54 protein-coding genes (2 of these 54 cut by a window edge) are annotated in these 57,671 nt (G+C 34.8%); 35 read left to right on the top strand and 19 right to left on the bottom strand.

What is annotated here, in order from left to right; translation table 11 throughout:
- The 4 genes from amaP to H3U49_RS06600 form a co-directional block, all read right to left on the bottom strand.
- Window positions 1-269, bottom strand: the 5' end (the start) of a protein-coding gene (gene amaP / locus H3U49_RS06615) for an alkaline shock response membrane anchor protein AmaP (protein ID WP_198180671.1). Its footprint begins 286 nt before the window's first position; only the first 269 of its 555 coding nucleotides appear in the window; its start codon is at window positions 267-269; its stop codon lies off the left edge, out of view.
- Between the two features lie 156 nt (window positions 270-425).
- Window positions 426-1,151: a glucosamine-6-phosphate deaminase gene (locus H3U49_RS06610; RefSeq protein ID WP_198180670.1), complete on the bottom strand. Its 726-nt coding sequence runs from the start codon at window positions 1,149-1,151 to the stop codon at window positions 426-428.
- A 159-nt stretch (window positions 1,152-1,310) separates the two neighbouring features.
- On the bottom strand, window positions 1,311-3,656 hold the full coding sequence (locus H3U49_RS06605) for an ABC transporter ATP-binding protein/permease (RefSeq protein WP_198180669.1): 2,346 nt from the start codon (window positions 3,654-3,656) through the stop codon (window positions 1,311-1,313).
- Window positions 3,657-3,754: 98 nt separating this feature from the next.
- Window positions 3,755-4,846, bottom strand: a complete 1,092-nt coding sequence (locus H3U49_RS06600; protein ID WP_370466811.1) for a YdcF family protein — start codon at window positions 4,844-4,846, stop codon at window positions 3,755-3,757.
- Window positions 4,847-5,055: 209 nt separating this feature from the next.
- On the opposite strand from H3U49_RS06600, the gene H3U49_RS06595 reads away from it, so the two are divergent.
- Window positions 5,056-5,733, top strand: a complete 678-nt coding sequence (locus tag H3U49_RS06595) for a CPBP family intramembrane glutamic endopeptidase (RefSeq protein ID WP_198180667.1) — start codon at window positions 5,056-5,058, stop codon at window positions 5,731-5,733.
- Between the two features lie 70 nt (window positions 5,734-5,803).
- On the opposite strand, the gene H3U49_RS06590 is transcribed toward H3U49_RS06595, so the two are convergent.
- From H3U49_RS06590 to cbpB, 3 genes are all read right to left on the bottom strand, one after another.
- A complete protein-coding gene (locus tag H3U49_RS06590) occupies window positions 5,804-7,672 on the bottom strand; it encodes a heavy metal translocating P-type ATPase (RefSeq protein WP_198180666.1) in 1,869 nt (622 codons plus the stop codon).
- Between the two features lie 186 nt (window positions 7,673-7,858).
- A complete protein-coding gene (locus H3U49_RS06585) occupies window positions 7,859-8,431 on the bottom strand; it encodes a hypothetical protein (RefSeq protein ID WP_198180665.1) in 573 nt (190 codons plus the stop codon).
- 284 nt (window positions 8,432-8,715) lie between these two features.
- Window positions 8,716-9,201, bottom strand: coding sequence for a cyclic-di-AMP-binding protein CbpB (cbpB, locus tag H3U49_RS06580; RefSeq protein WP_198180664.1), 486 nt, complete (start codon window positions 9,199-9,201; stop codon window positions 8,716-8,718).
- A 559-nt stretch (window positions 9,202-9,760) separates the two neighbouring features.
- Here cbpB and H3U49_RS06575 point away from each other — a divergent pair.
- The 8 genes from H3U49_RS06575 (at window position 9,761) to H3U49_RS06540 (ending at window position 16,607) form a co-directional block, all read left to right on the top strand.
- On the top strand, window positions 9,761-10,078 hold the full coding sequence (locus H3U49_RS06575; RefSeq protein WP_198180663.1) for a hypothetical protein: 318 nt from the start codon (window positions 9,761-9,763) through the stop codon (window positions 10,076-10,078).
- A gap of 114 nt (window positions 10,079-10,192) precedes the next feature.
- The gene (locus H3U49_RS06570) at window positions 10,193-10,345 is read left to right on the top strand and encodes a teichoic acid D-Ala incorporation-associated protein DltX (RefSeq protein WP_198180662.1); all 153 of its coding nucleotides are present in this window, start codon (window positions 10,193-10,195) and stop codon (window positions 10,343-10,345) included.
- Window positions 10,346-10,360: 15 nt separating this feature from the next.
- A complete protein-coding gene (gene dltA, locus H3U49_RS06565) occupies window positions 10,361-11,875 on the top strand; it encodes a D-alanine--poly(phosphoribitol) ligase subunit DltA (RefSeq protein ID WP_198180661.1) in 1,515 nt (504 codons plus the stop codon).
- A complete protein-coding gene (dltB, locus tag H3U49_RS06560; protein WP_198180660.1) occupies window positions 11,875-13,119 on the top strand; it encodes a D-alanyl-lipoteichoic acid biosynthesis protein DltB in 1,245 nt (414 codons plus the stop codon). The genes dltA and dltB overlap by 1 nt, the downstream gene beginning before the upstream one ends.
- Window positions 13,120-13,147: 28 nt before the next feature.
- On the top strand, window positions 13,148-13,387 hold the full coding sequence (gene dltC / locus H3U49_RS06555; protein ID WP_198180659.1) for a D-alanine--poly(phosphoribitol) ligase subunit DltC: 240 nt from the start codon (window positions 13,148-13,150) through the stop codon (window positions 13,385-13,387).
- Window positions 13,380-14,687, top strand: a complete 1,308-nt coding sequence (gene dltD / locus H3U49_RS06550) for a D-alanyl-lipoteichoic acid biosynthesis protein DltD (protein WP_198180658.1) — start codon at window positions 13,380-13,382, stop codon at window positions 14,685-14,687. Before dltC ends, dltD begins: the two co-directional genes overlap by 8 nt.
- Window positions 14,687-15,661, top strand: coding sequence for a serine hydrolase domain-containing protein (locus tag H3U49_RS06545; RefSeq protein ID WP_198180657.1), 975 nt, complete (start codon window positions 14,687-14,689; stop codon window positions 15,659-15,661). Before dltD ends, H3U49_RS06545 begins: the two co-directional genes overlap by 1 nt.
- Window positions 15,662-15,899: 238 nt before the next feature.
- The gene (locus H3U49_RS06540; RefSeq protein WP_198180656.1) at window positions 15,900-16,607 is read left to right on the top strand and encodes a DUF975 family protein; all 708 of its coding nucleotides are present in this window, start codon (window positions 15,900-15,902) and stop codon (window positions 16,605-16,607) included.
- Between the two features lie 65 nt (window positions 16,608-16,672).
- On the opposite strand, the gene H3U49_RS06535 is transcribed toward H3U49_RS06540, so the two are convergent.
- Window positions 16,673-16,906 carry a hypothetical protein gene (locus tag H3U49_RS06535; RefSeq protein ID WP_046332832.1) on the bottom strand — a complete coding sequence of 78 codons (234 nt, stop codon included), beginning with the start codon at window positions 16,904-16,906 and terminating at the stop codon, window positions 16,673-16,675.
- Between the two features lie 149 nt (window positions 16,907-17,055).
- On the opposite strand from H3U49_RS06535, the gene H3U49_RS06530 reads away from it, so the two are divergent.
- The 5 genes from H3U49_RS06530 to H3U49_RS06510 all read left to right on the top strand — a co-directional run bounded on the left by H3U49_RS06530 (window position 17,056) and on the right by H3U49_RS06510 (window position 25,331).
- Window positions 17,056-18,351 carry a PTS sugar transporter subunit IIC gene (locus tag H3U49_RS06530; RefSeq protein ID WP_198180655.1) on the top strand — a complete coding sequence of 432 codons (1,296 nt, stop codon included), beginning with the start codon at window positions 17,056-17,058 and terminating at the stop codon, window positions 18,349-18,351.
- A gap of 4 nt (window positions 18,352-18,355) precedes the next feature.
- Window positions 18,356-19,222, top strand: a complete 867-nt coding sequence (locus H3U49_RS06525) for an alpha/beta hydrolase (protein ID WP_198180654.1) — start codon at window positions 18,356-18,358, stop codon at window positions 19,220-19,222.
- A complete protein-coding gene (locus H3U49_RS06520; RefSeq protein ID WP_198180653.1) occupies window positions 19,222-21,753 on the top strand; it encodes an excinuclease ABC subunit UvrA in 2,532 nt (843 codons plus the stop codon). The genes H3U49_RS06525 and H3U49_RS06520 overlap by 1 nt, the downstream gene beginning before the upstream one ends.
- Before the next feature lie 206 nt (window positions 21,754-21,959).
- Complete coding sequence (locus H3U49_RS06515) at window positions 21,960-24,056, top strand: ATP-dependent Clp protease ATP-binding subunit (protein WP_198180652.1); 2,097 nt, start codon at window positions 21,960-21,962, stop codon at window positions 24,054-24,056.
- A 252-nt stretch (window positions 24,057-24,308) separates the two neighbouring features.
- Window positions 24,309-25,331: a branched-chain amino acid aminotransferase gene (locus H3U49_RS06510; RefSeq protein ID WP_198180651.1), complete on the top strand. Its 1,023-nt coding sequence runs from the start codon at window positions 24,309-24,311 to the stop codon at window positions 25,329-25,331.
- 102 nt (window positions 25,332-25,433) lie between these two features.
- Here the strand turns inward: H3U49_RS06510 and H3U49_RS06505 are convergent, their stop codons facing one another.
- Window positions 25,434-25,991, bottom strand: a complete 558-nt coding sequence (locus H3U49_RS06505; RefSeq protein WP_198180650.1) for a TetR/AcrR family transcriptional regulator — start codon at window positions 25,989-25,991, stop codon at window positions 25,434-25,436.
- 100 nt (window positions 25,992-26,091) lie between these two features.
- Between H3U49_RS06505 and H3U49_RS06500 the strand changes: the two genes are divergently transcribed.
- The 8 genes from H3U49_RS06500 to H3U49_RS06465 all read left to right on the top strand — a co-directional run bounded on the left by H3U49_RS06500 (window position 26,092) and on the right by H3U49_RS06465 (window position 32,546).
- Complete coding sequence (locus H3U49_RS06500; protein WP_198180649.1) at window positions 26,092-26,841, top strand: sulfite exporter TauE/SafE family protein; 750 nt, start codon at window positions 26,092-26,094, stop codon at window positions 26,839-26,841.
- Window positions 26,842-26,998: 157 nt separating this feature from the next.
- The gene (locus tag H3U49_RS06495) at window positions 26,999-28,081 is read left to right on the top strand and encodes an alpha/beta hydrolase (protein ID WP_198180648.1); all 1,083 of its coding nucleotides are present in this window, start codon (window positions 26,999-27,001) and stop codon (window positions 28,079-28,081) included.
- A 145-nt stretch (window positions 28,082-28,226) separates the two neighbouring features.
- Window positions 28,227-28,721 carry a PTS sugar transporter subunit IIB gene (locus tag H3U49_RS06490; protein ID WP_198180647.1) on the top strand — a complete coding sequence of 165 codons (495 nt, stop codon included), beginning with the start codon at window positions 28,227-28,229 and terminating at the stop codon, window positions 28,719-28,721.
- A gap of 2 nt (window positions 28,722-28,723) precedes the next feature.
- Window positions 28,724-29,521 carry a PTS sugar transporter subunit IIC gene (locus H3U49_RS06485; protein WP_198180646.1) on the top strand — a complete coding sequence of 266 codons (798 nt, stop codon included), beginning with the start codon at window positions 28,724-28,726 and terminating at the stop codon, window positions 29,519-29,521.
- Window positions 29,514-30,335 carry a PTS system mannose/fructose/sorbose family transporter subunit IID gene (locus tag H3U49_RS06480; protein WP_198180645.1) on the top strand — a complete coding sequence of 274 codons (822 nt, stop codon included), beginning with the start codon at window positions 29,514-29,516 and terminating at the stop codon, window positions 30,333-30,335. The genes H3U49_RS06485 and H3U49_RS06480 overlap by 8 nt, the downstream gene beginning before the upstream one ends.
- 1 nt (window position 30,336) lies before the next feature.
- A complete protein-coding gene (locus tag H3U49_RS06475; protein WP_198180644.1) occupies window positions 30,337-30,753 on the top strand; it encodes a PTS sugar transporter subunit IIA in 417 nt (138 codons plus the stop codon).
- Window positions 30,754-30,764: 11 nt separating this feature from the next.
- Complete coding sequence (locus tag H3U49_RS06470) at window positions 30,765-31,622, top strand: PRD domain-containing protein (RefSeq protein ID WP_198180643.1); 858 nt, start codon at window positions 30,765-30,767, stop codon at window positions 31,620-31,622.
- An 18-nt stretch (window positions 31,623-31,640) separates the two neighbouring features.
- Entirely contained in the window at window positions 31,641-32,546 is a 906-nt protein-coding gene (locus H3U49_RS06465) for a Nif3-like dinuclear metal center hexameric protein (protein WP_198180642.1), read from the top strand.
- A gap of 93 nt (window positions 32,547-32,639) precedes the next feature.
- Here the strand turns inward: H3U49_RS06465 and H3U49_RS06460 are convergent, their stop codons facing one another.
- On the bottom strand, window positions 32,640-34,490 hold the full coding sequence (locus H3U49_RS06460; protein WP_198180641.1) for a glucose PTS transporter subunit IIA: 1,851 nt from the start codon (window positions 34,488-34,490) through the stop codon (window positions 32,640-32,642).
- A 30-nt stretch (window positions 34,491-34,520) separates the two neighbouring features.
- Window positions 34,521-35,984: a glycoside hydrolase family 1 protein gene (locus H3U49_RS06455; protein WP_198180640.1), complete on the bottom strand. Its 1,464-nt coding sequence runs from the start codon at window positions 35,982-35,984 to the stop codon at window positions 34,521-34,523.
- Window positions 35,985-36,282: 298 nt separating this feature from the next.
- On the opposite strand from H3U49_RS06455, the gene H3U49_RS06450 reads away from it, so the two are divergent.
- Complete coding sequence (locus tag H3U49_RS06450; RefSeq protein ID WP_198180639.1) at window positions 36,283-37,173, top strand: DUF3737 family protein; 891 nt, start codon at window positions 36,283-36,285, stop codon at window positions 37,171-37,173.
- Between the two features lie 5 nt (window positions 37,174-37,178).
- Entirely contained in the window at window positions 37,179-38,345 is a 1,167-nt protein-coding gene (locus H3U49_RS06445) for a MalY/PatB family protein (protein WP_198180638.1), read from the top strand.
- A gap of 405 nt (window positions 38,346-38,750) precedes the next feature.
- On the opposite strand, the gene H3U49_RS06440 is transcribed toward H3U49_RS06445, so the two are convergent.
- From H3U49_RS06440 to H3U49_RS06420, 5 genes are all read right to left on the bottom strand, one after another.
- Entirely contained in the window at window positions 38,751-39,236 is a 486-nt protein-coding gene (locus H3U49_RS06440) for a hypothetical protein (protein WP_045928807.1), read from the bottom strand.
- Window positions 39,229-40,047 (bottom strand): DUF3100 domain-containing protein, encoded by an 819-nt coding sequence (locus tag H3U49_RS06435; RefSeq protein ID WP_034978475.1) that lies wholly within the window; start codon window positions 40,045-40,047, stop codon window positions 39,229-39,231. The genes H3U49_RS06440 and H3U49_RS06435 overlap by 8 nt, the downstream gene beginning before the upstream one ends.
- 1 nt (window position 40,048) lies before the next feature.
- Window positions 40,049-41,314, bottom strand: coding sequence for a M20/M25/M40 family metallo-hydrolase (locus tag H3U49_RS06430; protein ID WP_198180637.1), 1,266 nt, complete (start codon window positions 41,312-41,314; stop codon window positions 40,049-40,051).
- A gap of 1,430 nt (window positions 41,315-42,744) precedes the next feature.
- Complete coding sequence (locus H3U49_RS06425) at window positions 42,745-43,032, bottom strand: hypothetical protein (protein WP_198180636.1); 288 nt, start codon at window positions 43,030-43,032, stop codon at window positions 42,745-42,747.
- A gap of 13 nt (window positions 43,033-43,045) precedes the next feature.
- Complete coding sequence (locus tag H3U49_RS06420; protein ID WP_198180635.1) at window positions 43,046-43,690, bottom strand: NAD(P)H-binding protein; 645 nt, start codon at window positions 43,688-43,690, stop codon at window positions 43,046-43,048.
- A 188-nt stretch (window positions 43,691-43,878) separates the two neighbouring features.
- On the opposite strand from H3U49_RS06420, the gene H3U49_RS06415 reads away from it, so the two are divergent.
- The gene (locus H3U49_RS06415) at window positions 43,879-44,211 is read left to right on the top strand and encodes a MerR family transcriptional regulator (protein WP_198180634.1); all 333 of its coding nucleotides are present in this window, start codon (window positions 43,879-43,881) and stop codon (window positions 44,209-44,211) included.
- A 167-nt stretch (window positions 44,212-44,378) separates the two neighbouring features.
- On the opposite strand, the gene H3U49_RS06410 is transcribed toward H3U49_RS06415, so the two are convergent.
- Window positions 44,379-44,744: a DUF805 domain-containing protein gene (locus H3U49_RS06410; RefSeq protein WP_198180633.1), complete on the bottom strand. Its 366-nt coding sequence runs from the start codon at window positions 44,742-44,744 to the stop codon at window positions 44,379-44,381.
- Window positions 44,745-44,905: 161 nt separating this feature from the next.
- On the opposite strand from H3U49_RS06410, the gene H3U49_RS06405 reads away from it, so the two are divergent.
- From H3U49_RS06405 to H3U49_RS06385, 5 genes are all read left to right on the top strand, one after another.
- Entirely contained in the window at window positions 44,906-45,793 is an 888-nt protein-coding gene (locus tag H3U49_RS06405) for an SDR family oxidoreductase (RefSeq protein WP_198180632.1), read from the top strand.
- A 145-nt stretch (window positions 45,794-45,938) separates the two neighbouring features.
- Window positions 45,939-46,424, top strand: a complete 486-nt coding sequence (locus H3U49_RS06400; protein ID WP_198180631.1) for a GNAT family N-acetyltransferase — start codon at window positions 45,939-45,941, stop codon at window positions 46,422-46,424.
- 45 nt (window positions 46,425-46,469) lie between these two features.
- On the top strand, window positions 46,470-46,862 hold the full coding sequence (locus H3U49_RS06395; protein ID WP_232347643.1) for a cytidine deaminase: 393 nt from the start codon (window positions 46,470-46,472) through the stop codon (window positions 46,860-46,862).
- Entirely contained in the window at window positions 46,862-47,305 is a 444-nt protein-coding gene (locus H3U49_RS06390; protein ID WP_198180629.1) for an ASCH domain-containing protein, read from the top strand. Before H3U49_RS06395 ends, H3U49_RS06390 begins: the two co-directional genes overlap by 1 nt.
- 271 nt (window positions 47,306-47,576) lie before the next feature.
- Window positions 47,577-49,127: an ATP-binding cassette domain-containing protein gene (locus tag H3U49_RS06385; protein WP_198180628.1), complete on the top strand. Its 1,551-nt coding sequence runs from the start codon at window positions 47,577-47,579 to the stop codon at window positions 49,125-49,127.
- 5 nt (window positions 49,128-49,132) lie between these two features.
- On the opposite strand, the gene H3U49_RS06380 is transcribed toward H3U49_RS06385, so the two are convergent.
- Complete coding sequence (locus H3U49_RS06380) at window positions 49,133-50,254, bottom strand: SLC13 family permease (RefSeq protein WP_198180627.1); 1,122 nt, start codon at window positions 50,252-50,254, stop codon at window positions 49,133-49,135.
- A gap of 201 nt (window positions 50,255-50,455) precedes the next feature.
- On the opposite strand from H3U49_RS06380, the gene H3U49_RS06375 reads away from it, so the two are divergent.
- On the top strand, window positions 50,456-51,184 hold the full coding sequence (locus H3U49_RS06375; protein ID WP_198180626.1) for a gamma-glutamyl-gamma-aminobutyrate hydrolase family protein: 729 nt from the start codon (window positions 50,456-50,458) through the stop codon (window positions 51,182-51,184).
- A 9-nt stretch (window positions 51,185-51,193) separates the two neighbouring features.
- Complete coding sequence (locus tag H3U49_RS06370) at window positions 51,194-52,597, top strand: APC family permease (RefSeq protein WP_198180625.1); 1,404 nt, start codon at window positions 51,194-51,196, stop codon at window positions 52,595-52,597.
- Window positions 52,598-52,657: 60 nt separating this feature from the next.
- On the opposite strand, the gene H3U49_RS06365 is transcribed toward H3U49_RS06370, so the two are convergent.
- Window positions 52,658-53,554, bottom strand: coding sequence for an alpha/beta hydrolase (locus H3U49_RS06365; RefSeq protein ID WP_198180624.1), 897 nt, complete (start codon window positions 53,552-53,554; stop codon window positions 52,658-52,660).
- A 219-nt stretch (window positions 53,555-53,773) separates the two neighbouring features.
- Here H3U49_RS06365 and H3U49_RS06360 point away from each other — a divergent pair, with 219 nt between their 5' ends.
- The 3 genes from H3U49_RS06360 to H3U49_RS06350 form a co-directional block, all read left to right on the top strand.
- The gene (locus H3U49_RS06360; RefSeq protein WP_198180623.1) at window positions 53,774-56,491 is read left to right on the top strand and encodes a sigma 54-interacting transcriptional regulator; all 2,718 of its coding nucleotides are present in this window, start codon (window positions 53,774-53,776) and stop codon (window positions 56,489-56,491) included.
- Window positions 56,492-56,730: 239 nt separating this feature from the next.
- Window positions 56,731-57,225, top strand: coding sequence for a PTS sugar transporter subunit IIB (locus H3U49_RS06355; RefSeq protein WP_198180622.1), 495 nt, complete (start codon window positions 56,731-56,733; stop codon window positions 57,223-57,225).
- A 1-nt stretch (window position 57,226) separates the two neighbouring features.
- Window positions 57,227-57,671 carry the 5' portion of a PTS sugar transporter subunit IIC gene (locus H3U49_RS06350; RefSeq protein WP_187154132.1) on the top strand. 341 nt of this gene lie beyond the right edge of the window, so the window shows 445 of its 786 coding nt (coding positions 1-445); the start codon lies at window positions 57,227-57,229; its stop codon lies off the right edge, out of view.

Below are 57,671 nucleotides of genomic sequence, written 5' to 3'. Positions count from 1 at the left end.
ACTTGACCATCACGTTTATGAATTAAATTAAAGTTTCTCTGGACTGGCCAGAATAGGATGACAATTAAACTAACAATTAGTATTATAAAAACAATTATACTGATACCAATTAAATACCAGGCAAATATAGGATTAAGAGAACCTAAATGCGGTAATTTAATCTTTAAATATTTTTGCCAGAAACTACTGGTTTCCCATATTAAGTAACAAGGCACAGGTAGTAGTAACGACATACATAATACCAATAGCCATTTTTTACTCCTTTTCAACTTATCACCATCCTCTCATGGTTCATCTTAATAATAATACTGATTATTTTAACAGACTAATAATATGCACCGTATGTATACAATAATAGTTTGTAAAATAGCACACAAAAAGGCGATGCATTTACGCATCGCCTTTTTGTATATCATTTAAATTAATTAGTTAGAATATTTTGCACTTAATTTATTTGCTGCAGCTTGATCAACAATCAAAGTTACATTTTCATGCTTTTGCAAAATTGAAGCTGGGACTTCCTCAGTTACTGGACCTTCAACCATCTTTTGAACAGCTTCAGCTTTATTATCACCAAAGGCCATAATCACAATTTCTTTAGCGGACATTATATTTGCAATTCCCATGCAAATTGCTGATTTAGGTACTTCGTCAATATTATTGAAGAAACGAGAATTGGCTTTGATAGTATTCTCTGTTAATTGCACTTCGTGTGTAACAGAATCAAATGATGTACCTGGTTCGTTAAAAGCGATGTGGCCATTTTGACCTAATCCTAGTAATTGAATGTCAATCGGATTTTCAGCGATAATTTTATTATAGCCAGCAGAAGTTCCTTCTGGATCTTTGATAGCTCTAATACCATCAGGAATATATGAATGCTTGAAAGGCTTTTTAGCAAACAGATTCTTTTGCATAAAATAGTGATAGCTTTGATCATTATCAGGAGTCAAACCTACATATTCATCAAGGTTAATACTAATTAAATTGCTGTTATCTAGATTACTCTCAGCCCACTCTTGATAAAGATTTACAGGAGTGGAACCAGTTGCTAAACCAATAACTTTACTGCCACTTTCAATACTGTTCTTAAATATTTCAAAACCTTTTTTACTGCCGTTAGTCTTGTCACTTGAGATAATAACTTTCATCTTATTTGCCCCTCCATAGTTGTTACCTCAATTATAAATTGGTATATGCCAATTTGTCAATAAACTTGGCAATAATAGCAGGCACTCTTTTTGGTAAATAAAAAAGTTCAACTAATGTTTGTTTCACATGTAACATTAATTGGACTTTTTAAATTTGTTTTATTCGCTTCTTAATGCTATTGCCGCATCTTTTTTAGCAGCCATACGTGCCGGCAGGTGTCCACCAACCATTGTCAAAACAGTTGAAATAATGACTAATATCAAAGCATGTACTGGATTAAGCTGGGCAACGTTAGCTAAATCTGTGATGGAGTATAAAAGACTGTTAATAGGGAAGACTAGCAGCCAGGCAACAACTACTCCCAAAATTCCAGAAAAGACGCCCAGAATGAATGTTTCAGCATCAAAAACCCGAGTAATATCTTTCTTACGAGCTCCCAAAGCCTTTAAAATACCAATTTCTTTCGTTCTTTCAAGAACAGAAGTATAAGTTAAAATGCCGATCATGATCATTGAAGTTACTAACGAAATAGCAGCAAATGCAACCAATACGGTGGTAATGCCGTTAAGTAAGCCACCAGTCATTGAAGTAACGGCACTCGACATATCAGTATAAATGATTTTATTCTTCCTTTTTTTACCACGATTCCATTTATCTAAATAATCAAGCACTTTATCTTTAGCATCAAAATCGTTGGGATAAATCATAATACTCGTTGGAATGGTTGAACCACCAATTGACTGCAGCATCTGTTTCTTTTCTCGGGCATTCATATCTTGTCCGGTCATTACATTTTGTTTTGCCTTCTTTTGGGCTAGTACTATTTCTGATTTTTTATTCTTCTTGATAATGTTTTGAGTTAGCTGATCGCTATAAGCAATTCCTGAAGACAGGAGTGCCATAGAATTCTCATCTTTTGGTCTAATGATACCTACAATTTGCATTTGGGTTTTGCTGTTGTCATACATAGAATTACTTATTTTTTGAGGAATAAACATCCCTGTTGGCAATTTTTGGTAATAGTCATCGTTGTCGACAACTTTAAATTTCTTCCCAACAAATTTTTGATAATTTAACTTCTCACCGGCCTTAGCCTTCAAACCTAAGTTTTTAATAATATTAATGTTTAATTTGTTTTCGTTATCTGTTACTAAAACCAAATCTGTAGCCTTATGCGGCCATGCACCAGACAAAAGTTGATAATTTTCTTTAAGAAAATTGCTTTTACTGGAATTAAGTGTAGTAGGAAACACTGATGAGCCTAAGCCAGTGGCACTAATTGCTTGCATTCGCATTTGTGCAGCTGCTTGAGAGCTATCTGAATTAGCTGAAATAGGAGAAAATTGGACACGTTTAATTTTATTTTTGCTGCGAGTGAGCAAATTCAGGTTAATTCCACGCTGATAGGAAATATTGTTAGCATAATTGGGATTTATTTTTTTGACATAATTAACATATTTTTGGTTAATCTTATTTTGATGAGTGGATTCCTGCATCTTATCTTTTTCAACGGTTAAATAACCCCGATTTTTAACATTCTTTTCAGATTCGTTCCGGTCTGCAACGCTGCTGGCATCAGTAGCAGTTTGATTGATGGTCACGGGATATTTAGCCAGTGCTTTACTCATAGTCGTATCAATTTGTTTTTGAAAGCCATTGGATAAAGCTAAAACGACGGCAATAGAAATAATACCGATACTTGAAGCAAAAGCAGTTAAAGTTGTTCTGCCCTTTTTAGTCATAATATTGGTAAAGCTTAATTTGATAGCATTCCAATATGACATTTTTGTGCGCTTTAATTTAAAAGTATCTTTTTCTTCTTCGGGAATAAAAGGGTTGGAATCATTTAAAATTTTTCCATCCTGAAAGTTAACTATTCTGGTCGCATATTCCTGAGCTAACTTGGGGTTGTGCGTAACCATAACTACCAAGCGGTCTTTTGACAGCTCTTTAATTAACTTCATAATCTGCTCAGAAGTTTCAGTATCAAGGGCGCCAGTGGGTTCGTCACAAAGCAAAATATCGGGGTCATTAGCTAAAGCGCGAGCAATAGCTACACGTTGCATTTGACCACCGGACAATTGGTTAGGATTTTTAGAAATATGTTCTTTCAAACCGACTTGAGTTAAAGCATCCATTGCTCTTTTGCGTCGTTCTGAGGCAGAAACTCCGGATAAATTCATTCCTAATTCAACATTGGCAATAATTGACAAGTGTGAGATTAAGTTATAATTTTGAAAAACAAAGCCGACAGAATTATTTCGATATGCATCCCAGTCAGTTTCCTTGAAATTCTTAGTAGATTTGCCATTAATAATGAGATCACCGCTATCATAGCGATCAAGTCCACCGACAACATTTAATAACGTAGTTTTACCGGAACCACTGGGGCCTAAAATTGCAACAAATTCTTGGTTACGAAATGATATAGAAACATCGTCAAGTGCATGAGTAACCGTATCACCGACATGGTATGATTTGCGTAAATCTTTTAATTGTAACATGTCTTTTTCTCTTTCTTTTAATAATTAATTAATAAGAGATAGTTTAACATTTATGAAAGAGTAACGCCAAAATATGATGGTTATTATCTTTGAATTATTTAGTGGATGATACCAGTAAAATCAAATAGAGCATAAATAACAAAGAAAAGAATGATTAAAAATATGGCGACTAGATGCCGTTTCTTTTTAAGTAGTAAAACTGCAGCAAATTCACGCACAATTGCATTAGGCAGAAAGTAAAGACGAGTATAGCATCCTACACCATTTGCATTTAGACCAGCTGCTTTTGCGTAAAGAGAAGCTCTAAAAATATGATAATTGTTACTAAAGAATTTTGCCTTGTAATTTTTACTGCCGAAATCTTTTGCAGCTACTTCGGCTGAAAATTTCATATTTTGGTATGTATTTTTGGAATTATCTTCTAATAAAATGTCTTTTGGTTCTATTCCACGGGCTATTGCATATTCAGTCATTGCTTGAGCCTCAGAAACTTTTTCATCCCCACCTTTACCGCCAGACATAATTAATTTGGGCATCTTCCGTCCCTTGGTAACTTGTTTTTGAGCATATTGGATAGCACGATTAATACGACTGGCTAATAATGGGGTGACTTGTTCACCGTGGGCCAATCCCGCTCCTAAAACAATTAAATAGTCCTGGTTATATTGTCTAGGAACAATTTGATAAAAGGTTAAGTTTACTAAAAAGTTATAGGCTACGAAGAGAAGGTAATCCAAAATAGCTGTTGGTGCATATAATAAAATTCTAACCCAAGAGGGTAAATTTCTAAAGGGTCCAACTAGAGCAACTAGCCAAACAACAATTATGCCAATACCAATAAATAGAGTTAATAAATTTGATAGTGTATGACTTTCACGTTTCCAGACGATGTAGGCATTCCATAGAAAAAATAGCCACGAAAAAGCTGCCAGCAAAGTAATTGTTGCAACGAATAGCACTATTAGAATTTCATATGTCAGTATGAGTGGTCTTAAACTGGTAGAAAGAATCATCACAGTCAGCCAAACACCAAATGCCAGCAAAAAAATGGTAAAAAGAATGCCGTTAAGCAATCTTCTGGGTTCTTTTAGCCAAGAAATTAAAAAAACTGCAAAGGTTGCAAGCATAATAAGTGAAAGAATTATAAACGAACGGTTTTGGTTTAATACTTCAAAAAATCTAATCATAATATCCTACCTTAAGTTCAAAGCTAAGTCTATTATAATAAAGATGAATAAAAAGTCATAGTAAATTAAAATATGATAGAATAATAAAGTTATTTCCCGGGAAATATTTGAGCTTTAATAGCGAAATCAGATCGGTTCAAGGTTAAGACAATATTTTGTGCAAAGGACTAATTAATGTTGCTTTCACTTATAGTTTGAAAAGGGTGGAATGAATGAAGAAATTTTTCTATTTTTTGGGGAATGTAATTACAATAGTAGTCTCTTTTATAATTTATAGCGTTGTGCAACAATTTTATTTTTATCCCCACAGGTTAAGTAAAGAACTACACTTAGGAAATGTTCCCTTTATAGTTCTAACTGCGATAATTACGCTAATAGCCTTATTAATAGTGCTTTATTTATATAATCTGCAGTTGCGCCATAATAACGAGCGCAATTATAATAGTAGACCACATTGGCAATTTAAGAAAATATTACTTTCCCTTTTAGGCGTAATAATGTTGATTATAGTCAGTGCAACCATACAATGGGCACTGGGCTTTAATTCGGAGCAAACTTCGACTAATCAGAATCTTTTAGATCAATTTTCTCACCAAGCAGGAAACTTTTTTCCAGTAATGGTGATATTTATAGGTCCAGTATTTGAAGAATTTATTTTTCGTGGCTATTTCTTTAACACTTTCTTTTATAAAAATAATAATTTAAATAAATGGTTAGGCATTCTTTTCAGTGGACTTATCTTCGGATATGTACATGATCCTGGATTTACGAAATATATACTGGTCTATTGGGCATTAGGTTGCGTATTAGCCTGGGTTTACACAACTACCAAGGACTTGCGTTATTCAATTATATCCCATATGCTTTTTAATGCATTAGGATTCGTATAAAAAGCCTGATAAACTACGTTGTTTAGTAAACGTTAATTTATCAGGCTTTTTCAGATTTTACTAATTTGGTTTATTTTGCAGGACTAATTCCTGTTTGCTCCGGATTTTTAGGAGTAGTTTTTGCTAAAAGAGCCAAGCTAATGGAAATCATATCAACCACTTCCTGCAAAATGGCACCCCAAAAAGCAGGGATAATGCCGGTAAATGCAATCAGTTCAATAATAACTACAATTGTAATAGCGGTTAGCACATCAATATTAGCAACTTTCATGGTATGTTTAGAAATTGCCACAGCATCATTAATTTTAGATAAATCATTTACCATGATAATTGCATCTGCACTTTCACTGGCAGCAGAAGCACCTTTGGCTCCCATAGCAATACCAACATCAGCAGCTGATAAACTAGGAGCGTCATTAATGCCGTCACCAGTCATGACTACGGGTCGCTTTTCTTGAGGTACATTTTTAATAGCGGCTATCTTCTCAGCAGGTAGCAAACCGTAGCGAATATCGTTGACACCGACAGATTGTCCAATTTTATCAGCTACATCTTTGTGGTCACCAGTTAACATCATAATGTGTGCGCCACTTTGACGTTTCAAACGTGCAATTGTCTCAGCACTTTCGGGACGAACTTGGTCTTTAAATGTAATATAACCGGCATACTTATCGTCAATTGAAATATAAACTGCTGTAGCATTAACTGTAGCAGCTTTTTCTTGGGGCTTAACATAATCTAACTTACCAACTTTAACTAGGTGTCCTTCAACAGTACCACTAATTCCTTGGCCAGTTGATTCTTTGATATTTGTTGCTGGTTTTAAAAGATTTTTATCAGCTACATTGACTAGTGAATTGGCAATAATATGGCTTGACTGTTGCTCAACGCTGGTAGCATAACTTTGCAGGATGGCTGGACTATAACTACTGTCTCTGGCAGGTACGATTTCATCAATTACCAGCTGATTTTCTGTTAAAGTACCAGTTTTATCAAAAGCAAAAGTTTTTGCAGTAGCCAGTTTTTCTAAAGTGGGACCAGACTTAACTATAATATGATGTTTAGACATGGAACTCATGCCGGATACCAGTGCAACAGGCGCTGCAATTAGCAATGGGCAAGGTGAAGCCACAACCATAACTTCTGCAAAGTTGACTGGGTTACCGGAATGAATCCAGGCAGCAATACCTATTACCAGGGAAATAATGGTAAAAGGTACAGCGTAACGGTCAGCCATTTTGACAAACTTAGCCGGTTTTGCTTGCGATGATTCAACTAGTGAAACAATTGTCTGGTATTCAGAGTCACTCGCTTTTTTAGTAACAGCCATTTCTACTGCTACGCTGCCATTAATTGAGCCGGACATTAATTCATCTCCAGCTTTTTTAGCAACCGGAACGGATTCTCCAGTTAATGATGACTGGTCAAAACTTGATTCACCATTAACTACTTTTCCGTCAACTGGAACTTGTTCACCAGGTTTAATTAACACATGATCACCAATTTTTAGTTGTTCAACGTCAACAGAAACGAGTTCATTGTTCACAATTTTGTTGGCAATAGTAGGTGAATTGCTTAAAAGAGAGCGTAACTCTTTATCTGCTTGTCCAGTGGCATAGTCCTCTAGTGTCTGACCGCCAGTCATCATGACCAAAATCATCCATTCGGCCCAAATGTCACCAATCAGTATAGTAGAAACGACTGCAATAACAGCTAAAATATCGACGCCATAGCGTCCGGATTTAAAATCACTGGCAATTTCGGCAAGTAAGGAAATAGCCATCATGATGCCCACAATGTCGATTAACACTGCTTGAATAGGAAATTGTAAGTTTCCTATTTGAAAAAGACTTTTAGTCTTCAAGCCTAATTGGCAAAAAAGCCCCACTATCCCAATTGCTAATACAAGAATAAATTTCCATTGGCGTTTAAAACTCATTAATAGCTTCCTCCCGTAAATTAAACTAATTATTATGTTTCCTATTTTAACACTAAATACTTAATTTTATTTAGAATAGGTCTAAATTAGATGCAAATTAATATAATAAAAAAAGAAAGCAATTCTGATGTGAACCCTAAAATTAGAACAAATTTGGGGATCAGATCATTTTTTGCCTTCTTTTACTTAGTGATCTTTTAGTTTAATAATCTTGTTGAACTGAGGTTCAGTTTTTACCGGCTTAGGTTTAGGCACGAATTTAGAATTTTTAATATCGGGAGTCTCATTTTCTTCCTTAGAGGGTTGAATGTGAAAAATTTTAGTCCTTCCTAAAGAATCTATTATGTCCGTAGATGACATGGTAATAAAGTTGTCATTGTCGCCATGATCATCAGTTTCAACAAAATAATGGTTAATTTTTGCAATTCCTTTTTCCGAAAAATTTTCTTCATGAGCCAGATCGAGAAGCAGGGCATGCAAACGGGTAGCGGATACTAGTTCATGTTGCAGTATTATAAAAATCCACGAAAAATTAGAATCCATTGATTTAAAACGTTTAGCAACTTTGTCTTTATAAAACGCTTCAGTAATTTTAGCGGCTTCTTCCATATCATCTGAGTTTTGTGCCAGTTCCTTTAGTTGGGACACCAGCTCAGACTTTTCTTTAAGTGAAAGCTCTTGATCGTCTGGGTAAGTCCAATTTTTTATAATTGCGCTTATCAAAAATGTCAATTGCGCAGAAATTGTTTTACTTGCCATAATAGTGCTCTTCTTTTCTGATTATTTAAGGAATATCCATCAATTCTTGTTAACTAATTCAGTAAAGCGTTATTTATTTTTATAAAGTAAAATGATTATAATTAATAAATATGTATATATCAAAAAATAAATATCAAATTAAAATCGATTTTTAACATTGTATTAACCAAATAGCTGGATTACCAAATAAAAGCACTGGTGTTTCCCTACTAATGATTATTATAGCTTAATTTGTAATAAAGTACACTAAAAAGGAATAAACAAAAATAAAATTTCAGTATATTTTATAATAGCTTATCTTTGGTAATCGGAATAACTTTATATTCTTTCTCAAAATTATGACAAATGTAATTAAAAGCTTTAATCCATTCACGTCTGGTTAACAGTCCTTGGAAAACACCATAATCATCGACCACAGGTAAAAAGGCATTGTCAACTAACAAATGAAGTTGGGTTTCCAGTGTAGTCTGCACGAAGTTTATTTTGTCGAATTTGGTTTGCATCACATCCCGCACTAATAATTTGTTTAAGGGCTCAAGTGAAATTCTATCTGTTTCCATCATTTTATCTGTAATCATTGCTAAACTTAATAGGCCGACAACGCGATTTTGCCGGTCAAGAACTGGAATTTTTGAATATTTAACCCGAGTTAAAATCATAAAAGCATGGTATAAAGGATTGTCGTCTTCAACAAAGGCGATCCGGGAAGCAGGAATAATGAATGAACCTGACTTTTCTTCCAGTAAGTGTTTTATTGTGGGTGAGAACATTAGATATAAACCTTTCATAGAGTAATAAGTAGCTAAATTTATACTATAACAAAGAAAAAAGGCCCGCAAGTTGTGCGAGCCTGTTAGTTTTCATCTACTTTGAAGGAGTAAGAATGAATGAAATAAAAAAGTGGGAGTATGTAGTAAGCTTGCTATTTGCTTACTACATTTAAAATGATATCTCTAAAATATGAAGTTAAAGTAGAAAAACTCTTATAAAAGAGTAAAGAATTTCTTTAGAACTGTTTAAGAGCATAGAAAAACTCACGTAACGCACGTGAGTCGAAAGGGATAGATATGAAAATGACCTGTAAAGTCATTTCGGTTTTTTCATTATTATACTTGGAGGAGTATGAATGAAAAACAAAAAGTTGAGTGTGATATAAGAAAAATGTATATCTTTCCTATATCACAATTATAGTATAACTAGAAAATGTGAAAAAAGTATGACGAAAATCTCAAAATGCAAATTTTGAGTAACTACAAAATTGTTTGTTGCAAAACTCCTTGTTATAATTAGTTTTACTTTATTTGAAAAATTGAAATTTTAAGGAGAAAAATGGGAAAACAAGATTATCGTAAAAAGATCGTTTTTTGGCTTCGTTTTTCAGGGTGGCTTTGCCTGCTGCCAGCATCTGGCTGGCTTTGGCTGTATCAGATGTTTAGTCAAGGTGCTTTAGGATACACGCTTTTAGGGGAACTCATTTTTACAGTCTTATTTGCTGTTTATATTTTGACAACTGCTCAAAGTGAACGCTGGCTAAAGCCAACAAACATTTTTATTTTACTACTGCTTACCGTGCTTTTTGGTTCATTTATCATTTTAGTTCCGCTTTGTTTTGCTTATAATGATTGCCGAAAGTTGAATAACGGATAATAAGGAGAAATGTTTAAATTTGGTAAAAGTTTAAGAGGATTTTTTTAGTTGCAAATCTTTAGTAGTACTATATTCGATAGTACATTTTATTAATATTGAGAAAGATATGAAATTATGGCTAAAAAAGAAAAAACGGATTCACGCGCTAAACGTATTGGTAAGTTTGTTTTGACGACAATTATCTATTGCGTCATTTTAATGGTACTGATTTATTTGTACCAATATAGTGGTTTAACATCTGTTCACTTTATCTACAATGAATTTTAAAGCTGGTACGATAATATGATTGAAAATGTAATTAAAAAAATTGATGAAGTTGCTCAAGTAGAGCCAGAACGCATAGCCTATGATTATTTGGGCAAAACCAATACTTATGGTGATTTAAAAAAGCGCTCAGATGAATGGGCTCATAAAATTGTAAGTTTAAATCTTTCACCTCAAAGCCCAGTGATGATCTGGGGCGGGCAGGATTTTGAAATGATCGCCAGTTTTCTTGGTTGTGTTAAGTCGGGACATGCTTATATTCCTATTGCCAGCTATTCAAATGCTGAAAGAATTGTTATGATTCAGGAAGTTTCTCATGCTGAAGCAATTTTAGCAATTGATGAACTGCCGAAAATTGATTTGCCACCTATTAAAGTAGTGCATCCTGCTGATGTAGAAAAGGGGGATTTTGAACCTGATCCTGCCAACTTTGTTCAAGGTGATGACAATTTTTACGTCATTTTTACTTCAGGCACAAGTGGTAAACCTAAAGGCGTGCAAATCAGTCATAATAACCTGCTCAGTTTCGTCAACTGGGAAATGACGGACTTTGACTTGCCGAAGCACCCTTCTTTTTTGTCTCAAGCACCGTATTCATTTGACCTCTCAGTCATGAGTCTTTATCCTGCTTTAGTCGGTGCAGGGAAATTGGTGGCTCTGCCGCATGAAGTTACGCAAAATTTTGCGCAATTGTTCCAGACTTTGCCTAAACTACAATTTAATGTCTGGGTCTCAACGCCGTCATTTGCCCAAATGTGTTTTTTAGATAAGACTTTTGACGAAAAGCATCATCCAAATCTGACCCACTTTATGTTTTGTGGCGAAGAGCTGCCGCATACTGAGGTGGTAATGTTAAAAAAGAAATTCCCGCAGGCACGAGTTTTTAATACTTATGGCCCGACTGAAACTACAGTTGCAGTTACTCAGGTAGAAATTACTGATGCTGTCTTAAAGAAATATGATCGTCTCCCAATTGGCAAGGTTAAAGCAGATACCAAAATTATCATTGATAAATCTAAAGGTGACCAGCCAGATGAAGGTGAAATTATTATTTCTGGACCAAGTACTTCTAAAGGTTATATGAATAATCCGGAAAAAACGGTCAAAGCTTTCTTTAAAAATCCGGGTGACCAATATATGAGCCACCGCTCAGGGGATGAAGGCTTCTTTGACCAGGATATGCTCTTTTACCGCGGCAGAATCGATTTCCAAATCAAGTTTAACGGCTATCGCATAGAATTAGAAGAAATTAACCATTATATAGGTATGAACAAGTTGGTTGATCACGGCGTAGCTGCACCAAAATATAATCAAGATCATACGGTTAAGCAAATAGTTGCCGAAATTAAACTCAAAGATGGCGTGAAAGAAAAGTATTCTGAAGCAGAAATTACTAAGATGATCAGAGCAGATTTAGCTAAAGAACTGATGCCGTACATGATTCCGCAGCGTTATGTTTACCGTGAAACATTGCCGGTCTCGCAAAATGGTAAAGTTGATATTAAGGCCGTCATTAAGGAGGTCAACGAGTAGTGAACGCTAATTTCATTAACTTGCAGCCTTATTCCAATCCGCATTATTTCGTCTATTTGATGATTGGCTTAATACCCATCATCATTGGACTGTATTGGGGCCACCGCTTGAAAATCTATGAGGTTGTGTTCTCACTAGTTTTCTTGTTTCTCATTTTTGATGGTGAAAAGTGGCAGCAGGGCGTTAATTTAATCATCTATATTTTGTTTCAGTTGCTGGTCACTTATGGCTATCTTTATTATCGCCGCCGCAAGAACAGTCCAAATAGAACCTGGGTTTTCTACTTTGCTGTAATTTTGGCAATTGTGCCTTTGGTTTTGGTTAAAGTACAGACTGCTTTTCCGCAAGCAAAAATTCCAGGAGTGCTGGCTTTTTTGGGGATATCTTATCTGACCTTTAAGACAGTTCAGGTCGTGATGGAAGTCCGCGATGGCGCTATTAAAGAACTTAACTTGGGGACCTATCTTCGTTTTCTTTTATTCTTTCCAACTATTTCTTCGGGACCGATCGATCGTTACCGCAGATTTGCTAAAGAATGCGACACGGTGCCAAAGCGTGAACAGTATCTAAACGATTTAGAGCTGGCAACACGTTATCTGTTTCAAGGCTTCTTATATAAATTTGTTCTTGGCTGGTTCTTTGGCACCTATTGGCTGCCCCGAATTACCCGAGCTGCTTTAATTACAGGTACAGCTGTGGGCGGGTTGAAACTTTCCTGGTGGGTAGTAGCTTATATGTACTGCTACAGCATGTATTTATTCTTTGACTTTGCGGGCTATTCTTTATTTGCCGTGTCAATTTCCTACTTTATGGGTATTCACACCCCAATGAACTTTAACAAGCCGTTTATTTCGCAAAACATCAAAGAATTCTGGAACCGCTGGCACATGACCCTGTCTTTCTGGTTCCGGGACTACATCTACATGCGTTTTACCTTCTTTGCAATGAAGAAAAAGCTGTTCAAGAACCCAGTCAGGCTGTCACAGGCTGCTTACCTGCTCTTATTTTTAGTGATGGGCTTCTGGCATGGACTAACCTGGTATTATATTGTTTATGGCTTGTTCCATGCTTTTGCCATCATTATCAATGATTGCTGGCTGCGGTTTAAAAAGAAGCACAAAGATAAATTGCCATCGAACAAATATACGAAATGGCTGGCAATTTTTGTAACTTTTAATGTAGTGTGTTTTAGTTTCCTGATTTTTTCAGGTTTTCTCAGTCAGTTATGGTTTGGCTGGCAATAGTCAATGATTTTATTTAAGGAGTTTTAACATGGATACCAAAAAAGAAGTTTTAGCAATTTTACAAGATTTAACTGGTGAGGATTTAACAGACAAAATGGATGAGAATATTTTTGCTAATGGTCTAATGGATTCAATGGCCAGTGTCCAAATGCTGTTAAATTTGCAAGAAAAGTTCCAGATAGATGTACCCGTTTCTGAATTTGACAGAAATGAATGGGATACGCCCAATAAAATTGTGGCAAAGGTGGAAAATTTAGAAAATGAGTAACAAACGCCGACTGTGGCATATTTTTGGCCCGGTTCTTTGCGCATTTGTCTTGCTACTGGCTATCTTTTTAATGCCGTGGGAGCGGACTTTTTCTAAGGATGCCATTTATCAAGCGGCTAATTCGCAAACTAATACTATTTTTAAGGGCTCTTTAATGAAACAGGATGCGTTTAAGGATGGTTATGTGCCTTTTTATGGGTCAAGTGAATTGTCAAGGCTTGATCCATTGCATCCCAGTGTAATTGCGCAAAAATATCACCGCAATTACCGGCCATTTTTATTAGGCGGAGCGGGCAGCCAATCCTTAGCACATTTTTTGGAAATGCAGGGGACTGCTAAACAGCTTAAGGGTAAAAAAGCCGTAGTCATTGTTTCACCACAGTGGTTTACTAAAAAGGGTCAAAATCCGGATGCCTTCGCGCTGTACTATTCACCGCTGCAGGCCTGTAATTTTCTCTTAGGAATAAAAAAAGACACGGTGACTAACCGCTATGCGGCTAAACGTTTCTTGCAGATGCCGGAAGTGAAGGGCGTTATCAAACTGGGTATGAAAAGAATTGCCCGAGGGCAAAAATTAACTGGGTTTCAGCGCTTTTACTTAGAAAATCAGCGGCGCATGCTTAACAATGAAGATAAATTCTTCAGCACTTTCCAATTGCGCGATCGCATTAAAAAGATCAATAAGCAAGCAAAGTTATTGCCCAATACCTATTCAATAAAGGCTTTAGATAAAGTAGCAAGTGAGCAGGCAGCTATAAACACCAATTCTAATAATTTTGGTATTAACAATCGTTTCTTCAAAAAACGATTGAATAAACGTTTATTAGCCAAATTAAAAGATAGTCAACGTCATTTTAATTACACTAAATCGGTAGAATACAGCGATTTTGAATTAATGTTGCACCAGTTTGCCAAGCAGCATACCAATGTACTGTTCATTATCCCGCCGATTAATGAAAAATGGTCTAATTACACGGGCTTATCACAAACAATGTACCAGAAGGCTGTTTCTAAGATTAAGTACCAACTGGCTAGTCAAGGTTTTGATAACGTTACTGATTTATCCAAGCGTGGTGGTGAACAGTATTTCATGGAAGATACTATTCACCTGGGCTGGCGCGGCTGGGTAGCTGTTGACAAGGCAGTAAAGCCATTCATGGCGCAAAGTGATCTGCCACGCAATTATAATATACATAACTATTTTTATAGTAAAAAGTGGCAGAAGAAGCCATACCAGGTTAGTTTAACAGATGAAAATCCAGTAAATGGCAGTTCAAAAGAATCTTTAAAAGAAAAATAGTGCGCCAGCAAGTTGATGCCCTGGGAATTAAGGGCTCAATCCTAGTCATTAAAAATGGCAAAATAATGCTTAACTATGCTTTAGGCAATAATACTGACACTAGTTATTTAATCAATTCTGTACAGAAATCTATGACGGCTGCAATCATTATGCGGCTCGTGCAGGAAGGCAAGTTAAGCCTGCAGGATAAATTGAGTAAATTTTATCCGCAAATTTCTGGGGCACAAAAAGTCAAAATTAAAAATCTGTTAGCTATGACAGCAGGCCTTGATCTTAAACCAGGAGCAAAATTGGGCAGAAAGCATTTTGTCTCTGACTCTGATAATATTCAACATGATGCTGCTAAAACTATTTTTGAACCTAGTTTATTAAATAAGTGGCACTATAGTTCACTAAATTATGTGTACTTATGCGGCATTATGAGTAAAGTAACTGGACAAAGCTACGAGCAGTTATTCCGTGATACCTATATCAAGCCTTTAAAGCTGAAACAAACAGAATTTTTATGGTCAAAGCCAGGTAAAATTATTTCCAGTCATTTAGTACCTGGAATGATTTACCGCAAAGGTCGCTATGACGTGGTTAAGCATAAGGTTGCGTTAAGGGGGGCTCGTAATGAATTAGGAGCTGGCTCAATAGTGATGTCCAATCATGACCTAGCAAAAGTAATGCGATACCTGCTTTCTGGCAGTTTGTTAACCCAAAAGAGTCGTAAATTACTATACCAGTCTGGGCCTCCGGCTTATTATAATGGCGGTTTTTATAATAATATAAAATTAAAAACTAAAACGGCTAATGGTGCAGGAGAGGGTTATTATACTTTCATGCGCAGCACTAATGATGCCAAAACGATAGTGATAATACAATCTAATAAAACACGTGAAGGTGAATTTAACCAGTTGAAAAGTCAAATTAATCAAATCATGCTCGAACTGCTTGGCCGTAAGGCTGACAGTGCAAATATAGTTGGTTGAAACTTGTTTTTTGGTTAATTGCATGCTAAAATTCTGTTGTGTCACCATAGGGAAGTAGTCATTTTCTCCGGTAGCGAAAATGTAAAATTTCTATAATGTGGTCAGTAATGGTGGCACAAACACTGTGTGAGCTTAGTTCCGATGTTGGTGGAACTAGGCTTTTTTAGTGTTTTCATTGCTATCTGCCATTGCTAGGGGGTAAAATATATTTAATATATACTAGATAAGGAGATAAGTTATGAACAGAGCGGAACTAAAACTAGAAGCCAAAAATCAACTGCGTCATAACTGGGGCTGGGCAGTTATTATTGGTATAGTAATGACCTTGTTTGTCGGTTTCTTTTTTGCTAGGCCAGCAATAAACAATTCACTTAAGATTGCAAATAATGTAAATGATGTCATGGGAACCGGCTCAATTGATTCACTGTTTAAACCTGCATTTTGGGCAGGTCAATTAGGTCCTGATACTGGTTTAACTTTTATTGGCAGCTTTTTTATGTTGAGTATGGTGGTTACTTTCTTACATTTTGCTCGTGGAGAAAGGTTAGGCTTTTTTAAAGGTATTTTTTCTGTTTTTACTGATGGTCGGTTTGTACCGGAATTTCTGAATTATCTTTGTGAGTATATTTTTCAATTTCTGTGGTCTTTATTATTAGTTATCCCTGGCTTAATTAAGTCTTATTCTTATGCCATGACGCCCTATATTGTTAATGACTTGGTAGCAAGTGGGCAAGAGGTACATGCAACAACAGCAATTACGCTAAGCCGTCAGTTAATGAATGGGCATAAATGGGAATTATTTGTATTAAATTTAAGTTTTATTGGTTGGTATCTTTTGAGTGTACTAACTTTTGGCATTGGTTATATTTGGCTAGTTCCATACGAACAGACCACCAAAGCCAATTTTTACCGCAGATTAGCTGGCGATCGCTATTTAAGAAATTAAATTGATAATAAACTAAAAGAGCAAGATGTTCATTATCCTGCTCTTTTTAAGTGTCTATTTAAAAATTAGTATTTGTTTAAGTCTTCAATACTCTCTTGAAACCATTTGCCAGCATATTTAGAGTTGAAATCATCGGTCTTTTTAAGGGCTTCTTTGATTTGACTGGAATTCAAATGATCCATCAGGTATAGCTTTAGTGCCTTGTTAATTAAGTCATTAAAATCAGTATCGTTAACTTCCAAATACTTTTCTGTTAGCTTTGCTACTTTTTCAGTTAATTCGATTTTCTTTCTGCTCATTTTTAAACCCCTTAAAATATACATTCATTATACCATTTTATTCATAACTAATAAGAAAAAATAATTAAGGGTATAAAAAATAGCTAGCAATAAAAAAATAGAGTATTATTTTATTTTAAATACAATATTCAATGTTAGGGTCTGAATTAATGCAAGAATTTACTATCAATTTGCTAGCTCGTTTGCAGAACTTTTCTTTTTTTCGTGCGACAAGGCGCACCATGGCAGTATTAATGCCAGTTGCTGTCGTCGGCTCATATTTTAAGTTGTTTAATGATCTGATTTTTACGCCCAATGGACTGATTTATAATATTTTTAATTTAGATACAGTTTTATCTGATCATATTTGGTATGGTGGATCTTTTGTTTGCCGTGGAATGGTAGAAATTACTTTTGGCGTATTTGGCGTCTATGCCAGTTATTTTATGGCCCGTTATACTGCACGGCTTTACCATAAAGATTCAACTATGGCAGGTTTAACTGCTGTTCTAATTATGCTTTTTTGTTCGTATGCATCTAGTAGTGGTCGTAATGCGCGCATGCCTTTTACTGCCAGCTTGTTACAAATTAATGCGGTTTTTATTGCTTTGAATGTTGGCTACTGTGTAGGTCAAATTTTTCATTGGTTAGGGAAAGATTTTTCTTATGTAAAAGATGAAGGCACAAAAGTAATTCAAAAAAGGGCAGGGGATGCTGTTTTACCTAGTGGTATTTCATTAATGCTGGGCATCCTTTTGGGTATTTTGATATATGAACTACAACTTAAGTTGCTTAACTCTGCCAGTTTTAATGAAATTGTCAGCCGGGTTCAGACTACTAATAATTTCGGTGAAGTATTAATACTCTCTGCCGTAATTACTTTTTTAGATTGGCTTGGAATTGGTTATCCGCTGCGGTCTTTATCGGGGGCGGTTAACAATGCTTTTACCGCTGAAAATTTAACTTATACATTAAAACACGGTAATTCCTGGAATGTGCCATACAAATACTTGGGCAGTTCACTCATTAACAGTTATGGCATAATGGGTGGTGCTAGCCTTGTTTTAGCTGTGATTGTATTGCTTTTAATAAGACGAGACAATAGGGAAAATGAAATAAATGCTAGACTTAATTTATTGCCGGCTGCTTTTGGTTCTACCTTAGGGTTTACAGTTGGTTTACCTTTAATCCTAAATCCAGTATTTGTTTTACCGAGTGTCTTAATTCCGCTCATTAACATGACATTAGCAGTATTTGCTGTCAACCTACATATTATTCCTGTGAGTGTTTATCAAATATTAAAAGGAACCCCGGGAATTTTAGTCTCATTTTTCGGTACAAATGGTAACTGGCCAACGCTGATTTTTACGCTACTGCTGTTTCTGTTAGATATAGCTTTGCTTTTACCAGTAATTAAAATCAATGAAAAAATCGGAATAAAAATTGCTTACCAGAAGAAGGAATGATCAGATGCGTAAAAATCCTAATTATAAATGGTTAGTTTTAGTCATAATTATTTTAATTATGCTGGCTGTTCCCAGTTTCTTTTGGATGAAAAAGGATAATAAATCAAGAGCTGAACTTAGTAAATCGCTTCTTTCGCCTGTAATAATGGTACCTGGATCTAGTGCTACAACAGAGCGCTTTAACGATTTAATCGATGAACTGAATAAAACTACTCTCAACAGACACAGCGTAATAAAAATCAAAGTTTCACGTGAAGCAAAATTAACTTACAGTGGTTCTATTGGTAAGAATGACCTCGAGCCCTTTATTATTATTGGCTTTGATAACAATAAAGACGGTTACACTAATATCAAAAAGCAAGCAAAATGGTTAAATGTTGCGTTTGAATCACTAATTCAAAATTATAAGTTTAATAATTTTAAAGCCTTTGGTCATTCTAACGGTGGTTTAATTTGGACCTACTGGCTGGAGCATTATTATTCTGAATATTCTGATAATATTAAGATAAAGAAATTAATGACTTTAGGCACTCCTTATAATTTTACGGAAAGTAATATTAATAACCGGACGCAAATGCTGGCTGATTTTATTAAAAATCGTGCAAAACTACCACCATTTTTAAAAGTTTATTCTCTTTCTGGTGGCAAAAATTATGAATCAGACGGGATAGTACCTGAAACAAGTGTCGCAGCTGGCAAATTTATTTTTCAAAATCAGGTCAAAAACTATACTGCAATAACAGTCACGGGTGAAAAAGCTGATCATTCAGACTTGCCGCAAAATAAGCAGGTAATTCAAGCAATTAGGCAATACTTGTTGAAGAAACCCAATAAGCCATTAAAGCCAATTAAAGGAAAGGATAATCATTAATGAAGTACCAAAAACAACCTAATAAAATTGAAGTTATTGGTGGTAGAGTTAATAATCTCAAAAACATTGATGTTGATATTCCACTACATAAATTCGTAGCCATCTCTGGCTTAAGCGGTTCTGGAAAATCCAGCTTAGCAATGGGTATTCTGTATTCAGAAGGTGCTAGACGTTATCTTGATTCTCTAGCAGCCTATACTAGGCGGCGCATTAGTCAAGTTGGTCGTGCACAAGTTGATGAGGTCAAACATATTCCTTCAGCTTTGGCATTAAGACAGCGACCTGCTGTTCCGGGAGTGCGCTCGACTGTTGGCACAGTAACGGAAATTTTTAATATCATACGATTAATTTTTTCCCGGTTAGGTTCACCTGTATGTCCCAATGGTCATAGGGTTCCACCAACTATTAAAATTGCGGAAGCAATGGATTTAACTGGGGAAGCAATGGGACGATTGACGTGTCCTACATGTGGAGTACAATTTTATGCTTTCAGTGCTGAAGACTTTGCGTTTAATTCAGATGGTGCGTGTCAAAAATGCCAAGGTCTAGGAACTGTCGAGCAGATTGATGATAGTAAGATTATTGCTGATGAAAATTTATCTCTTGAAAAAGGTGCGGTAGCCACTTGGCAAATTCCTGGTCGAAATTGGATGTGGCGCATTGCCCGTGAATTAGGTGTACGTACTGATATCCCATATAAAAAGTTGAATGCTAAAGAGAAAGACATTGTCCTTCATGGTAAAGAGCGAAAAGTCCCTATTGACTTGCCAACTTCAACTGGTCGAGTTTATCATCTTGATGCGCTATATGAGAATGCCTATAATGCGGTGGCTAACTCCCGTAAAACTACAAAGTCGGAGCGAGGATTGCAAAGAATTAATTCTTTTTATAAATTTAGTACCTGTTCTCGTTGCCATGGCTATCGGATTGATCCTAGTCGCTGGCAGCAGCTAGTTGCTGGCAAAAATATTGTTGAAGCTGAGAAACTGACTTTAGGTGAATTAACTCAATATATGGATGAGATTTTAGCAAGTTTGCCACAAGACATGCAAGACTTAGCAGAAAATTTAACGAGTGAGTTGTTGCATCAAGTCAAACCTCTATTAAAACTAGGACTAGATTATTTGAGCATAGACAGACAGGCAAGTAGTCTGTCTACAGGTGAACTTCAACGTATCCAGCTTGGCAGAACGCTGCGCACCGAAACTACGGGGGTACTCTATGTATTAGATGAACCATCAGTGGGCTTGCATCCTGACAATGTAGCTGGGTTGATTGATGTATTCCATGAATTGGTCAATCAAGGCAATTCTTTAGTTGTTGTTGATCATGAAACTGCCATTATTAACGCAGCTGATTGGGTAATTGAAATTGGTCCAGGTTCAGGCAGCCAAGGTGGCAGAATTATTTCCCAGGGAATACCCAAAGAGATAGAACATAATGAAAAGTCCTTAATTGGACCATATTTAACAGGTAAAGCACCATTATTTGTCAGACCCAGGGCCAATAAAGACCAGATTTTTAAACACGGCAAAGTAGAGTTTGATGTTACTGAGCGCTTTAACTTAAAAAACTTACATGTGCAAATACCTGTCAATCGCTTAACTTCTGTTACCGGTTTTTCAGGTGCTGGTAAAACTACTCTCATTCTAGATTCTTTGATTCCGGCATTGAAGGCACAAAAAAATAACAGTGAAAGACCTAAGTGGGTAAAAAACTTAGATAATGACTATATTAAAAACGTGGTTAGCGTTGACTCTACACCGGTTGGTAAAAATCAGCGCTCAACTGTTGCAACTTATACAGATATTATGGACAATTTGCGTAAACTTTTTGCCAAACAGCCTTTAGCTAAAAAGTTGAAATATCGTGCGTCACATTTTTCATATAATAATAAAGAAGGTGCATGCCCAGCATGCGGTGGCACTGGTGTGATTGCACTTGATATCCAATATTTGCCGGACATGGTTGAAACATGCTCTGTCTGTGGAGGTCATCGTTTCAATCAAAATGTCTTACAGGTAAAATGGCACAATTTAAGTATTGCTGACGTTTTGGATTACTCGGTAGATGATGCCTTAAAAGAAGAAATTTTTCAAAAAGAGCCAAAAATTAATAAAACAATTACAACATTACATGACATGGGGTTAGGTTATCTTCATCTAGGGGAGTCTACTCCAGCATTATCAGGAGGAGAAGCACAGCGGTTAAAGTTAACTAGTCACATTCATCAAAGGCAAAAAGGCACTTTATTTGTTTTTGATGAACCGACAGTGGGACTACATCCACAAGATGTGAGAACACTCTTACAAGTGTTTCAAAGATTACTCGAGCAAGAAGGAACTATTATTACTATTACGCATGACTTGGATATTATGGCTAACAGTGATTATATGATTGATATGGGACCTAGAGGAGGACAACAAGGAGGAAAAATCATTGCAAGCGGAACCCCTGTGGATATTTCTCAAAATTCTGGTAGTTTAACTGGTAAATATTTGGCAAAACAATTTAAATTATATCAAAAATAGAAAATAAAAGCCTTAAAAGTAGCGATTAATGTCACTTTTAGGGCTTTTTGACTTCTTGTGGAAAAATATCAAAATCTGTGGAAAAAGTTAGACAAAACTATTGCTTTCTGTGGATAACCTGCTATAATATTATATGTAAGCAATTAGCAGTCGAATGCATCGAGTGCTAATTACAAATTTATAACCTATCAAAGGGGTGTTTACATATGGCATATTTTGATAATGATTTTGACGATTTATTTAACGAATTAAACAATTCTTTCTTTAATAATACTAATGATAATGGTGGTGCTATTCCTATTCATTACTCAAGCAGCATGAATATTTCACCGCAAGACTTAAATCAAAACGGACAAATGGGGCAAAAGCAAGGACAAAAGCCAATTGGCGTTGATCTGGTTGAGCAGGCTAAGAAGAATAAATACGATCCTGTAATTGGGCGTGATGAACAAATTCAGGAAGTTATAGAGATTCTAAGTCGGCGCAAAAAGAACAATCCAGTTTTAGTTGGACCAGCAGGTGTAGGTAAAACTGCCATTGTAGAAGGATTAGCACAAAAAATTGCTGCAGGCGATGTGCCAGATAAAATGAAGGATAAACATATTATTGCAATCAACATTAATGATATGGTTGCCGGGTCAAGCTTGCGTGGTAGCTTTGAAGAGCGCCTGAAAAAAGTGATTGACGAAGCTAAGAAAAATCCTAATATTATCTTATTTATTGATGAATTACATAATATTGTCGGAGCAGGGTCAACTGACTCTGAAAATAACAACGGTGATGCCGCTAATATTTTGAAGCCGGCTTTAGCTAGTGGTGACTTGAACTTAATAGGTGCAACGACTACAAGTGAATACCGCAGAATTGAGAATGATGCGGCACTGGCACGTAGATTTCAACCAGTGCAAGTTCCAGAACCATCTGCGGCAGTGACTGTCAAAATTTTGGAGGGTCTCAAAGATAAGTACGAAGCTTTCCATCATGTAAAATACAATGACAGTGCTTTAAAGCTGGCTGTTGAATTATCACAGCGCTACATTCAGGGACGTTATTTACCTGACAAAGCTATTGATTTAATGGATGAAGCTGGTGCTAAAAAAGGCCTTGACACGCTTCCTAGTGATGAGGCAACTTTAAAGAAAAAGATTAAGAAACTGGAAGATGAGAAAGAAGCAGCTGCGAAAAAAGAAGATTACAGTAAAGCAAGCGAGTTGAAAAAGCAGATTGAAGATTTACGTAATCAAGCTGATCACGTAGATGCTGCTGCTACTCCTCATGTTACTGATAAAGATATCTATGCTTTAATTGAAGCTAAGACCAAAATTCCAATGAGTGAACTGCACGCAAGTGCAGGACAAAAGAATCTTGACTTGGCTGAAAAATTAAAGAAAGTAGTTATTGATCAGGATAATGCGGTTGACGTCATTACTGACGCAATTGCCCGTAAACAAGTTTTTAAAGACAATGATCGTCCTACAGGTACGTTCTTATTAACCGGACCTACTGGTGTAGGTAAGACAGAATTAGCTAAACAATTGGCCATTCAATTGTTTGGTGGTGAAAATCATCTTATTAGACTTGATATGTCAGAATATCAAGATCAGATGGCAGTGAACAAACTAATTGGTTCTGCTCCAGGTTACGTTGGCTATGGTGAGGGCGGCCAATTGACTGAAAAAGTTCGTCACCAACCATACAGTTTAATTTTGTTCGATGAAATTGAAAAAGCAAATCCGCAAGTATTTAATGCCTTGCTTCAGATCATGGATGATGGTCGTTTAACTGATGCTCAAGGCAGGACTGTTTCCTTCAAGGATACAATTTTAATCATGACTTCTAATGCGGGTTATTCTGACCAATTGCTAAAAGACGGTAAAGTAGATCATGATAAATTAATCAAAGCTTTGGAAACCTACTTCAGACCGGAATTTTTAAATAGACTTGATGCGATCGTGCCGTTTAACTCCTTAACTAAAGGTGATATGAATAAAATTATTGACATTTACTTAAGTAAAATGGCACATGTTTTAGCTAAAAAGAATGTGAAAGTTGAAGTATCTGATGAGGCTAAAGCTTATCTGGCTGAAAAAGGTTATGATAAGAAATTTGGTGCAAGACCTTTACGTAGAGTAGTTGAGCAAGACTTGGAAACACCGATTGCTAAATTATTGATGAAAGAGCCTGACACCAAAGAAGTCAAATTTACGGCAGATGACAAGCATGTTTACTTAAATGATGCTGCAATTTTAGACATTAAACCAAAAGAAAAAACTGAAAATAACGATAAAACCAAACAAGACTAATTTCAAAAAGGGATCATATCACAGATGATTCCTTTTTTTTGCTTGTAATTGTTTCATGTGAAACCTTATATATCATAATAAATTTGCATTTCTGTTTTATTAGTGGAAATTTATATTATTTTATTAAGATTATTGCAATTTTACTATTGACATCAACAAAAATATGGTTTAAATTAGGTAGCAATTAAATTATTATTAAAAAGCTAAAAATTGTTTTTTAGCTTTTGTAGTTTTGTTATAGGGGACAATCAAATGAAACAAAGAGTAGAAGACCTAGATTGGAAAAATCTGGGATTTAAGTATCGTGATCTGCCTTATCGATATGAGGCGAAATATAAAGATGGAGAATGGCAGGAAGGGAAACTGACCGAAGATTCATCAATGACCTTTTCCGAAGGTGCAGAAGTACTGCATTATGGTCAGGAAGTTTTTGAAGGACTGAAGGCTTACCGTAGAAAAGATGGTAAGATCAATCTCTTTAGACCTGATCAAAACGCTCACCGCTTTACTCTTTCAGCAAAGCGGTTAGCCATGCCACCATTTCCTGAAGATAGATTTGTTGATGCCGTAAAGCAGGTTGTTAAAGCTAACGAGGAATTTGTACCACCATATGATAGTGGCGCAACTCTTTATTTAAGACCACTTATGGTGGGAACAACTAAAGTTTTAGGCGTTGAAGCAGCCAGCGAATATACATTCCGCATTTTTGCGGTTCCAGTTGGCGCATACATTAAAGGATTGAACCCTGCAGATTACGTTGTTAGTGAATACGACCGTGCCGCATATGCTGGTACCGGTCAAGCAAAGACAGCCGGTAACTATGCCAGCAGTTTGCTTCCGACAGTTGAAGCACATAAAAACGGTTTTGCCGATAGTCTTTACTTGGATCCACGCGAACATAAATATATTGACGAATTTGGTGGTGCTAACTTCTACGGCATTACCCAAGAAGGACAGTTTGTCACGCCAAAATCACAATCGATTTTGGTTTCTATTACTAAGCGTTCACTTTTGGAAGTCGCTAAGTGGCAAGGTCTAAACCCAGTTGAACGCCAGATTACCTTGGAAGAAGCGTTCAACATGAAAGAAGCTGGTGCGATGGGTACAGCTGCTGTAATTTCTCCTGTAGGTTCCATTACCTACGAGGGTAAAAAGCATGTCATCTATAGTGAAACAGAAACTGGTCCAGTTACTAAGAAACTTTATAACGAACTGGTTGATATTCAGTATGGTAACAAGAAAGGCCCAGAAGGCTGGGTCCAAACATTGGATTAAGTTATAAATTGGGAACATAAAAGGCGAGTCTTAGGACTCGTTTTTTTTGTTCAAAATAAATTGCCACTATTCTTTATCAGTAAAGTGCTGTTTTACGATAAGTTATTCTGCAAGCTGATGCAGACTTTGTTTCAGCAGTTTACGAAAGCTTTTATCAGCTGATAACGATTTATCCGCAAACCAACCTGTTCCCACATTGACAATATCTCCTATTGCCAAATCTCTAATGCACCTGCTTGCCAATAACCGCTTTTGAGGATCTGTAAATTTCGTTCCTATTATCTGATTAAAAATGGTTTTTAACTCAGCAAAAGCGCTATTAACTTCTGGGTACTTATTAGTGCGTGGCATTTTTAAAACAAATTGAGTTAAGGGAAAATGTTTCAGTGCTGTTTCGCGAAATGCCATTGCAAAATCAATAATCGCTGTCAGGCCAGCTTTGCCAAACAAATCTTGGCGTAATTGATTTGCTAGCAATTCAACCGTCCAAGCAACTATAGCGTAGTTTAGTGCTATTTGATTGGGAAAATAATTGTATAGAGCTTGCGATTGAGTGCCAAGCTTTCTGGCAATAGCCGCAAAATTATTTTCTTTGCTATCTTCAATTAACTCAATGCTTTTTTTAATAATTATTTCCTTAGACAAAATTTGACGTGGCATTTTAAGCTCCTTACTTATTTGACTTTTACAATATGTAAATTATAATTACATATTGTAACTATACCATATAATATTATAAAAATTAAGAAGGTCAAATATCATGAAAATTTTTTTGTTGGGACTAATAGGGTTGATAATAGGAACCTTCGTTATTCTTTTTGGCGGTGGTGGAGCAGCCATTTACCTGGCAATTTTGACCGGTTTATTTGGCCTGAATGCGGCAACAGCATCTTCAACTTCCTTAGTGACAGCTTTGCCTTCATTAATTATTGGTGCAATTAGCTATTATCATCAAAAACAAATAAATACTAAAATAGGCAATCAAATGTTAATGACGGCAATTCCTGCTGTGATAATAGGCGCATTACTCTCAAAATATATTCCTGCCCAAATTTATAAATGGCTGATAGGAATCGTTTTGGTAGTTCTTGGCATTAATATGCTACTCAAGAAGAAAACGCAAACCGCCGCAACTGTTAAAAAAACGCAATATGCCAGGCTAGAAGCGGGGATGTATGGTATTTTAGGTGGCTTAATGGTTGGCGTTGCCGGCATGAGTGGTGGCGCTGTTATTATTGGCGGTTTATTTTTGCTGGGATTACAAGATTTTCAAGCTACTGCAACTTCAACTTATGTTCTGGTTTTTATGACTATCACGGGTGCGATTTTTCACATTGCTGATGGGCGAGTAGATTGGACTGCTGGTTTGCCCTTGATGATCGGTGCTATCATTGGCGCTGTTATTGCACCTAGACTTGCCCAAATTCTAGCTAAAACAAAAATCACACGCTACATGAAACCAACAATTGGTGTCTTGCTGGTATTATTAGGAGTTAAGTCATTGCTCTGAATAATTTTTTAGCAAGCGCTTTCCAAACCAAAAAAAGTATGTTAATATAATTTTGAAAATTAGTTAGGATCGTAACAGCTTAAAAACTGGCGAAACCGAAGAAGTATACAATAAGTGTATGCTTTTTCGGTTTTTTTATGCAAAAAGGGAGACTAAGATGGAAAAAAGGCAATACTCGCAATCTTTAATAACTGAATTACAAACGAAAACCTTTGAAAAAACTATTAACGGAATTAGAGAAATCGTGAAACCAGTGCCTGGTCAAAAAGGAGAAACGAGATTCAATATAGTAGATCCTCATGTTAAAAAGGTTATTCAAAAAAAGATGGATGAAGGCATAGGATCTAAACCTTTTTCACTTAATTTTGACCGTAATCGTCCAGAAAATGTTACTTATGATCTAACAACTAGTAAAGTAGTGGAAGAAGAGCAATTAGTTGAAATTAATAATGACCATTACATTGACACTTTTATTTTCAAAGCCAAAAATGCAAACCATGATAATCCAATTTTAGTTTATTTTCATGGCGGAGCTTATATGACTGGTAAAATTGAAGAATTTGGCAAGCAGATGAAGTATATTGCTGAGCAGGCGCAAACAACTGTTGTCTTTCCACATTATCGTTTAGCTCCAGAAAATCCTTATCCTGCAGCAATTAATGATGCATTAGGTATCATTAAATGGGCAACATGTAGCCATGAAAGACTTGGATCGCATAATGAAAAGCTGGTTCTAGCTGGTGACAGTGCCGGAAGTGGATTAATCAATTCTTGTATTGTTATAATGAAAGACACTTCAATTATTTCACGGGCTATAGAATTATATCCAGCTATAGACAATGATATGAAACCATACTACGATTGGGATAAATTTGATGTTTGTCCCGAAGATGAAAAGTTTGCCAAAAACCGGGTTTGCCGAATGTTAAATTCTTTAACTAGCTTTGAAAGTAATTATTTACATTATCAAATAGATCCCAGAGATGAAATAGTTGATCTTTTCAATATTAGGGATTGGAGTAAGATTCCACCGCTTACTTTTATTTTGAACCAATACGACTTGATTACGTTAGTAGCGGAAGAGTTTATCAAACAGGCTTTACAACACAATGTCGACATAAATGTTATCAAATATATGGGATGTGATCATGGTAGTTTAAACTTTTTTGGTACAGAACCACAGGCTGAAGATATGTGTATTGAAATAGCTAAAATAATAAAAAAGCGCTTGCATGATTAAAGGCAAGCTGATAATATAATAAGTATAAGTGAATAAAGGATCGTAACAGTTTAGAAACTGGCGAAACCAAAATACTGATGATGATATATTTGCAAAGTATATCATGAATCTTTATTTTGGTTTTTTGTTTTTAGGAGGAAAAAATATGGCAATTATAGGAGCAAGAATTGATAACAGGTTACTTCATGGTATTGTTGCAACTAGTTGGGCACCAGACTCTGGTGCTACAAGAGTGATGGTAATAGATGATGACGTGGCTAATGACCCACAAAAAAAGCAGGCAATGAGACTGGGAAGACCATCTAGTATGGCAGTGTCAATTATCACAAAGAAGACTGCTCTAGAAAATTTTAGTAATCACAAGTATGATCGTCAAAAGGTTTTTATCATTTCGCAAACACCTGAAGTTTTTCTCGATTTGTTAAAGCAGGGGGAAAAAATTAACAAGTTAGTTTTGGGTGGAACATTAACTTTTGATAATGCAATTAAAGTGACCAAGAGAGCATACATTAAGCCTGAACAGATTGATACTTATCAAGCAATTCTTGATAGAGGCTGCAAAATTGTCTCTCAATATGTTCCCCAGGATGACAGTGTTGATGTAGCAAAAGTTTTAAAAAGTAAGAAAGCAGGGGCATAATTATGGGTTTTACAATTTGGCAGATAATTTTAATTACTGTAATAGCTTATATTCAAAGGCTGGATCATCAGACTACTCAAATAACAGGATATAATTATATGTTTTGGTCTTGTGTTGTTGGCGCAATACTAGGAGATTTTCAAATGGGACTGGTTGTTGGTGCAACTATTCAGTTAATGTCATTGGGTGTAGCAGCTTTGGGAGGCAGTTCTACACCTGATTATGCAGTAGCTGCAATAATCTCAACAGCAGTTGCAATTGGTACAGGAAAAGGAATGGCTGCTGGGCTAGCACTGGGAGTCCCTGTAGGGATGATTTGTATTCAATTGGATGTTTTATTCAAAATTTTGAATTCGTTTATTACCAATAAAGCTCATGAACTTGCTGATAAAAGACAATACCGTAAAATGCGTCTCCTCATCCCAGTTATGACTACATTAATGCCTTTAGAATCAGCAGTACCTGTATTTATAGCAGTACTATTTGGTAAAACCGTTGTTACGAGTATTTTAAACTTCATGCCAGCCTGGTTTACGGTTGGACTGAATGTTGCCGGAGGTATGTTACCAGCAGTTGGTATGGCTATGCTTTTAACTTATATGCCACTTAAAAAATATGGCTACTGGCTTTTAGTTGGTTTTGCACTAACTGCATATCTGAAGATGCCAATTTTGGGGGTAGCATTAATTGGTGCTGCAGGTGCGATTCCAACTTTTATGAATTATGCAAAAACTAATAACAATAATAATTCAGTTACTAACGCAAATGGGTTGACACAGGAGGATATGGAAGATGAATAAAGAAATTGAAACCAAAAAGGAAGGTAGAATTTTAACCAAAAAAGATATTTGGAGAGCTATGAGAAGACATTATCTAGCGATTAGTACTTATAACTACGATAGCGGCTTTGCAGCGACTTTGGTTTGGGAACTGTTCCCAGCACTTAGTAAAATTTATCAAGATGATCCGGATGGTTTACAGGCTTCTATTGATAATCAATTTAAATTTTATAATTGCAATCCATGGATGTCTCCGATTATCACAGGAGCAACTTTAGCAATTGAAGAAAAAGGCAAAACCAAATCTTTGCAAGCAGTTCAGGATTTAAAGACTGCTTTAATGGGACCCTTTTCAGGTATCGGTGATACTTTAATTTGGGTACTGTTTCCAACTGTGTTGGGTGCCATTGCCGCTTCAATGGGTAAGCATGGTAACAGTGTTGGCATGTGGATATACTTAGCCGTTTATATTTTATTCTTTTTCTTACGTTCATTCTTATATAATGTTGGCTATGACTCTGGAACTGCTTTAATGACCAATATGAGTGATAAACTTTCTGCATTAACAGATGCTGTTTCAGTATTAGGAATTGCCGTAATCGGTGCAATTGTTCCTTCCACAATAAATTTTCAATTAGCATTGAAGTTTAGTCAGGCTGGTGTGACACTCACTGGACAACATGTTTTAGACCAATTAATGCCAGGATTATTACCAGTATTATTGACGGCTTTACTATATTGGATGCTGAAAAAAGGACGTAAAATGACCACATTAATTTTAATGGTAATTGTTATTGCCATGGTTGGTGCTGCATTAGGAATTTTAAAGGCTTAATATGAAACAAATAGTAATTATTTCACATAAAACTTTAGCAAAAGGTATGGCTGAAACGGTTAAATTTTTTGCGGGTGATATTAAAAATATCCATTATCTTTGTGCTTATGAAGATGGAAAAAATGAATTTCCAGTCCAGGAACTCACAAAATTAATAAGTAGTTTTAGTGAGCAAGATCAAGTATTTTTGTTAACCGATTTATTGGGTGGCAGCGTCAATCAAAATTGTTCACAATTGATCAAAAATGAAAATATTAATGTGATTACAGGTGTTAATTTGGCTTTAGTATTATCCATTACTCTTGATTCGAGTAAGCAGTTAAAAAAGCAAAAAATTCAAGAGCTAATAGCTCAAGCTAAAAATCAGATTGTATATATGAATGAATATAACAGTGAAAATGAATCAGATGATGAATAGGAAATAAAGTTATGGAAGTAGTAAAAGCCTTTAATAATAATGTTGTTCTGGTTAATGTCAAAAATCATCAACAAGCTATTCTTTTTGGTAAAGGTATTGGCTTCAAAAAACAACCTGGTGATCAAATTACTAAGGGCAAAGGTGTTCAGACTTTTATAAAAAATATCAAGGATCCAGGATGGCTTAATTCATTATCAAATTTACTGGAAAATGTACCACTTGAATATTTAGCAGTAGCAAAGAATATTGTTGATCATGCAGAGAAAAAACTGGGAACAAAGTTTAATCAATTTTTGATTATTAGTTTAGCCGATCATATCTATTTTGCTGTTAAAAGGAATAGTAATAACAATATTTCATCTTTGACTAGTGTCAAAAATGTTTATCCCCTTGAGTATGAGGAGGCTAAAGAAAGTGTTAAAAGAATCAATGCCACTTTTAATGTTAAATTAGCATCTGGTGAAACTAGTTTAATTGCAATTCACTTTGTTGAAAATGAAATTAGCCCTATCAATGAGGAACAGCAGACAAATAAAAATTACGTTACACTGCATTTGAGTAAAATATTGCAAATTATTATCAGGGATTTAGGCTATCCTGCTAAGCCTACAGCACTTGAGAGGCTTACGGTTCACCTAAGATTTTTGATTTCACAAATTCAAACCAATAATACATATTTAAATGATAAGTCTCAAGATAATAAACAGATTTTAGATTCTTTTTTAAAACAGTCTCCAGAATTAAAAGGAACTCTAAAAAAAATACAAGATTACTTTTTCCAGGAAATGGATTATAAATTAAATAGCAGTGAGCGTCTTTATTTAGTTATTCATTTAAAGCAAGTAGAAAATAGCTCACAAGATGAATAAATGGGATGGTATAAACTAATGAAAATTGCAAATATAATAGATAATTTAATTCAATATGAGAGGGGTGAAATAGATGTCAAAGAATTTGAAGGCTTAGAAACGACCGGAAAGCTAACTAAACTGGGACATGATAGTAATAGGGATAAAATTCTTTATGGTCAAACCCACCTAGATGACGAATGTACTGGCATTGTAACAACTTGTTGGCCTAGTGTAGCAGTAATTAAGAAAGCTCATCAAATCGGAGCTAATCTAATTATTTGTCATGAGGCAATGTTTTGGAATCATGGCGATCATACAGACTGGCTCAAAAAAAATCACAATGAAACTTTCGCAAAAAAGAAAGGGCTACTAGATCAATATAAAATCGTGGTGAGAAGAGATCATGACCATCTTCATTCAGGTATTCCGACTAGTGAAAGTCCTGATGGTTGGGCAGATGGTATTTTCTATGGCTATGCTCAAGAACTTGGTTGGACAAAGTTTATGAAAAACTTTAATGGCATTCCATTCTACTTTGATTTTCCTGTAGGCACCACAGCAAGAAGTATTTCACATCATTTGGTAACTAAGTTGAACTTAAATGGTTGCCGAATTGAAGGGTCACCTGACACTCCCGTAAGAAAAGCTATTATTCCATTTCACAATCTAGGTAATGCCAATGAAACTATTAACTTAATTAATAAAGAAAAAATTGATTGTATATTAACGATGGAAATGATTGATTTTACGTTGGCAGAGTACATTAGGGACAGTAACATGTTGGGATTAAATAAGACAATTGTTCAAATTGGACACTTCAACACAGAAGAGGCAGGGATGCGCTACATGGAGAAATGGTTGCCACAAGCTATTAAAAGTTCAGAAATACCAGTTAAATTTGTCCAATCTGGCGATATGTATCATTTTATTGCAGAAAATTGATTAATTCTCTATCAATTATAAATAGCAAATTAAAAAGCGTGATCCTGCTATAAAAACAGAATCACGTTTTTGGTGTATATTAAATTCTTAATTCTATAATTGCACAGACATTATCTCGTCGAAATCTGCGGCAGATTTATTTGGCAGTGTGTATTTAACATTCTTAACCTTGTCTTTTGAATTTGTGATTACCACAATGACAGTTGGATCTTTGCCACTGTCTTTAACTTGCTTAATATCCATGAATGCAATTTTTTGACCGGAAGCGACTTCATCACCTTTTTTAATAAAAAGCTTAAAAGGATTACCATTTAGTTCAACTGTATCAATTCCTAAATGTATTAAAACTTCTAGTCCATTATTTGTAGTGATACCGATACCATGCTTTGTTTCTGCCAACATAGTGACTTTACCTGAAACTGGAGCATAAATGCTGCCTTTAGAAGGCTTAACTGCAAAACCTTCACCCATACTTTTGTTGGCAAAAACCGAATCAGCTACATCTTCCAATGGAATTACAATTCCGGCAGCAGGAGTAGAAAAAGTCATGCTTTGTGGTGAGCTGGATTTTGTTTCACCTTTTTGAGCAACTTTTCCACCTAAAATAACTGCAACTAGAGCACTAGTTAAGAAAGCTGCTATTAAGCATATAATCATTAACAAAACATTGGAAAAGCCTTGACCCGCCTTGACATAAACAGGCAGAGAAGTGATGCCGGGCATTACAAATGCATAGCACTTAATACCAAGTAAAACGGTTAACATGCCCCCAACTCCGGAACCACACATTGCTGCCAGCATGGAACTTTTATGAACCACATTAACTGTATAAAGAGCAGGCTCAGAAATGCCTATAAAAGCAGAGAAACTGGTAGATAATCCTGCGGCACGCAATTCTTTATTTTTCATTCTTAAAGAAGTGCCAAAGGCTGCTCCAGATTCAGCCATATTGTGTACAAAAGAGACTGGTAATAAATAGTCATAACCTAGTGTAGCGATGTTCTGAATTTGAATTGGAGACGTTGATTGATGCATACCCGTTAAAACGATTAATGGCATGAAAAATCCTAATAAAAATCCTGCTAACAATCCAGCTTTATGGAATAACCATACTATACCGTCAGCTAGATATTGCCCACCGTATGCTCCTAGTGGTGCCAAAATCCACATTGCAATTGGGACGGCAGTAATTAAAGTTATGGCGGGAACAACCACCAGTTTTAATACGTCAGGTATAAAGCGATCAACAAAGTGATAAATAATGGCCATTAATCCCACGCCTAAAATAACTGGAAAAACAGAAGTGGCGTAGTTAAAGACTGGAATATTTAAGCCAAATAGCGTTAACCCCGAATGTCCACTTGCTACTTTGGCAACAAATGTAGGATAAAGCAATGCACCAGCCATACAGATGCCAAGAAATTCATTTAATTTAAATTTGCGTGCTGATGAAATTGCCAGTAAGAATGGTAAAAAGTAAAAAGGAACATCAGCGATTAAATTAAATAGGGCCATCGTGGTGTTTTTTTCGAGTCCTGGTGAAATTGCTAGAACTATTGCCAAAATTCCCTTTAGCATACCTCCTGCAACTAATGCCGGTAAAATTGGTTGGAAAACACCTGAAATGACATCTAGAATTACTTTTCCACTAATTTTAAACTTGTGTTTGCCTTGATCTTGACTATTATCATTTTGCTGGGGACCCATAATTTTTTCAATTTCTGCAAAAACTGAATCCACGTTTGGACCAATTACTATTTGATATTGATTGCTCTTGATAGTAGTTCCAAGGACACCTTGTAAGTTATCAATTTTTTCTAATTTTGCTTTACTAGCATCTTTGATTGTAAACCTAAGCCTGGTAACACAATGCCAATAGTTATTGATGTTATTTTTTCCGCCAAGATAATTAATTATACTCTTTGCTAACTCCTTCTTTTCCATAATAATTTTTCCTTTCTGGTACTAACGAGACTAATTTTTGATATGTTCTTCAATCTTGTTCTTATACCAGTAAAGTGAGTCCTTTTTGTATCTTTTTCCTGTACCTTTGCCACCATTATCTAAATCGACATAGATTATGCCATATCGTTTATCCATGGTTAACGGACCGCAAGAAACGATATCGATTATGCCCCACATAGTGTAAGCAATTAAATTTACACCATCTTTTACAGCTTCATCTAATTGATCTATATGGGCACTAAGATATGCGATGCGGTAATCATCGTGTACTTTGTGATCTGAAGTCAATTCGTCATGGGCACCAATACCATTTTCTGCAACAATAATTGGTAGGTGATAGCGATCATATATTTGGTTAAGAGTGAACCTTAAGCCAATAGGATCGATTTGCCAACCCCACTCGGATTCCTTTAAATAAGGGTTTTTCTTAGTCATAATCAGATTGCCTGCAGTTTGCTCCCAATTAGCGTCATTAGTTGAAACTTGTGAAAAATAGTATGAAAAGGAAACAAAGCCAACAGTTCCGTCTTTTAACAATTCTTTGTCACCAGGTTCGAAGTGAATATGAACGTTTATTTTATCAAAATAACGCTTCATGTATTCTGGATAGTAGCCCCTTGCTAAAACATCTAAGTAAAACCAATTTGAATACTGGTCATCTTGGATGGCTTGCAAATTGTCTTCCGGCTTTGAAGTAGCTGGGTAAGTAGTGAAACGGGCAATCATACCGCCAATTAGTTTTCCGGGCACAAGCTCGCGTCCTAGTTGCACTGCTCTTGCACTGCATAAAAACTGGTGATGTAGGCATTGGAAAATCTCTTGATCCATGTTCTTTTCTGTACCAGGTATTAAGCAAACTCCATCCCAAGGGGAAAACTTAGCAGCGTTTATTTCATTGAATGGCAACCAGTAATCTACTAAATCACCTAATCTTTTATATAAAACAGTTACATATTTTTCGAAAAATGAAATAATTTTTCTGTTTTTCCAGCCGCCATATTTTATGACCAAATTAACGGGGATGTCATAGTGAATCATTGTGGCGAAAACTTTTATGCCGTATTTTTTACACTCAGTAAACATATTACGGTAATATTTAATTCCTTCCTCATTAGGTTCTTGATCGTCACCATTAGGGAAAATTCTTGACCAACTAATAGAAGTACGAAAAATTTGCAATCCCATTTCCGCCAGCATTTTTATATCTTCTTTATAGTGATGATAGAAATCAATACCTCTTCTGAGGGGATAATATTTTGTTCCCTGATCTTTTAAAGCTTGATCAAATTCTTCTTTTGAAAAAGGATTATTTTGGTGCTTATCTTCAATTTGCTCAGGTGTCCAGCTAGGATCTAGATAGCGTAAATCTTGTGTAGAAATCCCTTTGCCTCCTTCTTGAAAGCCTCCATCTGCTTGAGAACACGCAATTGCTCCTCCAAGTAGGTAATTTTTACTATAGTTAATGTCTTCCATATTAGATGGCCTTTCTACATAGATAGCAATAATATTTGATTTGAATTTGATAATAAACGTAATAATTATTTAATAACCTTATCATATAGCTTATAAATATACAATGAGTTTTTAACTAAATGATAAAATACCTATGTAGACAACGATATGCTTGTTATAACTATTTGTAATAAAGGAACCTAATCAAATAGCATTTTAAGTTGGAAGCTTTTCAGAGGATAATAAAGAATTAGGGTTTTTCTTGGTAATAATACAAAAATTAAAAATTTCAAAAATACAAAAGAGAAAAGAGATCGGAATGAATATTATCAAAAATCATTTTTTTGAAGGTGAAAGAATTCTTTTTGGGCTAAAAAATTCACAACTGGCAGGAATTACTTTTGGTGAAGGTGAGTCGCCACTTAAGGAAGCCAGTAAAATTGATATCAAGGATTCTATCTTTAAATGGAAATATCCATTATGGTATGACAGGGACATTAATGTGGATAATACTGTATTTGAAACTATGGCTCGCAGTGGTATATGGTATACCAAAAATATTTCTATTAAAAATTCGGCTTTGCAGGCTCCAAAATTATTTAGGAGAGCAGAAAAAATAGTCTTAGACAATGTTCATTTTGCTAATGCTGCAGAAACGATGTGGACCTGCAAAGATATCAGAATTACCAATAGTCAAGTTAACGGTGACTATTTTGGTAAAGACAGTCAAAACATCTATCTTGACCACGTTAGTGTTATTGGTAATTATGCTTTTGACGGAGCTAAAAATATTGAAGTACATCACTCCACTTTTATTTCTAAAGATGCTTTTTGGAATTGTCAAAATGTTACTGTGTATGATTCGATAATAGATGGTGAATATTTGGCATGGAACGGACAAAATATCAAGTTTATCAATTGTAAAATTGAAAGCGACCAGGGGCTTAATTACATCGACCATCTGGAATTGAAAAATACCAGTTTAATTCATACTGATTTAGCATTTGAATATGTTTCTAATATTAATGCTGCAATTTCAAGCAAAATTGACAGTGTGAAAAATCCAATTTCTGGTAAAATTTCTGCTCCTGCAATTGGTAAATTAATTTTAGATCCTCAAAAAATCACTCCTAGTGAAACTGAAATTGATTGTGCTAAAATTGATGCGAAAGTTAATCATTCAGATGAAAATCAGAAACCGAAGGATTAGAAATAATGGATAAGTATGATTTTGTTAATGCGCCAGATAGAAGAAATACAGATTCAGTCAAATGGCATGTCAAAAAGGGCGATTTGCCAATGTCAATTGCTGATATGGATTTTAAAACAGCACCCGAAATAATTGCCGCAATGAAAAGGAAAGTTGATCGCGGTGTTTTTGGCTACGAGTGGCCTGCAGATGATTATTTTAAAACAGTGGCTGACTGGTATGAAAAAGAACATGGTCATCGGCCTCAGCAGGAATGGATGATTTTTACTACAGGGGTGGTACCAACTATTTCTGCAATTGTACGGCGAGTTTCCCACATTGGCGATAACGTTTTAGTTCAAGCTCCTGTATATAATGTTTTCTACAATTCAATTGAAAATAATGGCCGACATGTTTTATCCAATGACTTGCAATTTGATGGTGAAAATTATGCAATCAACTGGAATGATCTCGAACAGAAATTAGCCTTACCTTTGACAACACTAATGATTTTTTGTAATCCTCATAATCCCATTGGTAAGGTATGGACTCAAAAAGAAGTGCAAAGAATTGCAGATTTATGCTATCAGCATCATGTAGTTCTTTTATCTGATGAAATTCATGGCGACTTGGTGCGCAAGGGCCCAGACTATACCCCAGCTTTTTCAGTGAATAATCCTGCATGCGAAAACGTTGTTTCATTAGTTTCACCTAGTAAAACTTTTAACGTTGCTGCACTACACGCAGCAACAGCGATTGTGCCAAATAGTAATTTGCGCGCTATGGTTAATCGCGGTCTTAATAGCGATGAGGTAGCTGAACCAAATTTGCTGGCTATTCCTGGAACAATTGCTGCCTATGAACATGGTCACAACTGGCTAGAGGCATTGATTAAGCAGTTAAATGTTAATTTCACTTATGCTGAAGAGTTCATTAATAAGAACCTTCCACAAGTTAAGGTAGTTGCAGGCGCAGCAACATACTTAATTTGGCTTGATATAAGTCAAATTAGTAGCGATTCGCAAAAATTAGCGGAATTCTTAGAAAAAACAACCGGTCTGGTTTTATCACCTGGAAGCATTTATCGTGGAAATGGTCATAACTTTTTGCGTATGAATCTTGCTTGTCCTTTAACAATGGTTAAAAATGGCTTAGAACGGTTAAAGGTGGGACTGACAGATTATTTAGCTTGAGAGCTTTAAAAAGGCAATTATGGTAATTATCATAGTTGTCTTTTTATTGTCTAAAAATTTTAAGCGGATCAAAAATATTTATAGTATTTTTAATTCCTTACAGATGTTGAAAATATATGTTTCTAAAAATTATATTGTTTCATGTGGAACTGGGAAAGCAATGAACAAAATAGTTAAAGTAGGCGATTGTGTTGTATTTCCCGGGAAATATTGCCAAACTAGGAAATAACATTAAAAATTTGATTTAAATCTGTAGTTAAAAATTAAGGATTGCAGTTATCTTTGTAAAATGGAATATGTAAATGGCTTTTCTTCCAATTTTTATTAAATGATATATAAGCAAAAATAAAAAGCCGTTTAAACTAATTAAAGTTATCGCGACTTTTGGCTTTTTAAAAACTACTTTTAACTAAGATTAAGGGCAATTTGTGAGATTAAGGTGTCCATAAAGTACATACCAAAGAAAACAAAAATTGCGACGATTAAAATCTTCCAGCTTATTTTAGTCAATTCTTTCAAACGGTGGGTAACTGATATTCCAGCAAATGCTAGAACAGAGGTTGTTAGTGAAAGGAAGTCTACAGCATTAATAACACGAACACAGTAGGGACTAAGCAAACAAAAAATTAGAGAAACAATTGAAACCCAGCCTAGAATAGGGAAGCCCTGAATGATTTTCCAAGGTACTTTTTTCATCAGCATACTGATAACTATGCCTAGTAGTGAAAAAAGCCATAACATACCTAAACCAATGAATGTGTCAGTAGTAATTGGTGTGCTTTTGGGATTTCTAATTAATTTAACCCATTGAACAAATAATACTAAGCTAACACTAAGTAAAAGAATGACTGCATCTTTAAATAATTCATATAAATTGTTTTCTTTAGTCATGATCTGGATAAACTTCTTTCTTTTTGTCTAGTAGGCTGGTGATGTGTGTGTACATGAATCTTTGCAGAGGCACTGCTAGGAAGTACATGATATAAGTGCCAATAAAACTAGTTAGCAATTGACTGGCCGCGGCAAAGGACAAAATAGTGTCACTGTGTTTTGGTACCAAAGCTGCTAAAGACGATGAAGCTGCAGTCATCATTGAACTAGAACCAACACCGGCACTCATTGCAACAGCTTTATAGTTAAAGCCCATGCCTAGAAGAAGTGGAGCAAGGATTGAAAAGATAATTGAACCAAAAATGGTACCAATTAAATAAATTCCAAGTACGCCACGACCTTCAGGGGAATTTAGCGTGTATTTTTCACTAATATATGCTAGTTCACCTTCACGGCCTAAGCCTAAGGTTGAACCTATAGCTTCTTCTCTTAAGCCAAGTAGTAGTGCTACAGGTAACCCGAAGATAATCGTCCCTAAATTACCTAATTCGTGGACCAGAAAAACCCAACCAACAGAAATAATTTCATTGATTTTAGGAGCCACATTAGCACCATAGCGTGCCATTAAAGGCAACATGATAAGAATCATGTATTTACCGGCAAATTTCACCCGCTTATCATTGTAAAGTTTTTTAATAGGCTTTGCTGGGATTAAATAAACTAAAATAGCAATAATTACCGCAAACACTAGAGGTAAGATAGAGATTTCAATTTTGCCGATTTTAAATACTTGGGTACTAATCATTTCAGAAACTGTATCTATTAACAACACTAAAATGATTAGCGGACCATATGCTTTTAAATATTTCATTTTATTTTGCCATCTTTTCTAATTCAGTTAGATATTCTTCTTTTGTTTTCTTATAAGTTTTTACCTGATCTAAGTTATTTGAAATCTTAAGAATACTGTTAAAGACAAATTCAGGGAAAATTGCTAGTACAAATTCAGGATCAACTAAAGTAAAATCATCACCATGAATTGTTCCGTTCCAACCGCCATAACCGATTTGGATGGTTGGTATTAAGAAACTGACATCTCCAATATCACCTGCGGCCATTGTGTAACCCCGATTTTCGATTAAACCGGGAATTTTTTCATCTGCAGAGAAGACGTCTTTCACAATAGCACTCATACTCTTACTGGAAATCAAAGGCAGGTAGCCAACTTGCCTTTCAGATTCAACAGAGCCGCCAAGTGCTGAGGCACAGCCTTCTGCTGCCTGTTTAAACCGGCTCATTAGTTTTTGTGCGTTATCTATATCGAAAAATCTTAAATCTGTACCCATTTTAATATGATCAGGAATAACATTAATTGATTCATGATTTTCTCCAACAATTACTGGATTAAACCTTATACGATTGGGGTCCTTAATTTGCTGACGCTGTAAGGCTAAAGCAGTATTAAATAGTGTTGCTATACTTTGAGCATTAATACCTGCATCAGGGGCAAAAGCTGCATGACTGGCTTTGCCATAAAAATCAAAATATTCAAAATTGAAGCCTGCGAGATCACAATTAATTTCGATAGTGCGTTCATCAAAATCTTCGCCAATTGCATGAACTGAAACACAATAGTCAATATCGTCAAAGATGCCGAGTTTGATAGCTTCTTGCTTGCCACCGAAGTAATCTATTTTACCTGCCTCTTTTTGTTGTTTTCTCCAAGCAAGATCAACAAACTCTTCTGACGGAGTGAAGATAAAAGCTAGATTGGCCCCAAAATCCTCAAGTCGGTGATTAGTAATTACTTCATTCAAAATTGCAAGTGCAGTAGTGACTTGGGTGTAATGGCCACAAGCTTGAGCAGCACCAGTATTTGTATCTGCTAATTTATGATTGGGCTGATAGAGTGAATCTATTTCAGCGATAATTCCAATAGTTTTCTGGCTGCCATTAGTTAACGTTACTTTTAAACCTGTACTTAGATAATGTTCGACTTTTAATTCAGGGCTAATTTTGTTAATCTCATCTTCAATCTTTTTAGATGTTTTAAATTCTTTATAACCAAGCTCTGGATTATGAAGTAAAAATTCAGCAGTTTCAGATAGCCTAGCGTAGTATTTTTGAAAACTTGACATTGTATCCTCACTTTTTGTTTTATTATTATCATATGTGACAATAATAAGAATAAAATAAAATTAGTAACTATGCAAGAACAAAAATGTTATTTAAGTTATCAAAGTTCGTGTTTTATAATTTTTATATCAAAATATGTTGCTAAAGGGTAGGTATTAATATTTGAATGAAAAGTAACTACAAAATAATGTGACCCAAAATTCAGGACAAATCTGGAGGTATTTTTATGGCTAAATTAGCTAAGATAAAATTAAAATTTATCAGCTTTAGCATGATTAAATTGGTCTTGGTGAATTAAAGGTTGGACTAGCTAATATTAATTACCTGCCAGCCTTGATTGAAAGTCATGGTTTGCCTTCATTTTCAAAAATTTCGGCAACATGTAGTTGAATTTATTGAATACGCGATAAAATACTTTTTTATATTTTGAAAAGTAAATTATTGAAATTACTAAAAAAGCAGATAAATCACATTTTGATGATTTATCTGCACCCGAAATTATAGTTTAAATGTTGTTTTTAGAACAGAAATAGTTAAGAGCTTTATCTGTAAAAGTAAAAAATATAAAATATATTGCAATACAAATTAAAAATATCAGAAGATTTCTACCACTAGCCCAAAATGGCCAACAATTCGGTAAAAATTTTTCAACCAAAATGCTGCTTATCATTATGGAGCAAAAGTATGCAAAAAACTGATAAAGTTTAAAGTGTTTGGGCTTACTTCTTGATCTTTTTTGATTTGCTGTTAGTTTTTGTTTATTTATTTCCATAATTACACTCTATTTTTTAAACATAAAAATTGCAACTGGCTTAAAGCTAAAGCAGTCACTTCTGAGATTGCCATTTTTTTAATTTTAAATTAATCGCTCCTTTGCTTTTTAATTTTTGTACCGGTACCTTTTAAATTATATAAAAATTTTAATCATAGACAAGTGATTAATTTAATATAAATATTATTTATCTTATGATAATTATATCAATATTTTATATACGATTAAGATAATGTATATTATAAATATTGAAAAAGCTGCTATCAGATCAAGCTAATATACAAATTAAAATAAAAAATTGAATTGCTTTTATAATAAAAACAATTACTAAATTACATATTATCATTTGACTGAATCAATTTTTCAGTAGGTACTGGCAAAAGTTTTGTTTATAAATGCAGTTAGACTCAGTAATAGTCAGCTACTTGTTTGCTGAAAAGGTAAAAATTTAGCAGTTAAAGAATTACAGATTATACAGACTTTTATCACTGGTTTAATGCACGATAGTCAATTCTTGTTTCATGTGAAACATAATTATAATATTGACGCTTCCTCGATATTTTGATTAATACCGAGTTTGAGTAATGGAAGTTAAAATAGTCTAACTGATAAACGCTATTTCTAAAATGACCTTTAGTAGACAATTACCATCGAATCCTGCTAAACAGATTGAACATTGACCACGACTATGTGTAAATGATGCAATGACAAAGTCTCCAGCTGGATATCAACAGCATGTTTTGCCCATTTTTTCAACAATGCCCAATGTTTCATGCTTCGTAGTTCAATTTGCGGCAATTTTGATATATCACAGAGTAACCATGAATCAGATTCGCATACAGAGGAACAAACAACTTTTAAAATTGCATCATTTTCTGGTTGAAGTTTGGTCATAGGATATTTTTTTAATTCTATTTTGCCTGGTTTAATAAATGTTTCTGTTTTCATTTATACTGACTCTTTAGTAAACAGGTCGATCTTTTCCCTGTGTATCTGGATCGGCAATTCCAATGCTGTCATTATCATATAATGCAGGATTGCGAACAATTTTTAAAATTGCGTCTGCAATGCTTTTGCGTGAACCTGAAACACCAATATAAGGTTCATTATGAGTAGTAATAGAATATTTGATTTCATTATGATCATTGAGCCAGGGTAAACGTAAAGTAGTATAATGCAAGCCAGATCTTGCTAAAAGTTTGTCCGCGTTAATGGCAGCCTTTAGTCCCGGCATAACAAATTGGTGATTCCACCGGCCAAATTCACCTCCAACTTCGTTATATATGCCAAGAATGTTGGCAAAAATTACACGTGAAACATGGTTAATTTTCATCGCTTTAATTACGTTTTTAGTGATGATGTTATCCTTAGTATGATCTATAACGTTAACGAAAACTATATTTTGTTTATACATAGCTTTATTGACAGCTTGATTGTTATTTAAATCAACTTCCATCATTCGGGCTTTGGGTTCCAATAAACATAAGCGATGTGGAGTGCGCAAACCCAGTGTTAAATTGATATCTTGGAAATTATCTTCAGAAAGTATGCGGTTTTCAACGATTCGAGCTATTTGACCATTAGCCGCTAAAATTAAGAAATTCATAATTATACCCCTTTTTGTAATTAATGTTCAGTATAGTGGGTTCGAGCAACTCTAAGTCAAATTTTTTAATAAATGTTGTTTAGTTTAGTTAAAAGTGAAATATAAAAAATAAGTGCTTTATCCTATCTTGGTGAAGTTGCTAAAAAGGAGATACTAATGAAAAAATTTAGAATTAAGATGTCAGCGAATTGCTGGGAATTAGTATATATACTTTACGCTACTATGAAAAAATTGGTTTATTAAAGTTTGTTAAACGTGACGAAAATGGAATTCGTGAATTTGAACCAAATGATCTGATAGCGATTAGTATGACTATTTATCTAAGAAAAACGGGAATGCCACTTAAGGAAATCAAAAATTATCTTCAACTAGCAGAGAATGGTATTGATACGGTTGAACAGCGCAAGGAAATGTTTTTAAAACAGAAACAAAAAGTGAGAGAACAAATGAGGGTACTGGATAAATCAATGGAAGTAATTAATCATAAGCTTAATTTTTATGATGAAGCTGCAAAAAAATAGTATGGACGTATGCAGGGATGAGCGCAAAAAAGTGGTTAGCGGAAATATTGGCTGGAAAAGAAAAAGTGCAATAACTGCACTAAAGGTACAGTATTACACATAATTTATATTATTTAAGTTTAAACAGAGTAGTTTGGGCAGGTTTGAAGCAAAGGATTAACATTATTTTAATCGTAATTATTTGCTTTTGACGGCAGCAGCATTAAGATAATAAACCAAATATCTCCAATGATTGGTACTATCATAATTAGAACCCACCAGCCAGAGCGATTGGTATCATGTAAACGGCGAAAGCGCAAGGATAGCATTGCAATCCAAACAATGAAGGAAATAATAAGTGAACTGGTTTTAATACCCCAGTCGCCCCAAGTATAAATATCATTAATTGAATGACCTAATAAGCCTTCAACTAAATGCATTAAAATAAAAGCTAATATCCAGTTGATAATTACCGGCCACCAATATTCAGAACGATTAGCAGTACCAGAAAAATTAAAGATATTCTGCCAAAATTTTTTATAAGATTTAAACATTGAATTTTTCCTCCTATTTGTACCTCATAAATTCATCATAGAACAAAGAAATTAATAGAGCAAAGATAATGTATTTTTTGTGAATTAATAAGCAATATTTTTGTTTTATTATTATAAAAGCGGTATCTTGAAATTGAATTTATTGAAGGGAGAAAGTACAAATGGACAATAAATTATCAGACCCGTTAAAGCGCTATCATCATGACGATTTTCCTAAGCAATCACAGGAATATCCGGGACTGCAAAGTAAAATGGCCCCAGCACCTGCAGGCGACATGGCTGATTATGAAGGCCACGGCTTATTAAAAGATCGCCATGCTCTTGTCACAGGTGGTGATTCTGGTATTGGCCGCTCTGTAGCAATTGGCTTTGCTAAAGAAGGAGCCGATGTCGCAATTCAGTATCTGCCAGAAGAAGAATCTGATGCTAAAGATACAGCCGAATTGATTAAAAAGGCTGGACGTAAAGCAGTTTTGTTGCCAGCTGATTTTCGTAAACGCGGTGAGGCAACAGAAGTTGTTGAAAAAGCTGTTAAAGAATTCGGCAGCCTTGAGTTGCTGGTGATGAACTCTGCTATCCAACAGAATGTTGATGGTTTAGAGAATTTGTCAATGGATCAAGTTCACGATACCTTTGAAGTTAATATCATCTCGATGTTTGAAATGGCTAAAGCGGCTGTACCGCATATGAAACCAGGCAGTGTAATTTTGACTTCGACTTCTTTAGAAGGATTCAGCCCGTCACCAATATTGCTTGATTATGCTGCTACGAAAGCAGCAATTGTCAGCTTTTCTATTAATTTGGCTCAAAGCCTTGCTCCTAAAGGAATTCGCGTCAATAGTGTTGCTCCCGGCCCAGTTTGGACACCTTTGCAGGTTTGTGGTGGTCAGCCAACTGATGCTCTTGCCACATTTGGTCAAGAAGTGCTGTTGAAACGCGCAGGACAGCCTGATGAAATAGCTCATGTTTATATTTTCTTGGCTTCAAACTTGGCCAGTTATGTGACAGGTCAAGTTTATGGTGCTACAGGTGGACCAGCTATTAATTAAAGGATAATAAATTAAATTTAATTTCCGTTTTTGCTTCCGTGTAAGCAAAAGCGGATTTTTTTATGCAAAATTTGCTTTTTGGTTAGGGCTTCAGTATATTAAATAATTAATTAGTCTTTAATATCTAAAGAATAGAGGTGAAGAAATGAATAAAAGTATTTTTCAAAAAATAACACTTTTGTCTCAAAAAAATGCCAGGATTATCGCAGACGAGTGGCATTATGACGGACAATATGCTTTTTACGATATGAAAAATGATCGAGAAGATTATGATGAAATAGTTTCTCCCAAGTTACGTAAAAATAATTACTTTCAGGTTTTGGATAAAAACGACAACTTGGTCGCTTTCTTTTGTCTTGATCCAGATAAGGAGAAAAGAGAACAAGTTGAAATTGGCTTGGGCCTAGCTCCAAATTTAACTGGTCGTGGTTTGGGCAGCCAATTTATGTCAGTTATTGAAAATTACGTTAAAAATAACTATGATTACCAAGTGATTATTTTAGCGGTTGCTGACTTTAATTTGCGCGCAATTAAAGTCTATCAAAAGGCAGGTTATGTCCAAACAGGTACAGAAAATGTGCATTCAAATGGCGGCATCTATAAATTCAATATTATGGCAAAGAAAATTTGAGTTTAGTTTTATAGATATTATATGAAAGAATTGAAGGTGAAAATTATGGATAAAACATGGCAAAAAATGTATGAGGCAGCGAAAAAAGTACAGGGGTTCACTGCCATTGGTCCTCATATGGAAGCTGGTGGAGTTGCTGCTGCTGTTCTAGCTGAATCAGGAAAAATTTATACGGGAGTTTGTATTGACACAGCCTGTGGATTAGGTGTCTGCGCGGAACGCAGTGCTCTTTTTAATATGATTACCAATGGTGAAACTAAAATTAGCAGAGTTTTAGCATTAATGGCAAATGGTAAAAATGGTGCCCCTTGTGGTGCTTGTCGCGAATTTATTGTTCAGTTAATGGAAAAGGATTATCAGCAAGTTGAAATTATGCTGGATTATGAAAAGGACAAAATCGCTACAATGGGCGAACTAACCCCGCAATGGTGGCTATAATGGATAAAGAAGTAAAACAATTTTGGCAGGATTTTTGCCTAAAGCACAATTTGTCTGCCGGCACTAAAGTTGACGCTTGGGCTTTTGGTGATAGTGAAAAAGATGCAGATGAATTGGCTGAATTAGTTAGGAGAGGCATAAAAACTGCCACAACTTCAGAATATGTACCAGGTGATGAAGATATGCCTAAAGTTGGCGATTGGAACATAATTCTCGATGGTCACGGTAAACCCGTCTGTGTTGTCCAAGACAAAGCTGTAGAAATTATTCCGTATAATCAAATTTCCGCAGAGCATGCTTATCATGAAGGAGAAGGAGATCGCAGTTATCAATATTGGCGTAAGGTTCATGATCAATTTTTTGAAGAAGAATTTAAAGCTAATGGTCAAAAATTTTGTCCTCAAGCGCCAATGGTTTGTGAAACTTTTGCAAAGATTGATTAGTTGGGACGTTGCAAAATGAAAAAAATATGATATAGTTAAAATAATTTAGAGAAAGAGGTTATTGCCAAAATGGAGAATTAATTTCTGGTTTTATTAGTAAGCAAAAAGTTTGATAGCCAAAGCTTTTGTCATGTTTTTTGCCGATAATCAGAAATTAGTTTTGTCTCTTTATGGTGATTCTTTAGTTTCACTAGCTTTTTGTGCACTGCTAATCAAATTATGGGCAATTTGGTTATCAGTGCTTTTTCTTTAGCAAAAAGCAGGTGTTAACATGGAATACATTAAAATAACTAATCTGAAAGTAGAGTATCAAGGTGAGGTTTTATTTCAAGCTCCACATTTAAATGTTCAAGACCGACAAATAGTTGGTTTGATAGGTGATAATGGTGTAGGTAAAACTACGTTAGTCAACATTATTGCTGAAAAGCCTATAATTTTTGAGATAGAAGGGCAAGTTAAACGAAATTGTCATACTATTTTAGTACCACAAATTTTAAATAACAATGAGCAAAGTGGTGGAGAAAAGGAAAAGGCTGTTATTGTTCAAGCATTACTGCAGTTAAACCAAACTCAGAATTCTCTGCTAATTTTGGATGAGCCAACATCTAATTTAGATATTGAGCAACAGCAATGGTTAATTAAAGTCTTAAACGGCTTAAAACAACCACTTTTAGTAATAAGTCATGATCAAGCTTTTTTAAGTAAACTTGTCAATGTTATCTGGCAGATTAAGAACCAGCAGATTTATGAATTTAAAGGTACTTATGACGAATACCAGCAATTTCTTAGAATGCAAGCAAAAAGGCAGAATACTGAGTATTTTCAAAAGCAAGTTGAAATTAAAAGGCTAAAAAAAGATCAAAGGGAGTACGAAACTAGGGCTAAAAAATCTACTAAGAAAAAGAAAAATATTTCTTGGTCCGATTGGAAAATAAAAGATAGCAGCGGTTTAGAGAAAAGCCTTTTTCGTAAAAGCACTTTACTGAAAAGGCGTATAGCTAAAGCAGAAACAACGTTGGAAAAGCCGCAAGTTCATCATCCAATTACTTTGGGCAATATTGAAAACAAGAACTTGAAGTTATCACAGAAAAGCAGCATAGTCAGATTCAAGACTCAAAGTGTTACTGTCCATAAAAAGCAATTATTTGCTATAACTAAAGAGCTGAAAATCAAAGGAAAAGAAAAAATAGCGTTAACCGGAAAAAATGGTGCTGGAAAATCGGTTTTTTTAGCAAAACTATTTCACAAAAAACTGGGTGTCTGGCTTAATCCACAGCTAAAAATGGGTTATTTCCAACAGAATATGGCCCAGGAAACTAAAGAAACAGCTACAGTAAAAGAGGTAATATATCAAAACAGCATTTTTAATAAAACCACTACAATGCAGCTTTTAGGTGATTTACATTTGCAAAGGTCTTTGGATAACCAAGTTAGTGCTTTGAGTGGAGGCCAGCTGGTTTGTTATAAATTGGCAAAAGTGCTTTTAGGTGAGCATAACTTGCTGATACTTGATGAGCCGGACAACTTTTTAGATATTTCATCTATTAATGCTTTGGAAGAATTTTTAAGAAACTATCCGTTTGCTGTTATTGTAGTTTCTCACGATCAGAACCTGTTAAAAAACTTAAACTTTACTTCTTGGAAAATAAAAAATCACAAGTTAATAACTCCTAGTGATTTCTCCAGTAAAGAAAAAGCTAAGACTGCTAATCAAATCAGTTTATTACAATTTAAGTTAGACCAGCTGATTTCTGATCCTAACGCTTCATTTACTGACATTGAAAATATTTCCCAGGAAATAAATAGTCTCAAAAATAAATAAAGTCTCTAAAGAGAACTAAGTTCTATTAATTGAGGTAGCAGTAGCTTGACTATTCCCGCCAGTAGAATTAATAAAATAAAGTTAAAGGCTAAAAAGCCTATTAATATTCGACTACTATGGACATGTGCCTGTTTTAATGCTAACAAATTAGCAAATGAAGCTAAAGGAGTCCCTAGACCGCCAACATTTACACCAAGAAAAATTGAGACTATGTCTGTACTGAATCGAGTCATGAGAAAAGTAGCTGGAACGTTACTGATTATTTGGCTTAATGTTATACCTGTCAGATAAGTGATAAGAGAATTCTGATGCAATAGTTGGGTGACAGTGTTAATAATCAGCTTTTGCCTGCCCAAAATGCCGACTATTAAGAAAAAACCGATAAAGGTAATTAAAGTACCATAATCGACTTTTGTAAAAAGCAAATGGTTTATGACTATGATGGCTACTGTTACTACTATTGTGGTATAAATTAGCGGTACGAAATGAAGTACTCCTGCAAGTGTAACTATTAGTAGTGCAAAAGCAATGATTAGAGAAATTGGCTTTACCTCATAGTCTGTTTGTTTTAAAACTGGAAGCGGAGTTGCTGGAATTACAAATGTTGTTAACAAAATTAAAACAAAACTAACTAGGAACAATGGGAGTGAAATTTTGAAAAAATTAGCCGTAGAAAGCTGATAGTGATTGTAGAGATAGAGGTTCTGCGGATTACCGAAAGGAGTCAATGCACTTCCTATATTTGCTGCAATTGTGATTAGTGCCAAAGGAAAAGTAAATGGCCCATGAACCTGCTTGTGAATAACTAAAAATAATGGTACTAAGCTTAGGATAGCTACATCATTAGTTAAAAACATAGCTAAAAATCCTGCTAATAGAACTAATAACTGAGTAACTTGTCTATGGGTATGAGCTAGATTGATGATTTTTTGACTTAAATAGTCCAATGCCTTAATGTTGATCAAATATTGTGTGACAAGCATTAAACTAAATAAAGATAAAATTGTTTGCCAGTTAACATCAGACAGTTTTGGCAAAGTGCGACAAATCATACAAATTAAAAATAAAATTAAAAGAGTAACCCACATTATTTTTTGCTGCTTAATGATTTTATTGACTATTTTCATGCTGCATCACTCTTTTAAAAAATAACTTGCTCAAAATTTTTAACTTAAATATTTTACTACGAAAAGTAAATAATAGTTAGCTTTTACACGAAAGACTACAATTTACTGCCATATTCTGATAAAAACAAAAGATACACTTAAATCGATAATAACTATTATAATATTAATAACTAATAGTATCAGCTTAAATGAGGAGAAAAAATGATGAAACCAATTATTGGCATTGCCGGGTCTGAGATGATTGATTCTGGTGGGATGTTTCCAGGTTATAGACGTAGTTATGTTAATGAAGACTATGTGGATTCTGTTGTTAAAAATGGCGGAATTCCGTTTATAATTCCATTTACTGAAGATGATGAAGTTATTAAAAGCCAGATGACTCATGTTCAAGGATTGATTTTAACTGGCGGTCACGATGTTGACTCTCACTTATATGGTGAAGAATTAATGCCTAAAATAGGGCCTATTTGGCCCCAGAGAGATCACTTTGATATGCTTTTATTAAAAATTGCTGAAGAAGCTAATAAACCCGTTCTAGGAGTTTGCCGCGGAGCACAAATTATTAATGTAGCACATGGCGGCAGTCTCTACCAAGATATTAGTTATCGCTCAGAGCAAACTATAAAACACGAGCAAGGTCATACGCCTGATTTACCTACTCATAAAGTAACAATTAAGGAAAACAGCTTGTTAGCTAAAACTTTAGGTAAAACTGAATGCATGGTTAATTCTTTTCATCATCAATTAATTAAAAACGTAGCGCCAGATTTGCTTGAAGTTGCGGATGCAAGTGATGGCGTGCCTGAAGGACTTGAAAATAAACAGGGTACGGTTCTAGCAATTCAATGGCACCCCGAAATGCTACATAATAATCCTAATACTAAGTATATGAATAATTTATTTAAATTTGTGGTTAAAAACGCCAAGTAAGGAGTAATAATGAATCAAAATAAAAACGCTGGGGATAAGTTAGGCTTTTGGTCAATTGTTTTTTTAGCAATTAATTCGATTATTGGCTCGGGTATTTTTTTAACTCCTGGGAGCGTGGTTAGTCAAGCAGGGAGCAAAGCCCTAATTGTCTATTTCATCGCTGCAATTTTTGCTTCAATTTTAGCTATTTCATTTTCAGCAGCAGCCAAATACGTAACTAAGTCTGGCGCTTCTTATGCTTATTCTAAGGCGGCCTTTGGTGACAATGTTGGCTTTTACGTCGGTATCTTGCGTTATTTTTCTGCTAGCGTTGCTTGGGGAGTAATGGCTGTCGGTGTAATCAAATCAACTATTTCTATTTTTGGTGGAAATCCTGACAAATTTTTAAATGTCACCATTGGCTTTATTATATTAATGGTTGCAGTAACTGTAATTAACTTATTTGGGCAAAAATTTGTGAAACTTGTAATGAACATGGCTACAGCTGGTAAATTAGCTGCATTAATTTTGATTATTGTAGCTGGAGTTGTTTTACTTATTACCACTGGGGCCAGCCATAGCTTGTCATCCGTTGACCAAATAACGCAAAATGGGCATAAAATAGTACCGGCTTTAACTACTACCGGTCTTGTTATGGCTGTTGTTTCTGCATTTTATGCTTTTACAGGTTTTGAATCAGTTGCTTCTGGTTCGGAAGATATGCAAGAACCAGAAAAGAACTTACCTAAGGCTATTCCACTAGCAATTTTGGTTATCGCTGCTATTTATATAGGAGTAGTAGCCGTAGCGATGGTTTTAGATCCAAAGGCATTGATGACGACTAAACAAGTGGTGGCAATCAGTGCGATTTTTAAAAATGATATATTGCGGGATGTAATTTTAGTTGGAGCGCTTATTTCGATGCTGGGAATAAATGTTGCCTCTAGTTTTAATGCACCACGTATTTTGGAGGCAATGGCCCGTGAACATCAACTGCCAGCTACTTTAACCCAAAGGACTAAAAACAACTTTCCCATTAAAACTTTCTTTATTTCTGAAGCACTAGCAATTTTAGTACCCTTAGCTTTTCAATATAACATGACTAACTTAATTACGTTGAGTGCCATGGTCCGATTTCTAGGCTTCATCATTGTTCCCCTGGCAGTAATCTGCTTTTACTATGGTAAAAATAAGCAGCCAATTTTACCAGCTCCTAAAAACATATTGACTGATATTTTTGTACCAATATTGTCAATTGTTTTAGTAATCTTTTTGCTAGTTAAATATAATTGGCAAGCTCAGTTTGGTATTATTGAAAATGGCAAAGTCGTTGGCGTTAACTGGTATGCGATTTTCATGATGATTTTTGGCTTTATAATTTTGCCGCTGTTTATGTTTTGGTTTTCGAGAAAAGAAAGAAACAGTCAGCAATAAATTTAAAAACTTACAGTAAAAAAACCGGACTAGACAATGCTAGTTCGGTTTTTTGCGCTGTTAATTAATGTATTTACGGAAGAAGTTTAGCTCATCTTCATTACATTTCTTAGCCAATTCATCTTTTTGATTAACATGAAAAACATGACCTCGTGGATGTTTCTTATCACCATAGAAATGAAGTTCATGGTAAATATTTTTGGCCTTCAGGTAGCCTGAAAGCATATAGGCATTATCACGCAAGAAATCATTTGTGCATGTCATTAAGAAAAGCGGTGGCAGTGCTTGAGTCAAAAATTGTTCGGCATTTAATTCATCATGCTTATTTAAGAGAATTTCAGGTCGGAAGTAGGCTTCTGGTGCCCCAGTATATGAGGGAATTTCGGTTAGGAAATAGGCGCCACAGTTTAAAGCGGCAGCTTTAATTGTTAAATGGGGTACTGAATAGCCAAAATACTTGCGGTATTCATTGTTAGTGTAAGCTGCTAAAATTTGTTCTCCCATTTGGCCGCCGGCACTGTCTCCAACAATAAAGACATTATTTAGATCGAATTGATATTTTGTCGCATTTTCCTCTTGGGCTACCCAGTGAAATACACGGTTGATATCATCTAGTTCTCCGGGATAGACCACATCTGGTGCTAAACGGTAATTGGCATTAACTACGGCAAATCCTTCTTTAGCCAGAGCCAAGCAATAAAACTGATAGGTTTCTTTGGTGCCATATATCCAGCCACCACCGTGAATATTCACGATTACCGGTAATTTAGCACTGGTTCTATTCTTTGGTAAATAAACATCAAGTATCTGATACTTGGGATCCTTACCATAGGAAATATTATCAAACCGTTCTACTTCCGGAATTTGTGTTGGCAATCCAGCATCGCGCTGATCATCACCTTTTTTAATTGCAATTCGTGTTTCTTCAACTAATTTTCGATAATCAGGTTCTGACATGTTACAGCTCTCCTTTTTTGTAATCGCTTTAATATTATATTTTACTTCAATATAAGTAAAAAAGAAGGTTATAAAATCATTTTAAAGTGATAATAAAGGTACTTTTTAATAGTTAATTCTTATAAAAATAAGTACTAATTTTTAAACATCAATTACCATAACTTGAACAGCTTTAATAAAACAACTAACATAATTGGTAAGTAAATATGGGGTATTTAAATGAATGTAAAGCAAAAAGTGTTAACTTTAATTAAAAAAAGCCAACAGGAAAACAATCAGTATTTATCAACTACTGATTTGGCAGAAAAACTTAGCCTTAAACGTAATACAGTTAGTCACTATCTAAATCAGTTAGTTAAAGAAAATGAATTAATAAAAATTAATACACGCCCAGCAGTATTTATTTTAAAAAAAATTGCTGAGAAAAAATCAGGATGTGTATTAGACAATGAGTATAGCAGTATAAAAGAGTTACAGAAAAAGTATCGTGATGAAGATGTCTTTAATAACGTAATTGGACATGATAAATCACTTTATAGCCAAATAAAAAAACTCAAAGCAGCTGCATCATACCCAGGAAGCTTACCAATTCTTATTAATGGACAAACAGGAACAGGTAAAAGCTATATCGCACGAAAGTATTTCGAATATTGTGTAGCAGAAGATTACATTTCTAAAGATGGTAAATTTGTCAGTTTTAATTGTGCGGAATATGCGGATAATCCAGAACTGCTGACGGGAACTCTATTTGGTTATGTAAAGGGAGCTTTCACTGGCGCAGATAGTAATCATCTTGGGCTTTTTGATGAAGCCGATGGAGGCATGCTCTTTCTAGATGAAGTTCACAGACTAGATGCCAAAGGACAAGAAAAACTTTTTTCATATTTAGATAGTGGCAGTATTTCAGCTTTAGGAGATGCAGGAAATAAGAAAAAAGTAAATGTAAGGTTAATTTGTGCGACTACAGAAGATATTCAGAGTAGCTTCCTAGAGACATTTATTAGAAGAATCCCAGTTCAAATTTCAATGCCTCCTTTGAAAGAGCGTACACAAAATGAGATTCGTGCTTTAATTATTTATTTTTATATTCAACATGCTCAAAAGATCAACAAAAGCTTTAAAATTAATAATCAAGTTTTCTTAACGCTGAGCAATATTAACTATCAAAATAATATTGGACAATTAAAAAATGATATTTTATTGTCTGTTGCCAGTGCTTTGGAAAAAGATATTAATTCTAAAATTATAAGTATTAAACTTGCGGATTTGCCACAAGATATTTTGCCTTCAAGTTTAGCTGAAAATAATAATTCAGTCAAAAGTAGTGCGGACTTGAATATTAAACCTACTAGTAAAATTACTGACTTTATTGAAAGCGAAAATAGCACTAATTATATTAATAAAGCGATCCAAAAGATATACTTGTTATATCAAAAAGAGGACTTTTTACAGTTTAGATCAAAAGCTTTTGATGTTGTTAACTCTCTGTGTGATTATTTAATTTTTAAGAAAGATGACTTGAACATAGGAGAATTACCCTTAAATTTGATAAAAAACACACTTAACCAAGAAGTAGGCTATTTGCGGAATGATTTTAATAATGACTTTAATGGCAACATTATTGTAGCTATTTCTTATTACTTTTATTTTCGACAGGAGAATCACTGGCCAATTTCTTCTAAAGAAAACCAATTGATTAGAGAAATCACTGCGAAATTAAATGAAGTAACCTACGTTAAGCAAATTGTGCAGGTAATCTTGGATACTATAAGCAAAACTCTGAACTTGTATACTGATGAAGTAGACAGAATGTTTCTGACTATTTATCTTGAAAGTATAAAAAGAAATATTAATTCTAATTTAATTCATTGCATATTGTTAGCACATGGCTATTCCACTGCAAGCAGTATTGCTGACACGGTTAACAAAATAATAGGTGAACCATTGCTGGATTCTTTTGATATGCCAATTGATATTAAACCTGAAGATATAGCTCAAAAAGTAGCAAACTATATTCGTGTAAGACATGTCACTAAGGGAATAATATTAATGGCAGATATGGGTTCCTTAGAAAAGATACCTGAATTAATAAAAACGGAAATAAACTTTCCTATAGTTATTTTTAATAACGTATCAACCCAATTAGCATTGTTTGCTGCTGAGTATATTAAAAAGAAAAAACCTTTGTCAGCTATGGCTAAAAATTTAAATCAAGTTATTCATAATGATTATCGTATTATATATCCTAAGATGATCAAGCAGAATGTTATCATTGTTTGCTGTACAACTGGAATAGGAACGGCTGAAAAAATAAAAACAATGATTAAAGATAGCTTACCAAATAAAGCCAAAATAATGGTGAAGGCATATTCTTACGACTCATTAAAGATAGAAGACCAGGAAAATACTCTTAAAAGAAAATATAATATTCTGACAATTATAGGTACTGTGAACCCTGGATATGAAAAAATCCCATATATTTCAATTGATCAACTTGTAAATGGATCTAAATTAACTACATTAAAAGATTCTTTACAGGGTATCCTAAGCAAACAAGATTTATATAAATTTAATGATTCTATTCTTAAAAACTTTAGTATAGAAAGAGTAATTAATTCCTTAACAATTTTGGATACTAAAGCAGTTATAAAAAACATTAGTTTTTGTCTTGAAAAAATGAATAATTATCTCAATAAAAGATTATCAAACCAAACAACAATGGCACTTTATGTGCATATTAGTTGCATGATTGAAAGAATTATTCGCAACCAGTCCTTAGAGAACAGTCCAAGAAATTTTACAGACAGTAAGGAAAAAGAAAAAGGGATTGAGACAATAAAATTAGCTTTACACCCACTTGAAGAAATCTATAATATTAGAATTCCTAAGACAGAGCTAAAATATATATATGAGTTAGTTTTTAATTATGATAGATAATAATCAGACACTATTTATAATTCCTAGATATAGTGTCCAAATCATAGTATTAAACTGGAATAAATAATATAAAAAGCAGATTGCGGAAAAGTGATATGATCCCGCAAGTTTGTTCTAATTTTAGGGTTCACATCAAGCCAAACTGCTTTTTGACACTGAATTGGCACACTTTTTGCTAATTAATTAGTGAAAGCGATTGTAATATAGAAGTCATTAGTATCATTTGAAAGGAAAATAAAATGAGTATTGTTTTAGCAAGAATAGATAATAGACTGCTTCATGGCATAATTGTTACTCAATGGGCTCCACAATCTGGATCTAACAGGGTAATGGTAATTGATGATGAAACAGCAAATAATTCAATAAGTAAGGCAACTATGAAAATGGCACGACCAGCTGGAAATGCAATTTCCATTATTACAGAAGAAAAGGCTTTGACTAATTTTAAAAATGGTAAGTATGATGCTGAAAAGCTACTTGTTCTGGCTAAAGAACCACAAACTTTTTTGGATTTGGTGAAAATCGGTGTTCCAATTGAAAAATTGAATATTGGCGGTACTACAGCTCGTGATAATGGCATAGAAATTTCTAAGCGAGCTTTTGCTGATAGTCATGAAATAACAGTATATGAGTCATTAATTGATAAAGGCGTCAAGTTATTTTCTCAATATGTTCCAGCTGATAAAGAAATAGAAGTTACTAAGGAGTTTTTAGAAAGTAAGGTTAATAGTTAAAATGCATTTTTCAATATTACAAATTATTCTGTTAACGCTTTTAGCTTTTATAAAGCACGTTGATTACTATGGTATTCCTATGCTATTCGTTAATTATCCTGTTTTTTGGGGGCTTTTTACCGGAATAATAATGGGAGATATACAAACCGGATTATTAGTAGGTGGTACAGTTCAGCTAATGTCATTAGGAGTCGCTGGCTTTGGTGGTTCGTCAGTACCAGACTATGGTACAACAGCGATCATTGCTACTGCTTTTGGAGTTTCAATGGGTAAAAGTGCTGGTTTAGCAATAGGCTTACCTGTTGGAATGCTGGGAGTTCAATTAGATGTTATTGTTAAAATTCTAAACGGATTCGTGGCTAAAAAAGCAAAAAGTTATGCAGATTCTCGTCAATTTAAAAAAATGAGTGCAGTTACTTGGTTAGGACCATTATTCTTTGGCCTTT

It is taken from the genome of Lactobacillus sp. W8174 (assembly GCF_016100975.1).
Lineage (GTDB): Bacteria > Bacillota > Bacilli > Lactobacillales > Lactobacillaceae > Lactobacillus > Lactobacillus juensis.
The sequence above is the reverse complement of the archived record's forward strand: the minus strand, read 5'-3'. Positions and strand labels throughout refer to the sequence as shown.

Bases quoted from the DNA above. Each gene is read 5' to 3' on its own strand.
- H3U49_RS06455 (WP_198180640.1), bottom strand. From the start codon at position 35,984: ATGGAAGACATTAACTATAGTAAAAATTACCTACTTGGAGGAGCAATT.
- H3U49_RS06490 (WP_198180647.1), top strand. From the start codon at position 28,227: ATGGCAATTATAGGAGCAAGAATTGATAACAGGTTACTTCATGGTATT.
- H3U49_RS06405 (WP_198180632.1), top strand. From the start codon at position 44,906: ATGGACAATAAATTATCAGACCCGTTAAAGCGCTATCATCATGACGAT.
- cbpB (WP_198180664.1), bottom strand. From the start codon at position 9,201: ATGTTCTCACCCACAATAAAACACTTACTGGAAGAAAAGTCAGGTTCA.
- H3U49_RS06430 (WP_198180637.1), bottom strand. From the start codon at position 41,314: ATGTCAAGTTTTCAAAAATACTACGCTAGGCTATCTGAAACTGCTGAA.
- H3U49_RS06390 (WP_198180629.1), top strand. From the start codon at position 46,862: ATGGATAAAGAAGTAAAACAATTTTGGCAGGATTTTTGCCTAAAGCAC.
- H3U49_RS06435 (WP_034978475.1), bottom strand. From the start codon at position 40,047: ATGAAATATTTAAAAGCATATGGTCCGCTAATCATTTTAGTGTTGTTA.
- H3U49_RS06570 (WP_198180662.1), top strand. From the start codon at position 10,193: ATGGCTAAAAAAGAAAAAACGGATTCACGCGCTAAACGTATTGGTAAG.
- H3U49_RS06530 (WP_198180655.1), top strand. From the start codon at position 17,056: ATGCAAGAATTTACTATCAATTTGCTAGCTCGTTTGCAGAACTTTTCT.
- H3U49_RS06380 (WP_198180627.1), bottom strand. From the start codon at position 50,254: ATGAAAATAGTCAATAAAATCATTAAGCAGCAAAAAATAATGTGGGTT.
- H3U49_RS06515 (WP_198180652.1), top strand. From the start codon at position 21,960: ATGGCATATTTTGATAATGATTTTGACGATTTATTTAACGAATTAAAC.
- H3U49_RS06575 (WP_198180663.1), top strand. From the start codon at position 9,761: ATGGGAAAACAAGATTATCGTAAAAAGATCGTTTTTTGGCTTCGTTTT.
- H3U49_RS06605 (WP_198180669.1), bottom strand. From the start codon at position 3,656: ATGTTACAATTAAAAGATTTACGCAAATCATACCATGTCGGTGATACG.
- H3U49_RS06480 (WP_198180645.1), top strand. From the start codon at position 29,514: ATGAATAAAGAAATTGAAACCAAAAAGGAAGGTAGAATTTTAACCAAA.
- H3U49_RS06500 (WP_198180649.1), top strand. From the start codon at position 26,092: ATGAAAATTTTTTTGTTGGGACTAATAGGGTTGATAATAGGAACCTTC.
- dltC (WP_198180659.1), top strand. From the start codon at position 13,148: ATGGATACCAAAAAAGAAGTTTTAGCAATTTTACAAGATTTAACTGGT.
- H3U49_RS06510 (WP_198180651.1), top strand. From the start codon at position 24,309: ATGAAACAAAGAGTAGAAGACCTAGATTGGAAAAATCTGGGATTTAAG.
- H3U49_RS06535 (WP_046332832.1), bottom strand. From the start codon at position 16,906: ATGAGCAGAAAGAAAATCGAATTAACTGAAAAAGTAGCAAAGCTAACA.
- H3U49_RS06355 (WP_198180622.1), top strand. From the start codon at position 56,731: ATGAGTATTGTTTTAGCAAGAATAGATAATAGACTGCTTCATGGCATA.
- H3U49_RS06470 (WP_198180643.1), top strand. From the start codon at position 30,765: ATGGAAGTAGTAAAAGCCTTTAATAATAATGTTGTTCTGGTTAATGTC.
- dltA (WP_198180661.1), top strand. From the start codon at position 10,361: ATGATTGAAAATGTAATTAAAAAAATTGATGAAGTTGCTCAAGTAGAG.
- H3U49_RS06400 (WP_198180631.1), top strand. From the start codon at position 45,939: ATGAATAAAAGTATTTTTCAAAAAATAACACTTTTGTCTCAAAAAAAT.
- H3U49_RS06410 (WP_198180633.1), bottom strand. From the start codon at position 44,744: ATGTTTAAATCTTATAAAAAATTTTGGCAGAATATCTTTAATTTTTCT.
- H3U49_RS06485 (WP_198180646.1), top strand. From the start codon at position 28,724: ATGGGTTTTACAATTTGGCAGATAATTTTAATTACTGTAATAGCTTAT.
- H3U49_RS06365 (WP_198180624.1), bottom strand. From the start codon at position 53,554: ATGTCAGAACCTGATTATCGAAAATTAGTTGAAGAAACACGAATTGCA.
- H3U49_RS06465 (WP_198180642.1), top strand. From the start codon at position 31,641: ATGAAAATTGCAAATATAATAGATAATTTAATTCAATATGAGAGGGGT.
- H3U49_RS06445 (WP_198180638.1), top strand. From the start codon at position 37,179: ATGGATAAGTATGATTTTGTTAATGCGCCAGATAGAAGAAATACAGAT.
- H3U49_RS06595 (WP_198180667.1), top strand. From the start codon at position 5,056: ATGAAGAAATTTTTCTATTTTTTGGGGAATGTAATTACAATAGTAGTC.
- H3U49_RS06420 (WP_198180635.1), bottom strand. From the start codon at position 43,690: ATGAATTTCTTAATTTTAGCGGCTAATGGTCAAATAGCTCGAATCGTT.
- H3U49_RS06495 (WP_198180648.1), top strand. From the start codon at position 26,999: ATGGAAAAAAGGCAATACTCGCAATCTTTAATAACTGAATTACAAACG.
- H3U49_RS06370 (WP_198180625.1), top strand. From the start codon at position 51,194: ATGAATCAAAATAAAAACGCTGGGGATAAGTTAGGCTTTTGGTCAATT.
- H3U49_RS06520 (WP_198180653.1), top strand. From the start codon at position 19,222: ATGAAGTACCAAAAACAACCTAATAAAATTGAAGTTATTGGTGGTAGA.
- H3U49_RS06475 (WP_198180644.1), top strand. From the start codon at position 30,337: ATGAAACAAATAGTAATTATTTCACATAAAACTTTAGCAAAAGGTATG.
- H3U49_RS06585 (WP_198180665.1), bottom strand. From the start codon at position 8,431: ATGGCAAGTAAAACAATTTCTGCGCAATTGACATTTTTGATAAGCGCA.
- dltD (WP_198180658.1), top strand. From the start codon at position 13,380: ATGAGTAACAAACGCCGACTGTGGCATATTTTTGGCCCGGTTCTTTGC.
- H3U49_RS06610 (WP_198180670.1), bottom strand. From the start codon at position 1,151: ATGAAAGTTATTATCTCAAGTGACAAGACTAACGGCAGTAAAAAAGGT.
- H3U49_RS06525 (WP_198180654.1), top strand. From the start codon at position 18,356: ATGCGTAAAAATCCTAATTATAAATGGTTAGTTTTAGTCATAATTATT.
- H3U49_RS06440 (WP_045928807.1), bottom strand. From the start codon at position 39,236: ATGACTAAAGAAAACAATTTATATGAATTATTTAAAGATGCAGTCATT.
- H3U49_RS06505 (WP_198180650.1), bottom strand. From the start codon at position 25,991: ATGCCACGTCAAATTTTGTCTAAGGAAATAATTATTAAAAAAAGCATT.
- H3U49_RS06450 (WP_198180639.1), top strand. From the start codon at position 36,283: ATGAATATTATCAAAAATCATTTTTTTGAAGGTGAAAGAATTCTTTTT.
- H3U49_RS06395 (WP_232347643.1), top strand. From the start codon at position 46,470: ATGGATAAAACATGGCAAAAAATGTATGAGGCAGCGAAAAAAGTACAG.
- H3U49_RS06425 (WP_198180636.1), bottom strand. From the start codon at position 43,032: ATGAAAACAGAAACATTTATTAAACCAGGCAAAATAGAATTAAAAAAA.
- H3U49_RS06360 (WP_198180623.1), top strand. From the start codon at position 53,774: ATGAATGTAAAGCAAAAAGTGTTAACTTTAATTAAAAAAAGCCAACAG.
- H3U49_RS06375 (WP_198180626.1), top strand. From the start codon at position 50,456: ATGATGAAACCAATTATTGGCATTGCCGGGTCTGAGATGATTGATTCT.
- H3U49_RS06460 (WP_198180641.1), bottom strand. From the start codon at position 34,490: ATGGAAAAGAAGGAGTTAGCAAAGAGTATAATTAATTATCTTGGCGGA.
- H3U49_RS06540 (WP_198180656.1), top strand. From the start codon at position 15,900: ATGAACAGAGCGGAACTAAAACTAGAAGCCAAAAATCAACTGCGTCAT.
- H3U49_RS06590 (WP_198180666.1), bottom strand. From the start codon at position 7,672: ATGAGTTTTAAACGCCAATGGAAATTTATTCTTGTATTAGCAATTGGG.
- H3U49_RS06385 (WP_198180628.1), top strand. From the start codon at position 47,577: ATGGAATACATTAAAATAACTAATCTGAAAGTAGAGTATCAAGGTGAG.